Genomic DNA, 55,388 nt, shown 5'->3' with positions numbered 1-55,388 from the left:
AACCGCGACTGCGGACCGTCACCGTCCTCATAGTTCACCGAGTTGATGACCGCACGCCCGCCCAGCTTCTCCAGACCCGCCCGGATCACCGGGACCTCCGTCGAGTCCAGCACGATCGGCAGCGTCGACGCCGTCGCGAAACGCCCCGCCAGCTCCTCCATGTCCGCGACACCGTCACGACCCACATAGTCGACACACAAGTCCAACATGTGCGCGCCCTCACGGATCTGATCCCGGGCCATCTCCACACAGTCGTCCCAGCGGCCCTCCAGCATCGCCTCCCGGAACTTCTTCGACCCGTTGGCGTTCGTCCGCTCACCGATCGCCATGTACGCCGTGTCCTGACGGAACGGCACGGTCTGGTACAGCGACGCCGCGCCCGGCTCCGGCTGCGGACTGCGTCCGACGATCTCCGTACCCCGGACCCGCTCGACGACTTGGCGCAGGTGCTCGGGGGTGGTGCCGCAGCAGCCGCCGACCAGCGACAGGCCGTACTCGCGGACGAAGGTCTCCTGCGCGTCCGCGAGCTCCTGAGCCGACAGCGGGTAGTGCGCACCGTCCTTGGTGAGGACGGGCAGGCCGGCGTTGGGCATGCAGGACAGCGGGATGCGGGCGTTGCGGGCCAGGTAGCGCAGGTGCTCGCTCATCTCGGCCGGCCCGGTCGCGCAGTTCAACCCGATCATGTCGATGCCCAGCGGCTCCAGCGCGGTCAGCGCCGCACCGATCTCCGAGCCCAGCAGCATCGTCCCGGTCGTCTCCACCGTCACCGAGCAGATCAGCGGCACCGACACACCCAGCGCCTCCATCGCCCGCCGCGCGCCCACGATCGAGGACTTCGTCTGCAACAGGTCCTGCGTCGTCTCCACCAGCAGCGCGTCGGCGCCGCCGGAGAGCAGGCCCTCCGCATTGACCTGGTAGGCGTCGCGGATCTGCGCGTACGTGATGTGGCCCAGCGTCGGCAGCTTCGTCCCCGGGCCCATCGAGCCGAGCACCCAGCGCTGCTGCCCCGTGGAGGCGGTGAACTCGTCGGCCACCTCGCGGGCGATGCGCGCACCCGCCTCCGACAGCTCGAAGTTGCGCTCCGCGATGTCGTACTCGGCGAGCGCGGCGTAGTTCGTGCCGAAGGTGTTCGTCTCGACGCAGTCCACACCGACCGAGAAGTACGCCTCGTGGACCCGGCGCACGATGTCCGGACGGGTGACGTTGAGGACCTCGTTGCAGCCCTCCAGCTGCTGGAAGTCCTCCATCGACGGGTCCTGCGCCTGGAGCATCGTCCCCATCGCCCCGTCCGCCACCACCACACGCGTGGCCAGGGCCTCCCGGAGGGCGTCGGCCCGGGTCTGGGTGTCAGCGGGCGGGTTCGGCAACGAGGCCATGGTTGAGCTCCCTGGGATGCGACGGCTGTCGGCTTTGCACCCCCTCTGTGTCAAGGGTGCACGCGGCCAGGGTAACCGCGCGTCCCAGGACCCGGTGGGGTTGTCCCACGTGGCGGACTGCATTCTGTGGCGGGGGCCGGCAGAGGTGTCCGGGGCGACGGCGCGGCGAAGTCGTGTCCGGGCATGCGAGAGGTCGGCATCGACCGATACTGTTCAGCATTGTCGAACCGCATCAACATAGTCAGTGATGGCGGCAAAGTCAGCAGGAGGCTGCACGATGGCACGGAACATCCAGTCGCTCGAACGAGCCGCTGCGATGCTGCGGCTCCTGGCCGGCGGCGAGCGCCGGCTGGGACTCTCGGACGTGGCCTCGTCCCTGGGCCTGGCCAAGGGGACGGCGCACGGCATCCTGCGCACCCTGCAGGCCGAGGGCTTCGTCGAGCAGGACGCCGCATCCGGCCGCTACCAGCTCGGGGCGGAACTGCTGCGCCTGGGCAACAGCTACCTCGACGTGCACGAGCTGCGCGCCCGCGCCCTGGTGTGGACGGACGACCTGGCCCGGGCGAGCGGCGAAAGCGTGTACGTGGGCGTGCTGCACAAGAGCGGGGTGCTGATCATGCACCACGTGTTCCGTCCCGACGACAGCCGCCAGGTGCTGGAGGTCGGGGCGATGCAGCCGCTGCACTCGACGGCCCTGGGCAAGGTCATCTCGGCGTACGACCCCGTCGCGCACACGCAGGTGATGGAGGTGGAGCGCGAGGCGTTCACCCCTCGCACCGTGACGGACACCGTCGGCTTCGAGGAGATCCTCGGCCTGACCCGGGCGCGCGGCTGGGCCGCGGACGTCGAGGAGACCTGGGAGGGCCTCGCCTCGATCGCCGCGCCCATCCACGACCGGCGCCGCATGCCGGTCGGCGCGGTGGCGGTCGCCGGGGCCGTGGAGCGGGTATGCGGAGAGGGCGGGGAGCCCCGCGCGTCCCTCGTCGCCTCCGTGCGGGACTGTGCGCGCTCCGTTTCACGCGATCTCGGCGCAGGCCGGTTCTAAGCCCTTCCGGGGCCTTCCAGGGCATGTTTCGGCCGGACCGCGGCCACTTCCTGCCCCTTTTTCGCCACATCCCGACCACGCGATGGCCAGATTTGGTCGATCACACCGAGCGGTAACGATCCGACACTTTGGCCTGGCCAACCCTTGACGCATTCTTCACCCGGGCGGAAAACTGCCGTTCATCGGTCGGCATTGTCGAACACCTACCGGCAATACGCGTTAGGGTGTGACAAGGCCAAGGACCGGTGCAGCACTCACCGAGTGCGCGGATCCACCGGTGGGACCCGGTGTCCGCCCACCCCTGGACGTAGACATAAGGAGTCGCGGGTGTCCAGCTCCGACATCTTCATCGGCGAGACCATCGGTACCGCCCTGCTCACACTGCTCGGCGGCGGCGTCTGCGCCGCCGTCACGCTCAAGAGCTCCAAGGCCCGCAACGCGGGCTGGCTCGCGATCACCTTCGGCTGGGGTTTCGCCGTCCTGATCGCCGCCTACGTCTCCGCACCGCTCTCCGGCGCGCACCTCAACCCGGCGGTCACCGTCGGCATAGCCGTCAAGGACGGCGTCTGGGGCGACGTTCCGGTCTACCTGGCCGGACAGCTCCTCGGAGCGATGCTCGGCGCGGTCCTGATGTGGATCACGTACTACGGCCAGTTCCGCGTGCACCTGGCGGACCCGGAGCACATCCGCGACGCCAAGCTCGGCCCCGAGGACGTGCACCCGCACGACCAGGCCGGTCCGGTGCTCGGCGTCTTCTCCACGGGCCCCGAGATCCGCAACGTCGTCCAGAACCTCGCCACCGAGATCATCGGCACCGCCGTCCTCATCCTGGCCATCCTGACCCAGGGCCTCCAGGACGACGGCAAGGGCCTCGGCGTCATAGGTGTCCTGATCACCTCGTTCGTGGTCGTCGGCATAGGCCTCTCGCTCGGCGGCCCGACCGGCTACGCCATCAACCCGGTGCGCGACCTCGGCCCCCGCATCGTCCACGCCCTGCTGCCGCTTCCCCACAAGGGCGGCTCCGACTGGGGATACTCCTGGATCCCGGTCGTCGGCCCGCTCGTCGGTGCCGTCGCCGCCGGTGGTCTGTACAACATCGCGTTCGCCTGATCAGCACCTGCCGCGTTCGCAAGATCCGCAGCGCACACTGATTCCGCCTACTTCGACACCTGCCAGGAGCAGCCACCATGACCAGCAGCACCGGCCCCTTCATCGCCGCGATCGACCAGGGCACCACCTCCTCCCGCTGCATCGTCTTCGACCGCGACGGCCGCATCGTCGCCGTCGACCAGAAGGAGCACGAGCAGATCTTCCCGAAGCCGGGCTGGGTCGAGCACGATGCCGCCGAGATCTGGACCAACGTCCAGGAGGTCGTCGCCGGAGCCATCGCCAAGGCGGAGATCACGGCCGCCGACGTCAAGGCCGTCGGCATCACCAACCAGCGTGAGACCACCCTGCTGTGGGACCGCCACACCGGCGAGCCGGTGCACAACGCGCTCGTCTGGCAGGACACCCGCACCGACGCCCTGTGCAGGGAGCTCGGCCGCAACGTCGGCCAGGACCGCTTCCGCCGCGAGACCGGCCTGCCGCTGGCGAGCTACTTCGCCGGCCCGAAGGTCCGCTGGCTGCTCGACAACGTCGAGGGGCTGCGCGAGCGCGCCGAGGCGGGCGACATCCTCTTCGGCACCATGGACTCGTGGGTCATCTGGAACCTGACCGGCGGCGCCGAGGGCGGCGTGCACGTCACCGACGTCACCAACGCCTCGCGCACCATGCTGATGAACCTGCACGAGCTGGCCTGGGACGAGCGCATCGCGGAGTCCATGGGTGTCCCGCTCAACGTCCTCCCGGAGATCAAGTCCTCCGCCGAGGTCTACGGCCACGTCAAGGAGGGCGTCCTCGCCGGCGTTCCGGTCGCCTCGGCGCTCGGCGACCAGCAGGCCGCCCTCTTCGGCCAGACCTGTTTCGCCGAGGGCGAGGCGAAGTCCACGTACGGCACCGGCACGTTCATGCTGATGAACACCGGCGACAAGATCATCAACTCCTACAGCGGCCTGCTGACCACGGTCGGCTACCAGATCGGCGACCAGAAGCCGGTCTACGCGCTGGAGGGCTCCATCGCCGTCACCGGCTCGCTCGTCCAGTGGATGCGCGACCAGATGGGCCTGATCAAGTCCGCGGCCGAGATCGAGACCCTGGCCTCCTCGGTCGAGGACAACGGTGGCGCGTACTTCGTGCCCGCCTTCTCCGGCCTGTTCGCCCCGTACTGGCGCTCCGACGCCCGCGGTGTGATCACCGGCCTCACCCGCTACGTCACCAAGGCGCACATCGCCCGTGCCGTCCTGGAGGCCACCGCCTGGCAGACCCGCGAGATCACCGACGCCATGACCAAGGACTCGGGCGTCGAGCTCGCGGCCCTCAAGGTCGACGGCGGCATGACCTCCAACAACCTGCTGATGCAGACGCTCTCGGACTTCCTGGACGCCCCCGTGGTGCGCCCGATGGTCGCCGAGACGACCTGCCTCGGCGCCGCCTACGCCGCCGGCCTGGCCGTCGGCTTCTGGCCCGACACCGACGCCCTGCGCGCCAACTGGCGCCGCGCGGCCGAGTGGACCCCGCGGATGCCCGCCGAACAGCGGGACCGCGAGTACAAGAGCTGGCTCAAGGCCGTCGAGCGGTCCATGGGCTGGGTCGACGACGAAGACGCCAGCTGACCGCACGGCCGGCGCAATCGACGAGTAAGTAGGAGTCAAGCGATATGAGCAGCCCGCAGAGCGTTCCCGCACTGGGTTCGCACCCGACCGCCGGCGTGAACGCGAGCCGTGCCGAGACCCGTGATCAGCTGGCCAAGGCCACGTACGACCTGCTGGTCATCGGGGGTGGAATCCTCGGCACCTCGGTGGCCTGGCACGCCGCGCAGTCGGGTCTGCGGGTCGCCATGGTGGACGCCGGCGACTTCGCCGGCGCCACCTCCTCGGCCTCCTCCAAGCTGGTCCACGGCGGTCTGCGCTACCTGCAGACCGGCGCGGTCAAGCTGGTCGCCGAGAACCACCACGAGCGCCGGGTGCTGGCCAAGGACGTGGCCCCGCACCTGGTCAACCCGCTCACCTTCTACCTGCCCGTCTACAAGGGCGGTCCGGTCGGCGCGGCCAAGCTGGGCGCGGGCGTCTTCGCCTACTCCGCCCTCTCGGCCTTCGGCGACGGCATGGGCAAGGTCATCTCGCCGGCCCGTGCCGCCGCCGACAACCCGGGGCTGAAGACGGACAACCTGAAGGCCGTCGCGGTCTATTACGACCACCAGATGAACGACTCCCGGGTCGCTGTCATGACGGTCCGCGCGGCCGTCGACTCGGGCGCGGTCGTCCTCAACCACGCCGAGGTCACCGGCCTGCGCATGACGCGGGGCCGGGTCTCCGGTGCCGAGCTCAAGGACCGTCTCGACGGCACCGAGTTCGGCGTCGACGCCCGGGTCGTGCTCAACGCCACCGGCCCGTGGGTGGACCACCTGCGGCGCATGGAGGACAAGCACTCCCTGCCGTCGATCCGCCTCTCCAAGGGCGCGCACATCGTCATGAAGCGCAAGTCGCCCTGGAAGGCCGCGATGGCCACCCCGATCGACAAGTACCGCATCACCTTCGCCCTCCCGTGGGAGGACCAGCTGCTGCTCGGCACCACCGACGAGGTGTACGAGGGCGACCCGGGCGACGTGCGGGCCACGGAGTCCGACATCCAGCAGATCCTGGACGAGGCGGCCTTCTCGGTGAAGGACGCGGATCTGGACCGCTCCCTGATGACGTACGCCTTCGCGGGCCTGCGGGTGCTGCCCGGCGGCCCCGGCGGTGTCGAGAAGGCCAAGCGCGAGACGGTCGTCTCCGAGGGCGCCGGCGGCATGCTGTCGGTGGCCGGCGGCAAGTGGACGACGTACCGCCACATCGGCCGCGTGGTCATGGACAAGCTGGCGAAGCTCCCGGGCAGCCCGCTGACCGAGGACATGGAGCCGGTGAAGTCCCTCGTGCGCCGCATCGCCCTGCCGGGCGTGGCGAACCCGAACGCGGTCGCGCACCGGCTGCTGGTGGACCGGGAGCCCGGTACCCGGATGGACCCGCTGACCGCGCGCCACCTGGCCTCGCACTACGGCTCGCTGGCCTTCGACATCGCGCGTATCGCGAACGAGAACCCGGCGCTGGCCGAGCGCATCCACCCGGACGGGCCGGAGATCTGGGCGCAGGTCGCCTACGCCCGTGACCACGAGTGGGCCGAGACGGCCGACGACGTGCTGCGGCGCCGTACGACGGTGACGATCCGCGGTCTGGACGACGCCTCCGTGCGCGCCCGGGTCGAGGAGATGCTGGGCGACAAGGCATAGCTCTCACGCAGGTGGGGAAGAGGGGCGGTTCCACGGGGAACCGCCCCTCTGTCGTGGGCTGTGGCCGACGTCCCCTCAAGGCTTAGGCTGACCCACGTACGCGAGGGAACTTCGGAAGGAGACCTGGGTGATCGAGCTTGAGGGCGTGCCCGAGCTGATCGACCCGGTCATGGTGGCCGCGTTCGAGGGCTGGAACGACGCGGGTGACGCCGCCTCCGGCGCGGTCGCACACCTGGACCGGGAGTGGAAGGGCGAGGTGTTCGCGGCGCTCGACGCCGAGGACTACTACGACTTCCAGGTCAACCGGCCGACGGTGTGGCTGGACAACGGGGTACGGAAGATCACCTGGCCGACGACACGGCTCTCGGTGGTCCGGATCGGCGGTGCGAAGCCGCGCGACCTGGTGCTGGTGCGGGGGATCGAACCGTCCATGCGGTGGCGGTCGTTCTGCAACGAGATCCTGGGATTCGCCCACGAACTGGGCGTGGAGATGGTGGTGATCCTGGGGGCGCTGCTCGGGGACACCCCCCACACGCGGCCGGTGCCGGTCAGCGGGGTCACCTCGGACGCCGACCTGGCCCGGACGATGGACCTGGAGGAGACCAAGTACGAGGGCCCGACGGGCATCGTGGGCATCCTCCAGGAGGCCTGCACGCACGCGGGCGTGCCGGCGGTGTCGCTGTGGGCGGCGGTGCCGCACTACGTGTCGCAGCCGCCGAACCCGAAGGCGACGCTGGCGCTGCTGAACCGGCTGGAGGACCTGATCGACATCCGGATCCCGCTGGGCGAGCTCCCGGAGGACGCGCGGGCGTGGCAGCTGGGGGTGGACCAACTGGCGGCCGAGGACAGCGAGGTGGCGGAGTACGTCCAGACGCTGGAGGAGGCGCGGGACACCGCCGACCTGCCGGAGGCGTCCGGCGACGCCATCGCGCGGGAGTTCGAGCGGTACCTCAGGCGGCGGGACCCGTCCGCCGCCGCGGAGCCGGGTGACGCGACGTACCTGCGCGATCCCTCCAGCGGGCTCCCGCGCGCCCCGAAGCGCAAGCCGGACCCGGCCGGGGAGGAGCCCCCGGCGGCCCCGGACGACGAGCCGCCGGCGGAGGCCTAGTCCGGTCACAGCACTAGGGACGGGCATCCGCCCGCGGAGGCTGGTAGGCGGGCCGACGGGGAGCCGGTGCGCGGAGCCGTCCATCCGGTGTTCCGGGGGTCGCGCCCCCGTTCGGCGCCCGGACGCCGGACGGGCCGCCCCGGGGGGCGGCCCGTCCGTACCGCGCGGTGCCTACAGGGCCACGCCCAGGAGGGCGTCCACCGTTCGGGAGACCAGGCCCGGGGCCGATTCGTCGTCGCCGCCCGAGGCCAGCTGGAGTTCCACCCAGCGGTCCACCGCGGCCAGCGCGGCCGGGGCGTCCAGGTCGTTCGAGAGGGCCTCGCGGACCTCCTCGACCAGGGCGTCCGCCGGAAGGCCGTCCGGCCGGGAGACGGCGGCGCGCCAGCGCTCCAGGCGGGCCACCGCCTCGGCGAGGACCTCGTCCGTCCACTCCCAGTCGGCCCGGTAGTGGCGGGACAGCAGTGCGAGGCGGATCGCGGCCGGGTCGACCCCGGCGCGCCGCAGCGCGGACACGAAGACGAGGTTGCCGCGGGACTTCGACATCTTCTCGCCGCCCAGGCCCACCATGCCGGCGTGTACGTACGCCGCGGCCATCGGGAACTCGCCCGTCAGCACCTGGGCGTGCGAGGCGCCCATCTCGTGGTGCGGGAACGCCAGGTCCGAGCCGCCGCCCTGGATGTCGAAGCCCATGCCCAGGTGGTCCAGGGCGATGGCGACGCACTCGATGTGCCAGCCCGGCCGGCCGCGGCCCAGCGAGCCGCCGTCCCAGCTCGGCTCGCCCGGACGGGCGGCCATCCACAGCATCGGGTCGAGCGGGTTCTTCTTGCCCGGGCGCTCCGGGTCGCCGCCGCGCTCGGCGGACAGCAGCCGCATCGCGTCGGCGTCGAGGTTCGAGACGCCCCCGAAGTGCGGGTCGGACTCGACGGAGAAGTAGACGTCCCCGTCCAGCTCGTACGCGGCGCCCGCGTCCCGGAGCCGCTCGACCAGCGGCACGATGCCGGGTATGGCCTCGACGGCGCCGATGTAGTGCTGCGGCGGCAGCATCCGCAGGGCGGTCATGTCCTCGCGGAAGAGCGCGGTCTCGCGCTGCGCCAGCTCGGTCCAGTCGTGGCCGTCGCGCCGGGCCCGCTCCAGGAGCGGGTCGTCGACGTCCGTGACGTTCTGGACGTAGTGGACCTGCCGCTTGGTGTCGAGCCACACGCGCTGCACGAGGTCGAACGCGTTGTAGGTCGCCGCGTGACCGATGTGGGTCGCGTCGTACGGCGTGATGCCGCACACGTAGATTCGGGCGACGGGACCGGGGGCGAGGGTGATCGTCCCCTGGGTCGCGGTGTCGTGGATCGTGAGGTCGCGGCCCTTGCCAGGCAGGGCGGGGACCTCAGAAGCGGGCCAGGCATGCATGCGTCGAGCGTAACCGGACGCCTGTTCCGGAAACGAACCGGACCAGCACTGTTGTCCTGATCGGCACCCTTGCGGTCTGGCCGGTTCTGTGCCTGCCGCACGTGGCTGGTTCACACCGGTGGCCAGGGGATCGAGGGCCACTGCCCCGACGGCTCCGGGTGGGTCCCCGTACGCAGCAGCTGCTCCACGCGGCCCCGTACGGCGGCCAGCTCGACCGCCGTGATCAGTTCCGCCAGCCGGGTGGCGAGCGGCGCCCCGTCGGCCAGTTCCGCGGCGAGCGTGGCGAGCACCGCGCGGGCCTCGTCCGTCAGCGGCTCCCCCGCCCACCCCCACAGGAGAGTGCGCAGCTTGTCCTCCGTGTGGAAGGTCACGCCGTGGTCGATGCCGTAGAGGCGCCCGTCGGCGGCGGGCAGCAGGTGGCCGCCCTTGCGGTCGCCGTTGTTGATCACGGCGTCGAGGACGGAGAGGCGGCGCAGCCGCTCGTCGTCGGCGTGCACGAGCAGGGCGGTGCGGCCCTCGCCGACCTCGGCCAGCGCGACGGGCTTCCAGCCCTCCCCCGCCTCCTCGCCCTCGACGAGGGCGAGGAGGCCGCCCGCCGGGGCGGCCCCGTCCTCTTCGGCCGCGTCGATCCAGCGCTGGACCATGCCCTCGCCGTACGGCCCGTCACGCAGCACGGTCGCCGGGACGAGGCCCCACCCGGTGGCCTCGGAGACCAGGTAGGCGGCGACCTCGCGCTGGGCGAGGCTCCCGTCCGGGAAGTCCCACAGCGGGCGCTCGCCCTTCACCGGCTTGTACACGCAGTCGGCCGTGACGCCCCCGTACGCCACCGTGCACAGCAGGACGGCGTTGGAGGCCTCGCGGATGCGGCCGACGACGGTCAGCTCGCCCCGGGCGAGCAGTTCCTCTTGTTCCCCCGTGGCGGTCACGCCTGGCGCCGGTAGCCGTTCTGGCGCGGGCAGACGTGCCCCTCCGGGTCCAGGGGCAGGCTGCACAGCGGGCACGGCGGGCGGCCGGCGTTGACCACGTCCAGCGCCCGCTTGGCGAAGGCGCGGGCCTGGGCGCCGCTGAGGCGCACCCGCAGCATCGGCGGACCGTTCTCCTCGTCCTGGAGCAGCCGCTCCTCGGCGTCGGCGAGGTCCTCGTCGGAGTCGGGGTCGAGCTCCACCAGGGCCTGCGCCTCCACGATCATCCGCTGCTCCTCGCCGTCCCAGGCCAGGGCCATGGTGCCGACGCGGAACTCCTCGTCGACCGGGACGTCCAGGGGCGCGGTGTCGGCGGCCTCAGCGGGGGCCACGGCCGGGACCGGGGCGTTGCCCCCGGTGCGCCGCACGACCTCGTCCAGCAGCTCGTCCATCCGCTCGGCCAGCGCCGCGACCTGGGTCTTCTCCAGGGAGACGCTGGTGACGCGGGGACCGGAGGAGGCCTGCAGGAAGAACGTACGGCGTCCCGGAAGGCCGACCGTGCCGGCCACGAAGCGGTCCGGGGGGTCGTAGAGGAACACCTGACGGGGCACGTCCAGTCTCCAAGTCTCGGCGGCAGGGGCAGGTCTGCGCCCTGGTGTCGGCCCGTCCACCCTACTGCGCCGTTGGATCACACCGCGCCCGCGCCGCCCCCCACGACGGCGTTCCCGCCGTCTTCGGCGTCTTTGTCCCCGGTGGGCGGGTGCGGCACGAGGGAGCCGAGGTCGCCGGTGTCCCCGAGCCGGAAGACGAACGGCCGGGTCGGCGTGTAGCGGACGGCGGTGACCGAGCACGGATCGACGTGGATGCGCTGGAAGAGGTCCAAGTGCATGCCCAGGGCGTCGGCGACCAGGGACTTGATGATGTCGCCGTGCGAGCACATCAGGAAGACGGCCCCGCTCCCGTGCTCCTCCTCGATCCGCGCGTTCCACTCCCGTACGGCGTCCACGGCGCGGGCCTGCATGGCCCGCATGGACTCGCCCCCGGGGAAGGCCGCGGCCGAGGGGTGCTGCTGGACGATCTTCATCAGCGGCTCGTCGGACAGCTCGGAGAGTTTGCGGCCGGACCAGTCGCCGTAGTGGCACTCGCCGATCCGCTCGTCGGTGTGCAGCTCCAGCTCCGGCCGGGCCGCCAGCAGGGGTGCGAGGGTCTCCTGGCAGCGCTGCAGCGGGCTGGAGACGGCGGCGGCGAGCGGCACCCCCGCCAGCCGTCCGGGCAGGGCGGCGGCCTGCTCCGCGCCGCGCTCGTCGAGGGCGACCCCGGGTGTCCATCCGGCGAGCAGCCCTGCGGTGTTGGCGGTGGACCGCCCGTGTCGTACGAGGATCAGCGTGGCCATGGCGCAAGGGTAAGGGGTGCGCCCGGCGTGCGGGCCGGCCACCGGCGGGCGAGAATGCCCGCGTGATCGTGGACTGCGCGATGTACCGGAAAGGCCGCCGGTCCGAGGCTCCCCAGGACTTCTCGGACGCCCTCGGCGAAGCCCGATCGGCCGGCGACGCCTTCCTCTGGGTCGGCATGCACGAGCCGTCGGAGAAGGAGTTCGACCACGTCCGCCGGGAGTTCGGGCTGCACCCGCTGGCGGTGGAGGACGCCCTCACCGCGCACCAGCGGCCCAAGCTGGAGGTGTACGACGACTCGCTGTTCGTGGTCCTCAAGCCGGTCCGGTACGACGACGCCGCCGACACGGTCTCGGCGGGCGAGCTGATGGTCTTCATCGGCGACGCCTTCGTCGTCACCGTCCGGCACGGGGAGGGGGCCCCGCTGGCCGCCGTGCGGCACCGGCTGGAACAGGAGCCGGACGTCCTGCGCCACGGGCCGACCGCGGTGCTGTACGCGGTGTCCGACGCCGTGGTGGACCACTACATCGAGGTGGCCGCAGAACTCCAGGTGGACCTGGAGGAGCTGGAGGCCGAGGTGTTCGCGCCGAACGCCTCGGACACCAAGAACACCGCCGCCCGGATCTACGCCTTCAAGCGCCAGGTGCTGGAGTTCCGCCGGGCGACGAGTCCGCTGCTCCAGCCGATGGACCGGCTGGCCCTCGGCAGCGTGCCCTTCGTCCACGAGCGGTCCCAGCCGTTCTTCCGCGACGTGGCCGACCACCTGACCAAGGCGAACGAGTACATCGAGGGCCTGGACCGGCTGCTGTCGGACGCGCTCGCCGCTCACCTGGCTCAGATGGGCGTCCGGCAGAACGACGACATGCGCAAGATCTCCGCCTGGGCGGCGATGGCGGCGGTCCCCACGATGGTGGCGGGGATCTACGGGATGAACTTCGACCACATGCCGGAGCTCAGGCACACCTGGGGCTATCCGGCGGTCCTGCTGCTGATGGCGGGCCTGTGTCTGGGCCTGCACCGGATGTTCAAGCGCCGGGGCTGGCTGTAGCGGGCGGCGGCCCGCCCGGCGGCACCGGGCCCTGTCGTGAAAGTCCCGCCTGGCCCCCGGCGCTCCTTTGACGACAGGACCTAGGCGAACCCGGGTGCGCCGACCGGGGCGCCGCCCAGGGCGTCGCGCCGCTGCGGCATCCGCAGGTCCACCATGCGGTGCCACCCGCTGAAGCGCTCGTACGCGTGCAGCGCCCGGATGCCGGCGGCGAGTGCGGCCGCCTTCGGCGCGGGCCATCCCAGCAGCCGCCCCATGTGGTCCATGACGGCCAGGCTCACGTCCCGGTAGACGCCGATCTCGGCGAGCGCGCTCTCGCGGAGCACCCGCTGGATGGTCCGGCCGTGGCCGGCGCGGGCCAGGCGCAGGAGCTCCTCGTGGCAGTAGGCGAGGTGGTTGTCCTCGTCGTGGCTGATCATGCGGACGGCCCGGCCCACCTCGGGGTCGCCGCCGAAGTACCGGACCAGCATGGCCATCTGGTCGGCGGCGCGCTGTTCGGTGACCCGGCTGTGCGCGAGGTAGACGACGACGTCCTTCTCGGTCAGCGCCTCGTCGCGGCGGAGCTTGTGGTGCGCCAGGCCGATGCCGCGCCGCTCCAGCAGCATCGTGTAGTCGGTCGCGGGCGGCACGGGGACGGGCGACAGGCCGCGTTTGCGGAGCAGGGCGTCGAAGATCCGTCCGTGCTTGTCCTCGTCGGCGCCGTGCCGGGTGATCTTGGGTGCGAGGTCGCGCATGCCGTCCGGCACCAGGGCCGCGATGCGTGCGTTCTCCCAGCCGCCCTGGGACTCCCCGCTGGCGGCGATGGAGCAGAACAGTCGGAAGGAGTCGTCGTGGTCGACGATCTCCCGGAACAGGCTGCGGGCAGAGAGCATGCACCGAGTCAAACGCCGCTCGCGGGAGCGGGCAACCGTGGGGTCGCCCGACTCGTCCGAATGAACGAACCGGGCGATCGGCCGCGGCGCGTAACCCGGCGGGGTCCCGGGGCGTTGTTGGCTGTGTCGGCCGTGGCGGGGAAGACCCCCCGAGCCCCCACCACGGCCGCAGAAACCTCCTCGGCGCCCCCGCCGGTCAGGCGTCTTCCGCGGTCTCGGCGCCCCCCGCCGTCAGGCGAGGCCCGCGTGCTCCATGGCCTCGGTGCCGGCGCGCAGGGCGGCGAGGCGCTCCTCCCGGGTGAACCCGGCCGGTGCGAGCGTGAGGGTGGTGACCCCGGCCTCCGCGTAGGCCCGCATCCCGTCCGCGATCCGCTCGACGGGGCCGAGCAGGGCCGTCGAGTCGATCAGCGAGTGCGGGACGGCCGCGGCCGCGCCCGTCTTGTCGCCGGCCAGGTACTTGTCCTGGATCTCGGCGGCTTCCTTCTCGTAGCCCATGCGCCGGGCCAGCTGGTTGTAGAAGTTCTGCTTCCTGCTGCCCATGCCGCCCACGTACAGGGCGGTGTACGGGCGGAACACGTCCGCGAGCGCGTGCACGTCCTCGCCCAGGGCCAGCGGCACGGTCGGGCAGACGTCGAAGCCGTCCATGGTGAGCCCGGCCTTCTCGCGTCCCGCCCGGATGTGGGTGAGCGCGGTGGCCTCCAGGTGCTCGGCGGCCGGGAAGATCAGCAGCGCGCCGTCGGCGATCTCGCCGGTCTGCTCCAGGTTCTTCGGCCCGATGGCGGCGATGTAGAGCGGGATGTGCTCGCGCTCGGGGTGCACGGTGAGCTTGAGCGGCTTGCCCGGGCCGTCGGGGAGCGGCAGCGTCCAGTGCTCGCCTTCGTAGGAGAGGCGCTCGCGGGTCATCGCCTTGCGGACGATCTCGACGTACTCCCGGGTCCGCGCGAGCGGCTTGTCGAACTTGACGCCGTACCAGCCTTCGGAGACCTGCGGGCCGGAGACGCCGAGGCCGAGCCGGAAGCGGCCCTTGGTGAGGGAGTCGAGGGTGGCGGCCGTCATGGCCGTCATCGCGGGCTGGCGGGCCGGGATCTGGAGGATCGCCGAGCCGACGTCGATCCGCTCGGTCTGGGCGGCCACCCAGGCGAGCACGGTCGGGGCGTCCGAACCGTAGGCCTCCGCAGCCCAGCAGACGTCGTAGCCGAGGCGGTCGGCCTCCTGGGCGACGGCGAGGTTGTCGGCGTCCATGCCCGCACCCCAGTAGCCGAGATTGATGCCGAGCCGCATGTCGTCCCCTTACGCAGTACCGGTGTACCCATGAGTAACGTGGGTCTGCGGGGGACTGTAGCGCGCCAGGCTCCCCCGCGGCAGTGCCCCAGTAGTCTCAGCGCTCATGGAGCAGAGGCATCTCGGCCGCACCGGACTGCGCGTCTCCCGGATCGGCCTCGGCACCCTGACCTGGGGTCGCGACACCGGTGAGGAAGCCGCCGCCGGGCAGGTGAAGGCCTTCTGGGAGGCGGGCGGCACGCTCGTCGACACGGCCGACGTGTACGGGGGCGGGGAGGCGGAGTACCTCCTCGGCCGGCTGATCGACGGGCTCGTCCCCCGCCGGGACCTGGTGATCGCCACCAAGGCCGGGAGCGTGCCCGATCCGGACCGGCGCTTCGACGGCTCGCGCGGGCACCTCCTGGCCGCCCTCGACGCCTCCCTCGAGCGGCTGGGCACCGACTACGTGGACCTCTGGCAGGTCCACGCCTTCGATCCGGCGACCCCGCTGGAGGAGACCCTGCAGGCGCTCGACCTGGCCGTGAGCAGCGGCCGCGCCCGGTACGCGGGCGTGGCCGGCTTCTGCGGCTGGCAGCTCGCGAAGGCGGCCACCTGGCAGCTCGCGGCGCCCGGGGTGCGGACCAGGATCGCCTCGACCCAGATGGAGTACTCCCTGCTCCAGCGGGGCGTGGAGCGGGAGGTCCTGCCGGCCGCGCTGGACCTCGGGATCGGCCTGCTGCCGTCCTCCCCGCTGGGGCGCGGCGTCCTGACGGGCAAGTACCGGGGCGGCGCCCCGACGGACTCCCGGGGCGCGTCGGAGGCCCTGGCCGCCCTGGTGGCGCCGTACCTGGACGAGGCCTCGGGCCGGATCGTGGACGCGGTGGCCACGGCGGCGCAGGGACTGGCGGTGACCCCGCTCCACGTGGCGCTGGCGTGGCTGCGGGACCGGCCGGGGGTGGTCGCCCCCATCGTCGGCGCGCGGACCTCGGCGCAGCTCGCGGCGGCGCTGTCGGTGGAGGCCCTTAGTCTTCCGGTGGAGATCTGCCGGGCCCTGGACGACGTTTCGGCGCCCGTGCACCGCTACCCCGACCAGGACTGGAGCACGCTGTGAGCACGGACCCCGCCACGGACACCCCCGAGGAGCCCGCCGACGGCACCGTCGGCCCGGAGGGTCCCACGGCATCCGAGACCGCCCCGGCGGACCCCGCCGGGACCGACGTCCCCGCCGACGGGGACCGGGCCCACGAGACCGCCGCCCCCGGCGGGCCCGTTGCGGAGGACGGCGGCTGCGCCGACGGCCCCGGGGGCGCGCAGGACACCGGGCCGATCCCGGTGGAGGCCGCCGCGGTGCCCGCGGAAGACCCGGCGGACGACGCCGGGGACACCGGCGCGCAGACGCCCGCGGCGCAGGACGGCGCGGAGGCGCCCGCAGGGGCGGAGGACGGCGCGCAGGACGGCGCGGAAGGCGGCGCGGAGGCTCCCGCGGTGGAGGACGGCGCGGAGGCCGGCGCCGCGGCGCCCGCGGCGCCGGGCGGCGCGGGCGAAGCGCCTCCCGGGCTGAGCGAGGCCCAGGCCGAGTTGGCCGCCCAGAAGGTCGAGCGGGAGCGCATCGCCCGCCGCAAGGCCGAGCGGGACGGGCCCGTGGAGGCCGGGGCGAAGCTCAGCGGGACGGCCGCCGACCTCCTGGCGGCCGTCCGGGCCGTGGAGGGCGGGGCGAAGCCCCCGTCCGTGTACTTCGACGATGGTCCGGCCGCGCCCCGCAAGGCGGCCTCCGCCCCGGCCCCGCGCACGCCCGCGCCGGTCCCCGCGCCCGCGCCGCAGGCCGCCGAAGCCGCGACCGTCGAGGCCGTACGCGCCGTCCTGGCCCGCGGCGGTGCCCCCGAGGCGCTCGCCGCACCCGCCGCCGCGGCCCTGGGCGACGGCGCCGCCGCGGAGCTGGCCGACAATCCCTGGCGGCTCCTGGCGGTCCCCGCCGTACGCCCGGCGCAGGCGGACGGCTTCGCCCGCGCGCTGCTCGGCTCGGAGGCCGGCCCCGGGGACGAGCGCCGGACCGCCGCCCTGGTGGGCTGGCTCCTGGTGCAGGCGGGCGTCAAGGGACACACCGCGCTGGAGGCCCCGGTGCTGGAGAAGGCCCTGGCCCAGTACGGCGTCCCGGACCCCGCCGGAGCGTTGGAGCTGGCGATCGCCGAGGGCTCGGTGCTGGTGTTCCACGAGCCGCTGGGCCCGCCGCCCGCGGAGGAGGACGCGGAGCAGCCCGTACGGGTGCTCGTGGGTCTGGAGGGCCCCGCGATGGCCGAGGAGAGCCTGGCCGACGGCCTGGCCCGCATCGCCAGCACCTTCGAAGGCCCCGCCGACTGGGAGCCGGCCGCCACCGGACCGGCAGCCGAGCTGATCCGGGCCGTCGCGGCCAACGGCCTGGTCACCCACACCGGCGGCGAGGCCGCCCGCGCGGAGCCGCTCGCCCTGCTGGCGGCCGCCCGGGAGCGGGGTCTGCGCGCCTGCCTGGCGGCGCACGCGGCCGGCGGCCCGGATTCCGTGACGGTGGCGGGGCTGCTGTCCGGGGCGGAGGGCCCCGGACGGGACGCCGACGGGCGGTTCGCCCTGGACCTGCTGGTGGTGCTGGACGCCCCGCAGCTGGACGTGGAGACCGCGGCCGCGCTGGTGGAGTCGGTTCCGGACGGGGCGCGGCTGGTGCTGTCCGGCGACACCGGGGTGCTCGGGTCCGCCGGGGCCGGCCGGGTGTTCGCCGACGTGCTCGCGGCCCGCACCTGCCCCGCGCTGGTCTCCCGCACCCCCGATCCGGGCCCGCTCGGCGAGCTGGTCTCGGGGATCGGGATCGGGGAGCTCCACCAGGTCGACGCCCCCGGCAAGGAGGTCGTCATCGTCCCGGTGCGCGACGCCGGGGAGGCGGTGCACCGCGCGGTGCAGCTGGTGGCGGAATCGGTGCCGCGGGCCTTCGGTATCCCCGCGGACAGCGTCCAGGTCATCACCCCGGGCCACGGCGGGTCCGCCGGTACCCGGGCCCTGAACTCCGCCCTGAAGGAGCGGCTGAACCCGGGCCCCGGCCGGTTCGGCGGCTTCGACCCGGGCGACCGGGTCGTCCACGTGCCCGCTCCCGGGCGGGCCCTGCCCGCGCGGGTGGTGTCGGCCGACGCGGAGGGGCTGCACCTGGACCGTGCGGGCGCGCGGGTGGTCGTACCGAAGGAGCTGGTGGAGTCCCAGGTACGGCACGGCTGGGCGGTGACGGCGCACCAGGCCGTGGGGACGCGCTGGCCGGCGGTGGTCGCCGTGCTGCCCGGCGACGCGGCGGAGGGGCTGTCACGCGACTGGGTGTACACCGCCTTCGGCCGCGCGGAGCGGCACCTGTCCGTGGTGCACGGCGTCGACCAGGCACTGCCGCGCGCGGTGGCGGAGGTGCTGCCGAAGCCCCGTACGACCCGGCTGACGGGGCTGCTGACCGCGCTGGCGGCGTCCGCGCGGGAACAGCCCCAGTAGGCCGCGGCGGCCGGACGCACGCGGAAGGCCGTGGCTCTCCCGCCCCCGGCGGGGAGAGCCACGGCCCGGGTCCCGGCCGGGGCGGCCGGCCTAGGCCGGGGCCAGCCCCGGCTCGACCTCTTCCTCTTCCTCTTCGTCCTCGTCGAACTCGTCGGTCTCCTCGTCGAACACGGAGCTGACGTCGAACCGGTGCAGGACGTCCTCCGGAGCGGCGTGCTCGAAGGGCGAGTTGAGCCACTCCCCCGGTTCCGCCACCTCCTCGGAGGCCGCGATCCAGAGCGTGGAGTCCCCCTCCTCCAGGCCGAACTCCTTGTAGCGGGAGGCGATCTCGTCCGGCTCGTACTCCCCGAAGAGCACGCCCAGGGCGCCTGCGGTACCGCCGTCGTGGACGGGCTCGGCATCGCGGTCGTGTGCGACGACGCGTTCGGCCTGGGCGATCAGCCGCTGCGGCTCGACGACGGCGTAGTCCCGCCGGATGAGCACGCTGAAGGCCGTGGGATCGGCGGGGCCGGCGTACGGGACGCCGTCCTCGGGCGTGGGGATCTCGAAGGGGGTGACCTCGTCGTACCGGTCGTAGAGGAGCTCGTCGTACTCCTCGGCGGCCGCGGCGAGTTCGTTGAACGCGGCGTAGACGTCCGGGTCCTCGTCCCCGGTCCTGCGCTCGACCGCGGCGAGGTGGCGGTCGAGAGCGGCCTTGACCGCCTCGGCGGCGGCACGGACCTCGGCAACAGTGGGCAGAGCGGCATCAGACATAGGGGAGACGCTATCCGTAGCAGGGCTCTGCCCGCACAATAGATGCGATGCCGGAATACGAATTTGTCGACGTGTACGTGCCCCGCGGCGTCCCCCGCAAGGAGGCGACCCGCCTGCTGACCGATCATGCCGAGTACGGGAACTGGGAGCTCGACCGCCTGACGCTGCACCGGGACGGCAGCCGCCGTGTGCGGCTGCGCCGCCGGATCATCCGCCAGATCCGCGCGACCTGGTGACGTGGGCGGTGCGGTCCCCGGGGTCCGGGGACCGCACCGCCGGGGGCCGTCAGGCGGCGCCGCGGGCGCGCCGGTAGAGCACGGTGCCGGCCAGCAGCAGGCCGCCGGCGATCGGGAGGCCCGCGGTGAGCGCGCCCCCGGCGCCGGTGGCGGCGAGCCCGGGGGCCTCGCTGGTGCCGGGGCCCGTGCCGGGATGCGTGACCGGGGTGCCGGTGCCCGGGTGGGTGGGCGTTCCGGGGGTACCCGGGTTGCCCGGCGTACCGGGGGTGCCGGGATTACCGGGGGTGCCGGGGTTACCCGGGGTGCCAGGGTTGCCAGGCGTACCGGGGGTGCCGGGGTTACCGGGGGTGCCGGGCGTGCCGGGGTTGCCCGGCGTGCCAGGGTCGCCAGGCGTACCGGGGGTGCCGGGGTTACCGGGCGTACCGGGGTTACCGGGGTTACCGGGGTTGCCCGGCGTGCCCGGCGTGCCCGGGTGGTCGTCGCAGGGCTCTTCGTCCCCGCCGCCGGGGTGACCGGGGTGGCCGGGGCTGCCCGGGTGGCCGGGGGTGCCCGGGTTGCCCGGGTGGGGGTTCGGCTTCGACGGGGTGTTCGCGCAGCGGTTCCCGAAGGCCGGGTTCAGGGCTCCCACCACCGTCACCGTGTTGCCGCAGGCGTTCACCGGCGCGTCCACGGGCGCCTGCAGCTGGTTCCCCGACAGCAGTCCGGGTGAGTTCGCGGCCTGCCCCGAGGCCGTCGAGTCCGCGTGGGCGTGGCCCCCGCCCAGGGCGAGGACACCCCCCGCGGCCGCCATGGTGATCAGGGTCTTCCTGGTGACCTGTGCCGGTCGTCGCATCTGTGCTCGTCCCCTGGTGTGTACGTTTCGGGCGGGATCTCGGCGGCCCGGCCGTACAAGCTCCCCGCCCGGCATGCCGAAGATCGGAAAAGGGCCGTAAAGCCCGGCGGCCCCGGAACGCTGGAATGCGTTCCGGGGCCCAAAGACTTCAGACGCGTCAGGCGTTGACGCAGGTGTTGCCGAAGGCCGGGTTCAGCAGGCCGATCACGGAGATCGTGTTACCGCAGACGTTCACGGGAACGTGGACCGGGACCTGGACGACGTTGCCGGACAGGACACCGGGGGATCCGATGGCCGCACCCTGGGCACCCGCGTCGGCGACGGCCAGACCCGCACCCGCGAGAACGAGGCCACCAGTGGCAGCCGCAGCGGCTACAACCTTCTTGATCATTGTTCCTCCTAGTAGGCAATGCGGTCCCAGCCGCGGACCGCACCACCTGTAACGAGGAGGGATCACCGGGGCTACGAGCGTATGAGCGCATTCACTCTTCTCAGTGGAATCCGCACACCTTCCCGATTTCCGGGCGTCAGGCGTTGTCGATGAACCGGTCGAGCACCCGCACACCGAACTTCAGGCCGTCGACCGGCACCCGCTCGTCCACCCCGTGGAACATCCCGGCGAAGTCCAGCTCCGGCGGCAGCTGGAGCGGCGCGAAGCCGAAGCAGCGGATCCCGAGGTCGTCGAAGGACTTCGCGTCGGTGCCGCCGGAGAGCATGTACGGGACCGCTCGCGCGATCGGGTCCTCGGCCCGCAGCGCGCCCTGCATGGCGTCGACCAGCTTCCCGTCGAAGTCCGTCTCCAGGGCCTTGTCCGCGTGCACGTCCTCGCGCTTCACGCGCGGGCCGAGGATGCGGTCGAGGTCGGCGAAGAACTCGTCCTCGTAGCCGGGCAGGAAGCGCCCGTCCACGTGGGCCGTGGCCTGCCCGGGGATGACGTTCACCTTGTAGCCGGCGCCGAGCATGGTCGGGGCGGCCGAGTTGCGCAGCGTGGCGCCGACCATCTTGGCGATGCCCCCGAGCTTGGCGAGCGTGGCGTCCATGTTGTCCGGGTCCAGGGGGGTGCCGAGCGCGTCCGAGAGCTCGTCCAGGAAGGACCGTACGGTCTTGGTCACGCGCACCGGCCACTGGTGGCGGCCGAGCCGGCCCACGGCCTCGCACAGCTCCGTGATGGCGTTGTCGTTGTTGGTCATGGATCCGTGGCCCGCGGTGCCCTCCACCGTGAGGCGCATCCAGTGCATGCCCTTCTGGGCCGTCTCCACCAGGTAGAGGCGCAGGTTCTCGTTGACGGTGAAGGAGAAGCCGCCGACCTCCCCGATGGCCTCGGTGACCCCCTCGAACAGCCCCGGGTGGTTGTCCACGAGGTGCCGGGCCCCGTAGATCCCGCCGGCCTCCTCGTCCGCGAGGAAGGCCAGCACGATGTCGCGCGGGGGCTTGCGCCCGCTGCGCATCCGGTCGCGCACGACGGCCAGCGTCATCGCGTCCATGTCCTTCATGTCGACGGCGCCGCGGCCCCACAGGCAGCCGTCGGCGATCTCGCCCGCGAAGGGGTCGTAGGTCCAGTCGGCGGCGTTGGCCGGGACCACGTCGGTGTGTCCGTGGATCAGCAGTGCGGGCCGGGACGGGTCCTCGCCCTCGATCCGCGCCACCGTCGAGGCACGCCCCTTGTGGGATTCGAAGATCTGGGGCTCCAGCCCGACCTCCGCGAGCTTCTCGGCGACCCACTCGGCCGCCTTGCGCTCGCCGGGGCCCGAGTGGTCCCCGTAGTTGCTGGTGTCGATCCGGATGAGGTCCCGGCAGAGGTCCACGACCTCGTCCTCGCCGGAGACGGTCCTGCCCGCGCTCGACTCGCTCACGCTGTTCCTCCCAGTGATCAGTACCGGACTGCCTCCATCCTCGCCCCCCCGGACCGTTCTCCCCAAGGGCGATCCCCGGCCGCCGGGGGGTGTGATCGGGGACCCCGGAATGTTTGGTAATGTTTTCCACGTCGGAACGGCCCGCGAGGGACGCGAGACAGACACCTTGTCCGGGTGGCGGAATGGCAGACGCGCTAGCTTGAGGTGCTAGTGCCCTTTATCGGGCGTGGGGGTTCAAGTCCCCCCTCGGACACTTTGCCGAAAGGCTTGTGCGAGCCGTGACCACCAGGTCACGGCTCGCACTGTTTTCCGCGACTCCCTGAATTCGTCACGCTCAGTCACCCTTGACTACGAATCTGGGACACTCCGCCAGCACCCTGCGAGCGCCGTCCTCATCGGCGAGCCGCGCCGCGAGCGTGGCCTGAGCCAGGCGTGGCGGCAGCGCCTCCGCGAACTTCAGACCCCGCACCGCACGTTCGCTCACCTCGGGCAAGCACAGCGTCCCGAAGCCCTGCGTGGCCGCCGCCCGAAACTGCGGAGCGGTGACGTCCTCGCGGAGCCGGATCCACTGGTCCGTCACGCGCTGCCCCGGGGCAGTTACGGATGAGAGAGTCGACGCGAGCGTCGCGTTGGTCCGGTGACCCGCCCATGTCCACCACCGGACGTCTCCCTCACCCCGACGCGTGATGAGTGTTCCCCCAGGGTGTACGTACTCCAGGTGGCGCGTGCGAGCCTCGGCAAGAGCGGAGACCGCACGTTTCGTGAAGGTGACCTCGGGGTCCGAACCGAGCAGGACGTCTCTCATCGCGCGAGTGAGCTCGAGGGACGCGACCCGCATGTATCCCGAACCGCTCCATTTCGCCTTGCCGCCTTCATCTGCGGGCTCGACGAAGCAGCGCTTACGACTCCAGTCGATGTAGGTGACGAGCCAGCTGCGTCCGGCGAGAAGCAGCTTGCGCGGCCCCTGAACCTCCTCCGTCAGCAGGTCGGGATCAGTCCTGCCGATCTCCGTGCGGCCGTGGAGGACGGTGAACTCCGGCGGGGCCGTGAAGACTGCGGTGAGGTTCATGAAGTGCCGGTGCCCGAAGCGACGTTCCGCTTCCGGACCGATGAAGAACATGCCGCCGTCCTGGTCGAGGTAGCCCTCGTCCACCAGGTGACGCACAATCGGCTCCGCGCCGCGCCCGAACGGCCCCAGGTCGTTCCACCACTCTTGCCAGACCTGGTCGCCGACCCGGTGTTCCTGCAGGCAGAGCGCGAGGAGCTGCTGGGCCATGATGTGGCGCGGCTCAGGCGGAGCGACAACAGGTTCGACCCATCCACGGGACCACTGCAGGAGCAGGGCGGCGGCTGCAAGCAGGCCTTCCTCGCTCAGCGCGAGGAAAAGGCAGTTGCGTGTGGTGTCCGGACGCCGGCCAGTACGTCCCAGCCGCTGGAGGAACGACGCTACTGAGGACGGGGCGTCGATCTGGATCACCCGGTCCAGGTCGCCGACGTCGATGCCGAGTTCCAGCGTGCTGGTCGAGACGATGACACAGTCGCGCGCCTCGGCAAAGGCTTCTTCGGCGCGGCGGCGTTCGTCCAGGGACAGGGACGCGTGAGAGAGGAACGTCGTCACGCCACGCAGCCGAAGTTTCTCGCCCAGCTCTTCGACCGTACGCCGGGCCTCGCAGAACACCAGGCGCTTCTCCCCACGGTGCAGGGCCGCGATCACGGTGGCCGCATTGTCGAGGGAACCCACGAAGTCCAACTGGACATCCCCGGGGGGCGGACCGGGAGGGACCGGGTCGGCGAGATGCGGGGCGATGACGCGGGCGGGCCGCTTGTCTGCCGCGGAGCCTTGCAGCCAGTGGAGCAGCTCTTCCGGGTTGCCGACAGTCGCAGAGAGCCCGACCCGCTGAACGGGGCGCCCCACGACCCGCTGGAGACGCTCCAGCACGGCCAGCAGGTGCCATCCCCGGTCGTCCCCGGCGAAGGCGTGGACTTCGTCGACCACGATGGTGTGCAGTCCGGCGAAAAACGCCCTGTGGTCGACGTTGGCGCTGACCAGCATCGCCTCCAGGGATTCGGGAGTGGTCAGCAGGACGTCCGGCCGTTCGGTGAGGATGCGGCGCCGGCGGCCGGCGGCCACGTCCCCGTGCCAGAGGGCCGCGGTACGACCGATCCATCCGGTGTACGTCTCGAGGCGGGGCAAGAGGTTGTTGAGCAGGGCCTTCAGCGGGCAGACGTAGAGGACCGAGGTGCCCTTCCAACCCTGTGCCGTCATCCGGGACAGCAGGGGGAAGACGGCGGCTTCCGTCTTGCCTCCGGCCGTCGGCGCGATGAGGACGGCGTCCTCACCTGCCATCAAGGGGTCGATCGACGATTCCTGGAGCGGTCGGAGCCCCTTCCACCCGAGGCTGTTGACGATGTGGTGCGTAAGCACCGGGTCAAGGGCGTCGACCGCGCTCACGGGAGCTCCAGCTCGATGTCGTCAGCGGTGCCTGCCGCCGCATTGCGCTCCACTTCGTTCAGCTCCGAGCGGCCGACGGTGAGTGCGTAGTGGCGGCGCGGGTCGAAGTCCTCGTGCTCGTCGACCCGGTCCAGTACGTCGGCAACCAGTTTGCGCAGGTAGATCCTGGGAGCGACACCCACTTTGCCGCCGAGACTGCCGGTAACAGCTGTGGCGAGCTCGGCGAGGTAGGCATCGTCGACCCGCTCGGAAACCCGCTGGGGGTGGCGGGCCACGCCCGCGTACACCTCTCTGACGTGATGGCCGAGTTCACCCAGTCCGGCCAGATCGAAGCCGGGCAGTCGCAGTTGTACCGCCCTGGGGGAGTCGAATCGCGGGTCGGTGGTGAAATCGGTGGCAAGCCGCTGGGCGAGCGGAGGGAGTCGCTGGACGCCTTGCTGTCCGTCGTAGAAAGCCGGGGTTCCGGTGATGACGAGGAACAACCCGGGGAAGCGGCCGGCGTCGATTTCGTCGAGGAGCTGACGCAAGGCGTTGAGGCTCTTCTCGCGTACGTCGCCACGTACCCGCTGCAGCGTCTCCACTTCGTCCAGTACGAGGAGGAGGCCAGGGTGGCCGCAGTCACGCAGGACGGTCAGGAGGCCCTGGAGGAATCCCAGGGCTCCGAAGTGGTCGAGGTCGCCGCGTACGCCCGCTCCGCGCTTGGCAGAGGCCGCCACCGACTTCTGTCCACCGAGCCAGGCGATCAAGGCCTCGGCCGTGGCTCCGTCTCCGGCTGAGACGGCTTGGCGATAGCCGCGCAAGGCAGCGGAGAACGCAGGCGTCGTGCGGGCAACGTCCGCGAGTCTGCGCTCCATCAGCCCGTCCACCGCTTGGGCCAGGGCCTCATCGTCGTCCTCGTCGATCTGTCCCTCGTCGAGGAGCTCCTCCTCCAGGGTGTAGAACCACGAGTCGATGACGGCGCGGAGCGCGCTCGGTTGGTGCGTGGCGGTGGTCAACCGCTCGGTGAGCCTGCGGTAGATGGTCTCCAGCCGGTGCAGCGGGGTTTCCGTCTCCGAGATCTGTACCTCGCTGGCCGCCAGGCCGGCCCGCTTGGCACGTTCCGCGAGCCAGCGTGCGAAGAACGTCTTGCCGGAGCCGTACTCGCCGCGGATCGCGTGGAAGGCGGCGCCTCCTCGTGCAGCGGTGGCCAGATCGTCGTCGAGGGCGGAAGCAAACCGGTCCAGGCCGACCGCGAAGAGGTCCAACCCGGCCTGGGGTACGGTGCCGCGGCGGAGCGCGTCGATCACGTCCCGGCGCCGGGCGGCACTGACCTCGTGCGGATGCATCATCGCTGTCCTGTCCCGAAGAACTGCTGCTCGAGCAGCGTTTTGTTGAGCTCCACGGTCCGACCCGCCTCGATGAGGCTGACGACTCCGTAACCGTCGATGTTGAGAAGCCGTTGCAGCACGGTCACGAACCGCTCGGGGTTGCGCTGTGACTTGCCCGTGGCCGCCTGTGCCGCGGCCGCAACCGCACCCGGCGACAACTTGCCGCCTGCATCGACCAGCGCGTCGATGACGGCGGCGACCGCCCTGTCTGCGGGTGCATGCCGGACGAATTCGCGCTGAGCCTTGAACTGCGCAGTCACGACGGCCTTCTCGCCCAGCGTGTCGGGTCCGCTGACCACCTCCCGTCGCGCGAAGAGTCCCTCGCCGCCCTGCGCCGGCGGGGTCTTCCCGCGCTTCTTCGTGCTGGGCTGCCCGGCCTCGGTGTGGACGGCCTCCCCGGTCGAACCAGAACGCCACCAGTCGGGAGCGATGCGCTCCCCCGGCAGGATCGTCCAACCACTCGGGATGAGCTCCGCCGACGGCACCAGGGCGATGACCGGGACTGTCACCTCGGCGAGTGCGGCTCCACCGTGGTATCCGGCCTTGCGCGGGGTGTAGCGGATGTCCTCCCGCCACGGGGCGGTGATCGTGCCGCCGCCCTCCAGCACGCGGGGTCCGGCGAGCACGACCTCTCCGTCGGCCGCGCTACCCGTCCGCCAGCGGGCCGACTGGGCGCCGGGGGCGGCTACCGGCCCTTGGCCGGCCGGCGTGCGGTCGATGACATGGCCGTGATCGGAGACGAGCAGGACGGGGCGTCCGTAGTCGCGGGCGGCGTTGAGGAGGTCGGGCAGCTTGCTGACGTCCTTGAGGTGCCAGCTGGTGCGTGCGCCCTGCTGCCCGTGGTCGAGGGCGTCATCGATGGTGTTGAGTACGACGCCCACCACTTTGTCCGAGGCCAGCGCCTCCAGCAGCGGGGGGGCGAGCCGGTGTCCGGCCTCGCCTTCGAACTCGCCCTTGTGGAACAAGACCGCGGTTCGGTGCCGCTTCTTCCAGAAGGCCGTGAAGCCCGTGTCCTCGGCCGACTGCCCACCCCGAGTCGGCGCTCCGCCGAGCAGGGAGGCCCTGCTGATGGAGGTGACGGTCGGCAGCATGGCCACAGCGGCTTGCCGGGCGGGGCTGCGTCCCCCCTCCGGCTTCGGGACGATCTCGGTCCAGACCCGCCGGTCCAGCTCGGCTCCCAGCTGTACCGCGACCGAGGAGCTCATCCCGTCGAGTACGAGGATGAGTGGACGGGAGTTCTCGAGGGCGAGGGGCGCTGCCACACGGCTGAGGACGTCCTCGATGAGCAGCGCCCCGCCCGACGCCTCCGGCTGCCGTGCGAATTCCGTCCACGCAGCGAGCCGCGCTCCGAACTGCTCGTCGATCGCAGCCCTACGGGCCCGCACGGCTCCTATGAGACGGTGGTAGGCCTGCCCCAGCAGGGGATCGCGCTCAGGGTCGCCCTCTGCGAGTACGGCCAGCGCCCGGTCTGCCCAGCCCCAGGACGCGAAGTGCTCGCGTACCGCCTGTGGGACGGACTCCACCTGCGGCGCCGGTCCGGCGAGCCAGCGGGCCATGCGCACGGCCATGCGGGCCGTCGTGGTGCTCTCTTCGTAGAGCCCGGAGAGCTGATGTTCTTCCAAGTGCTCCAGTGCGGCTTCCGCTTCACCGGGCGAGCGCTCAAGGGCAGCGGCGAGGCCGCGCAGCCTGGCCTTGTAGCCGGAGGGCAGCAGCCGGTCCTCGCCGAGTGCTCCGCCCAGCCCCGCCTTGTGCGCCAAGGCGTCGGCCTGGTCCAGTACAGCAAGGACTCGCTCGAAGGCGTCTGTCCTGTGCGGGCCCGCCCCTTCCGCCTCGGTGATCCACCGGGCCAGGACGCCCGTGACCGCATTGCTGAACGGCGCAAGGTCGTCGAAGGACTTCAGGGCGCTGCCGAAGAGCGACCCGAGAGCGAACGTGGCCGCATCGGACGCTCCGGGCGCCCGTACAGCCGAGGCCAGTGCCCCCAGCGGCATCGCGTCCCCGCCCCGCCCGTCGGCCACGAGCGACAACAGTGTCGGCACGGCAGGGCCGACGGACCGCGTGAGCCAGGCCGCGATCCCCGTGCGTTCGGCCACCCCGAGCTCACTGAAGAGGATGGGCCCTGCGGTCGTTCCCGACCAGGCCAGCAAGGTGTCCGTGTCGAGGTCGGAGGAATCTGCCTCCGGGTCCCCCAGACCGAGGCGGACGGCAACGAGTGACCGGGTGGCCGTGTCCAGGGTGAGCACGGCGCCGGCCCGCGGCCATCCGTCATGAGGTTCGGCCTCCAGCAGTGCGTCGAGAAGCCACCCGGCTTCGTACACACGGGGGTCAAGGTCCGTTGCGCCGAAGAGCTGCTTGACGATCTCGGCGCGGTCGACCGTGAGCGTGTGACGGCGTACGGCGTGCGCTTTGACGTCCCAGCCCAGCTGATCCGTGGGCACGCCGCTGGTGACGACGACCAGCCCGTCCTCGTACCGGTCCGCCAGTCGCGCCCAGGCGTCGGCGATACCGAGCACCGAGTCCTGGTCGGTGACATGGACCCGGCGCTGCCGTCCGCCGATCTTCGCGGTGAACTCGTCCTCCGTCCCGGCGGTTTCGTAGCGCGCGTTGACGAGAATGAGCCGCCGGTCGCTGCCTCGCGCCAGCTCGGCCTCGAGCAGGGCCTCGATGATCCGACGGCCCACCACGGGTCGGATCGGCATCAGGCGCTCCCACCGACGGTCGAGGTCTCCGGGCCCGATGGGACGACATGCCAGCTGATCTCGACGGTCACGCCGGGGTGTGCCTCGGAGTAGGCGCGAATCTCGTCACGCAGGGTGTCGATCTCCTTGGCCAGTACGGCCTCTGCCTTCGTCGGTTCGAGGTGCACGAGGAGACGGCGTACGGACGGGACGGACGGGTTGCCGTGATCGGTCAGCCGCACGTCGTCGGCGGTCGGCTGCTCCGTCGGCTTGCCGTGCTCGTGCGGCTGAACCGGCACCCGGGGGTCCACGGGCTTCTGCGAGATGGTCGAGTCGGGAACCTGGGCCAGCCGTGCCGCGTCGTTGACGATCGCGATGGCCTGTTCGCGCAGGCCCGCGAGAACGGGTACGAGCGACTTCTCGAACTCGCCGGCCCGTGCGGCCTCGGTAATCCGTGTGATGAGCCGCTCGGCCCTGTCTCCGACACCGTCGAGCCGTCCGGCGAAGCCGCGCACGCTGTGGAGGAGGGACCAGTCCGCCTGGTCGAGTGCGGAGAGCACCTCGGGGGCAGCTGTGACGGCAGTGGCGAGCTCCTGGTCGGTCGTTGCGTACGAGACGGCGGCAAGCTCCCGGACCAGGGCGGTGGCGTCGTGCTGCCGGTCCAGGCGGGCCAGCAGATCGGCCGCGTCGCGCAGCGACGTGCCGCGGTCGGTCGGGCCGTCGGCGATGCCCAGGGCGACCGCATGCTTGTCCAGCGACTTGCGTAGACCGCTGACCGCCGCTTCGTACTTCACGACGGCGGCGCGGACCCCGGAGTGCAGCTTGTTGACGTTCCGGGCGAAGAGCGAGGGCTGCACCGCGATGCCGAAGATCCTCGCAGCTCGTTCGCGGGCCGCGGCGTACTCCTCCTCGCTCGGCAGTTCCTGGGCACGCAGCGCGTAGCCCGCTCCGATCGCGGACAGTTCGGGGGTCGGGGTGTCGGAGTTGCCGTGGTACACCCACGCCCGGTCGCCGAGGAGCGCGTAGGTGGCGATGACGAGGCTGGAGACGTTCTTGTCGAGACCGGTCCAGCCGAGGTCCTTGGAGATCCACTCGCGGATGTCCTCGACCGCGAGATCCGGACCGGCCTTGTGCTGCGCGGCCGCCTGGTCGATGCGGGTGCGCCAGTCGTTGCGCAGCACCAGGGGGCCGTCGTGGACCTGGCCCAGCTCGAGCGGCTCGACGATCTTCTTGACGGTCTTGATCTGATGGCTGTCGACCTCGACCCGTCGGCCGTCGTCCATCGCCCGCCCGATCCAGGTGAGGGCTACCTTCAGTTCGGCGGGGGTGAGGGGCTTGCGGTCCCGCTGGCGGTCGAAGTCCGGGTGCTTGGGGTAGAGCGCGCCGAACATGCCGTCGGCCAGGTGCAGCAGGTTGTCCTGGAAGGGCTTGCCCCCCAGCGGCTGGGGGCGTGCGTACGCGGGGAACAGGGAGAGGAGGTGCTGCCCCTCGGTGACCTCGACGGAGACGCTGCCCTCGTCCACTCCGGCGATGCCGTACAGCTGGCCGAGGGTGGCGGTGAGCGTCGAGGTGAGGTTGTCGCGGGTGGCGGCCAGCTGGTGGCGAATGCGGGCCCGGTCGTCGGAGCCGAGGTGGCCGGCGTAGTCGTCGAGCCGGTCCCGCTCCATCAGGTAGTTGATCTTGATGAGGCGGCCGAGCTGGGCCTTCTTCTGATCGGAGAAGAACGACGGCAGCCAGACCAGGGTGGGCTGCTCCAGCCCGTCGCGGCGCAGGCCTTCGACCCGATTGAAGTCGTCGCTCGGGAAGTGCTCGCCGTCGTCGAAGGGGTAGTCGAGGATGAACCGGATCCGGCCTTCGGTGCTCGGCGTGAACTGTTCGTCGGGCAGCTGGGCCCGGTCGCGCACGTTCTCGAAGACGAACTCGGCGGTGCGCCGGGTGCCGCGCCAGACGATCTCGCGCTCACAGACGAAGGCCCCGTTGTCGTTGAGCCCGAGGGCCTTCCACAACTGGTCGCGGACCCAGATCCGGCGGGCGCCGGGACGGTCCTCCTCGGCCACGGCGTCGAGCAGCGGCTCGATGTCCAGGTCGGACAGGTGCAGCGTGAAGACCGGGTCCTGCTCGCCGTCGGAGCGGATCTCGCCGAATTCGGCCTGGAGCTCCCGCATCCGGGTGACGACCAGGGATCCCGCCTGCACGGTGCGCGAGCGCACGGAGCCGTGGTTGAGGGCGGCGAGGCGTGTTCCGGTGAGCCGCTTCAGCGCCGGGACGTCCGGGGCGAGGGCGGCCAGCAGCAGCGTCTTGACGAAGCGGTCGTCGGCGATGAACTTTTCGTTGTCCTCGGAGCCGTACTTCTCCAGCAGGTGCGCCCGCGCCTTGGTGTGGAAGCGCTGGGCCGCTTCGGCCTCGCTGCGGAGCCGGTCGGTGAAGGCCGCGCCGGTGCTGTCCGCCAGTACGTCCCACAGGTCGCCGAGCGGGATCAGCTTGCCCAGGGGTGCGTCGGCGGACCGCTCCAGCAGCTGCTGGACGAGCTTGAGACCGGTCCGCTCCCGCTGGAGTGCGCCGGAGAGGGCGACGAGGACGTTGAGGAGGGCGGGCGAGAGCGGATAGACGGCCTTGAAGTCCTCCCAGTCCGCGTGCGTGGCGCCGTTGGCGTCCAGCAGTACGTCCTTGACCTGCGCGTTCGTGGACTCCAGATCGGAGAACGCGCCGGCGAGGACATGCTCCAGGCCGGGCTTCGGCCTGAGCACGCGCTGCTTGATGATCTCCGGGAGGTTGCGGTCCTCCAGGCTGACGGTCTCGAAGCGCTCGGCCAGGTAGTGGACCTGCTGCTCCATGTTCTTCACGTCCGCGCCCATCACATCAGCGCCGACCAGCTGGGACAGGTCGCGCTGGCGTGAGATGAACGAGACGATCGGAATGGGTCGGTCGCTGTCGCCCGACTCGATCAGCTTGACCAGTTTGCCGATCTCGGAGTTCACGAACTCCCGCTGCGACATATGGGCCTGGAGCCAGAGGATGAGCTCGTCGAGGAAGAGCACGATCCCGTCGTAGCCGAGGGACTTCGCGTGCTTGGAGATGATCGACAGGCCGTTCTCCAGCGGTACGAAGGCGTGCGCGTCGCCGCGTGCGCCATCCGCGTAGGAGGCCATGGGGCCGGTCAGCAGGGAGGACACCAACTGATCGCGCTGGGCGTCCCCGGCGGGCGCGGCGAAGGCACGGTCGAGCTCCGCGGGGGACCAGGAGCCGCCGGCTCCGATCACCTCCAGCTCGTCGTCCTCGTCGGAGGCGGCCGAGGTTGCGCCGTCGACGGCGGGCAGCAGCTTGATGAAGGCGTCGTCGCCGATGCTGCCGCGCAGCCGGGCGGCGTCGGCGAGCATCGAGTCGGAGCGGTAGACGGCCGGGGTGGGCGCCTCGGGGTGGAGGCGGCGCACAGTGGCGACATAGCCGCCCAGGAGGGCGGAGTCGAGATTGGCCGCGCCCACGAGGTGGTAGGGCGCCATGAGGAACCGCTTGCCGCGCAGCCAGTCGTCGTGCTCGGCGATGATCTCCTGCAGACGCGGCTTGGACCGGGCCGCCGGGTCGTTGCTCAGGATCGCGTGGAGCACGGTCAGGAAGTGGCTCTTACCGGCGCCGAAGGATCCGTGCAGGTAGGCGGCGTAGGGCTTGCCTCCGCGCACCGCGCCTCGCACGATGCCCAGCGCATCCCGGAATGCCTTCTGCAGCTGCTTGGTGACGACGTACTCGTCGACCCGGGCAGCCGTCTCGGTGAAGCCGCCCGACAGCTCGACCTTGAAGTCACCCGCGTGGACGTCTTCCTTGATGTTGATGACATCCCGCAGGACAATCTCGCTCGCCGCCATCGGCTTCTCCCACTTCCCCGCGCATCCGGGCACACCGGTCCCGTGCACCCCACTCCTCGGCCCCCATCCTGCCAGCTCACCGGCCTGGCTCGGCCTCTCACGCAAAGATCACCACCGGTGGGGTCGATTACCGGCCGCTGGAGGCCGAGAACAGCGCCCACACGGTCTTGCCGGGGGCTTCCTTCCGTGGCTCCACGCCCCAGGCGTCCGCCAGCGCCTCGACGAGCAGTAGCCCGCGCCCCGACTCCCCATCGAAGCAGGGGGCGGAGAGGGCGGGCAGTCGCTCACCACGGGTGTCGCTCACCTCCACGCGCAGCACCCCGGCTTCGCCCTCGGTGAGCCGGAGCAGGAATTCCCGGTCCGGGACGCGGCCGTGCCGTACGGCGTTGGCGGCGAGCTCGGCCGTGACGAGCGTCACCGCGTCGTTCACGGGTGCGCCGTACGGGTGGCCCCAGGCGTGCAGCTGGTGGGAGACCAGCCGGCGGGCGAGGCGGGCGCCGCGCGGGGTGGAGGTGAGCCGCAGGGTGAAGTCACGGGGCGGGAGCAGGTCGGTGATCGTCATGCGGATGACGGTGGAGGGTGAGGAGTGGCGGCGGCCAGGTCTGCGGCCAGGACGGTGGGGCTTTGTCGCAGCAGGGAGCGGCTGCTGTCGGACGTGTACGGGCGGAGGCGTTGCCGTCACGTCGGAGCAGGAGCGAAGATCATCCAGGTGCTCTGGGCGGTGCGGGGAACACGGGGGTGGTGGCGCATGACCGGGTACGACGGCCTGTCCGGCGGAGTCTCGGTGGCGGCGGGCGAGGGTCTCGACGCGGGCGTGGCGGAAGTCCGCGACCTACTCGCGGACGCCCCGGACCTGGCGGAACGGCTGGGGGCATGGCGGGACGGCACGGGGGTGTCTCCCGGCGCCCTGCTCGTCCTCACGATCGCGTTGCGGGCCACCGAGGCGTGGACCGCACAGCAGATCAACGAGCTGGTGCGGCCGCTCGTGACCCATGGCGGTGATCGCCCGCCGAGCAGCGGCGACCTCACGGGGGCGACGCGACGGATCATGCGCCTGGTCCGGACCAGGCCCGCCCCTGCCCTGCTGCGTCCGGCCTTGGCCGCCCGCCGGGACGTGCTGCTCGCCTCCCGGTCCGGGCGGCGGGGCCTTGCCGAGGACGCGGCCACCCCGTGGGGCCCGCCGAGCGGCCTGCCTCTGGTCCCCGCGCAGCCCCGCCCGGCCCAGGACCGGGCCTTGGCCGGGCTGTTCAGCGCGGTTCGCACACCGCTTGCCGTGCCGGACCTGGGGGCCAGCCAGGCGGGTGCACCATGGCGGGGCCGCGACGGCATGGCGTTTCCCCAGGCGCCGGGGTGGATGTCGAGGGCGCTGCTGTACGGGGGCGAGGAGCAGGGGCGCCGGGTGCTGGGGGCGGTGCCGTGGTGGTACGGAACCGTGGACACCCTCCTCCAGCGGGACGCCGTATGGCGTCCGCGCGATGCCGCAGGACTGAGGGAGCTGGTCTCGTTCTCCCTCCACCAGGACCGGTTCGCCGTATTCAGCGTGGCGTTCCCGCAGGCTGTCCGGAAGGCCGCCGGTCCGGTGGAGTTCTCGTACACGTACGACCTGTACGAGCCGTGGGACACGGCGGAGTTGACGCTCGCCGTGCGGGCGGGGTGCGCCCGTCTCGATGTGCTGCACATCGACGGGGACGAAGGACTGCCGCAGGTGCGGCGCACGCTGCTGCTGGAATTCCCGCCGGACGTGGTGGGCGGTCCGGCGGCCGAGGCGCTGGAGGCCGCGCTGGGCCGCCATGGCGACCTGAGCCGCGTACTGCCGCCGCGGAACGGCGCGCAGGCGCAGTTCCGGGCGGCGGACCGGGTGAAGTCGCGGGACCTGGCGGAGACCCTCGATCTCCTGGAAGGCCTGCCTAGCGTGCCGCGCGAACGGCGGGTCCCGCTGCGCAAGGCGTTGCGGAGGCTGGAGGAGCTGCGGGTGGAGCGGGCCGAGCGGCGGTACGAGGCGCCGGGCCGACCGCTGCCGTACCGCCTGCAGAGGAGCCTCCAGAAGGCCGAACTGGAGGTCGGCACGCTGGCGGATGCACCGCCGGGTGCGGATCCGGAGCCGCTGGCGCGCGCTCTGTCCGTCCTGGGCTCGGACGACCGCGCCTTGGCGCATCTGCTGGTGGGCGGAGAGGGCCCGCGCGTCGTATGGGCGCGTACGGCCCACGGTCAGGCGCGTTCGGGGATGCTCACGGCCCCGGACTTCGACTTGGAGGGGTTCGCCAGGTGCGTCGCGGGGTGGGTGCGGGGCGGATATCCGGGCGAGGGCCGACGAGCGGCGGAGCTGCTGCTCGTCCCGTTGTTGGAGCGTCTGGTGCAGACCCTGCGGGAGGAGGAGGGCGTACGGCACCTCGTGCTCAGCCCTTCCAGCCTGTTCGCGCTGCTGCCGCTGCACGCGGCACCGGTCCCGTCGCTGGGCGCGGACCGGCTGCTGGCCGACTGCTTCCGCACGGTCTCGTACGCGCCGTCGCTCGCGTCGCTGACCGGACTGGTGCGCCGCCCGCTCGTGCTTCCGGCTCCGCCCGCGTTCCTCTCGTACGGAGCGGATTTGCGCGGACTGGCCATGGAGCGGGCGGTGCTGCGGCGCCTGTACGGGGGTGGCCTGGAGGTGTACACCGGGTCCGGTGCCACCCCGGCCGCGGTGCTGGACGCCGGCCGGACGGCGGGCACGCTGCACATCGCCTCGCACGGCGAGACGGCAGCCGACCCGTACGCGAGCGGGCTACGGCTGTCGGCCGGGGGCGGCGGGGACCCGTACGACGGCCGGCTCACGCTGGGGCGCGTGCTGCGGGAGGGCAACTTCGACGCGGCGCAACTGACGGTGTTGTCCAACTGCTCTTCCGGCACGCACACGCAGACGCGGCTGGGTCTGGAGCGCTGCCGGACGCTCGATACGGCGTTCCACGCGCGAGGAGTGCGGGTGGTGCTGTCCACGCTGTGGCCGCTGTCGGATGTGGTGGCGCCGGTGTTCTCGGCGGTGCTGCATGCGCAGCTGCGGGCGGACCGGTCGTACGGGGAGTCGTTCGGGGCGGCGGTGGGGTACCTCCGGGACCGGGGGTGGGAGCGGCCGCCGGAGGACGTGGTGGGGTACGCGGCGGAGGATGCGCTGGGGTTTGCGGACGGGGAGTGGCGGAGGCGCCTGCGTGACTTCGAGCGATATCACCGGGACGACTGGGCTCAGGAGTGGGCTTGTTGGAAGGCGAGCGGTCTGTTGTGGTGATGCGGGTATCGCCCTGGGCTGCTGCTCCGCCCGTTCAGATGCAGCTACGACTGCGACTACGCGAGGTGGCCATGACCGGCTCTCCCCTTTCTCCCTCGTTCAAGGACACGGCCCCTGGCGGCGGAGGCCGGCCGCACATCCCGTGGACGCATGCCGATCTGGCGGAGCTGGGGCGTTCGGGGGTACAGATCGCTGCGGACGGTCTGCGACCTGCTGGATGTCCTGTGCCGGGCCCCTGAGGTGCCGGTCAGTACGACGCGGCTGCTGCCTGAGCTGGGGGTGACGCGGAACGAGCTGGGCGGGAGGCTTTCGTACCTGAGCCGGTGGACCTTCGAGGAGCGCGGACGCGGCAACTGGCCGCTGATGTGGGCCGAAGTCCCGAGCGAGGAAACGCAGTTCGTGGACGAGTGCAGCTACGTGGTGACGCAGGTGATGGCTGAGGCTTGGGCTGGCACGCGGAGGGTTTGAGCGCCGGTCCACTCACTCGGTGGAACTCTGTCTGATCCGCCGCGGGCGGTGCGGATACGCGCATAGCCTGCGCGGCAGGGCAGGCGGGCGCGGTGAGGGGTGCGGCGATGGGGACGGACGTCGAGGACGGCAGGCAAGAAGACTCCGGGACGGCGTTCCTGCGGTGCTTCGGGCGGCAGATGAAGCTGCTGCGGGAGGTGGCGGGACTGACGCAGGCGGAGTTGGGTGACAGGGTCGGGTACGGGGAGGGGCTCGTCGCGTCGGTCGAGCAGGGGCGGCGGATTCCTAAGCCGGAGATGATCGACGCGGTGGATGACGCGGTGGGTGGACGGGGGCTGCTGCAGGCGATGAAGGAAGAGGTCGCGCGGGCTCGGTATCCCGGCTTCTTCCGAGACGCCGCCCGTCTGGAGGCCGAGGCTGTTGAACTGCATGTGTATGCGAACCACGCGGTTCCGGGGCTCTTGCAGACGGAGGAGTACGCCCGGGCGGTCTTCGCGATGTGGCGCCCCCTCCTCAGCGAGGAGATCATCGAGCAACGGCTGGCGGCTCGACTGGCCCGTCAGCAGATCTTCTCGCGCAAGTCCGCTCCGCTGATGAGCTTCGTCATCGAGGAAGTGGTACTCCACCGCCCCATCGGCGGACCCGATGCCCTGCGCGGTCAGCTGGAACAGATTCTGCTGGTCGGCCACGCACGGAACGTCGAGATCCAGGTCATGCCAACGTCTTGCGACGATCACGCCGGGCTCTGCGGTCCGTTCACCTTGATCGAGACGTCAGGTCAGCGGAGGATCGCATACGTTGAGGTGCAGGAGGACAGCCGCTTGCTCACGGAGCGGAAGCCGGTGCGCTCTCTCGAAGCCCGATACGGGATTATTCGAGCTCAGGCGCTGACCCCACGTGAATCGCTGGCGCACATCGAGAAGTTGCTGGGAGAGCTATGAAGGTGGATGAGTCCGGCCAGTCGGCATCCGGCCTGGCCTGGGTCAAGAGCAGCTACAGCAGTGGCGCCGGGGGCGAGTGCGTTGAGGTGGCCAGTGCGACGAGATCGGTCCATGTCCGGGACTCAAAGCGGCCCGAGGGGCCGACGCTGGCGGTTGGGGCGGACCGCTGGGCCGCCTTCGTCGCGTTCGCGGCGCGGGACTGAACAAAGGGGTGGGCTGCTTCCTCCGTGGAGGAAGCAGCCCACCCCTTCATCACGCTACTCGGCCTTCTTACGGCCGCCCCGCGCCTTCTTCTCCGGGCGCCAGGCGGTCAGGTCATCGGCCGAGAGGCCGTGCTTTGCGCGCTGCTCGTCCAGGTACGCCTGGTACTCCTCGGACGGTGTGCCGTCCCACTCCGCATCGAATTCACCGTGCCACTGGTGGACCCACGGCATGACCTCCTGGAGTCCGGCGAGGAGCGGGGTGATGCGCTCGGTCCCCCAGCCCGCCTCGTCCGTACGGTCGTTGACAAGGTTGATCAGGGCCTGGGCCTGGTCCTTGTGGTCCCATCCGGCCCATCCGAGCAGAATCGTGGGGTCGGAGTCGGGGCCGGCGTCCGGGTAGGAGATGAAGCGTTCCTTGGGGACGTCGAGCTTGCCGCGGTGCGACCAGTAGGAGTGCTTGAGGAAGTCAGCGGAGCTGTACTTCGGCGGTACGGCGATATCGAGCCGCTGCCCGGTTCGGTCCTCCTCGCGCTGGAGGTCCCAGGTCTTCTCCCACTGGGCGCGCTTGCGGAGACCGGAGTCCTTGTAGCGCAGCGCGGCGATGTACGGGACGTGCTCGGCTGAGACGACGTCCGCGAGGACGGTCGCGAGGGAGGCATCCCGCTTGCCGAGGTGGTCGGCAGCGTAAAGGGCGGCGACGGCCTGGACGTCCTCGTCGTTGCGGAGGCCGTCGGCGAGCTGCGAGACGGTGAGGGTTCGGGGCTGCCGGAAGCCGTCGCGGGACACGAACCACAGGTCCTCGCGCTCGCAAGCGTCGAGGAGCCAGGTTCGCAGGGCGGCGTTCTCCTTCTTCTCCCAGGTCTCGGACGCCCAGCGTCGCTTGCATTCGGGGCGCTCGATGAGGGCGATGTCCTTGCGGGACTCGATGAGGTCGATCCGGGCCTGGACGATCGACTTGTAGGCATCAGGCCAATGATCGGGGATCTCGGTGATCGCTGTGGACCCGTGCCGCGCGAACCATGCGGTGTCAGCCTCCCCGGCGGCAGCCCTTCGGGCAAGCACGATCTCGAAGGCGCGTTCCCCGAGCGAAATTTCGGGCACATCGTTTGCGTCGGTGACGGTGGCACGGGCTACTTCACGAGCGCTGAGCAGACCGTATGCACCGTACACGGTCCAGTCCAGCTCCTCTTGGAGTGTGAGCATGCGAGCACGGATGCGGGTGTGCGCATCGCACGCCTCACCGAGCCGACTACGGGTTGGTGACCCGGATGCGGTTACGGCAGACGGTTCGTGCGTGGCTAGCTCTTGCGCGAACGAATCAAGGGCACGGGCAAGTTCGAGTGGCAACTCGGCAACAAGGGGGAATTCCTGAAGCTTAGTGCCAGTGAACTCGTACCGCTCCTCCCATTCCTCGTCTTGCAGACCTCGCCCGAGGCCGCTGCCGCCCTTGCCCTGGCTTACCTGCTTGAGCCAGAAGCAAGCCGTCGACGAGTTCAGCACCCCCAACAGCTCCAGATGCTGCTCCTCCGTAGCCCCCACCGGCAACTTGATTACCGGTGCGGACTGCTTGAAGACCCTTCCACCCCGGTCCAGCACGAAATGATTATGCGTCGCCACGAACGACAGAATGATGCCCCACTTGTGAGCACCCTCATCCTTAGGTAGCTGATGCCACTCGAACCAAGGGCGACCCTCTTCAAAGTAGGTTCGCTTGCTGAACGTTGCCCGGTTGCCGAGTTCCGTACGGCTCGGCCAAAGCCAGGCCAGCGCGTTCTCTAGATGAGCCTCCAGCATGCGTTCATGCTGAGGTGAGTAAGGAAAGAGAGCCCACAATCCCTCCTCCTCGTTCCAGTCGCGCACTTCATCGCCAACAACGATTCTCCGGACCGACCCGTCAGACATACCTGCTCGCTCGAAAATCGCCCTCGGCGCAATCATTGCGTCGTCGGCACCAGGGATACCGAATACCCCGATCCGGAAGGCTCGTTCGTTTAGGCGCGATTGCCCCATCAGCTCAACCTGCTCAAACAGGGCGCCAGCACCACCGCCGCTCAGCGACCACGGATGTTCCGCATACTTGGCGCGTTCGATGTCCTCAACCGACACCCACTCTGATTCGCTCCCCGGCGACCCGATCTGGCCCTTGATTGCCAGCCAAACCTCCCCCTGCGCTGGATCCTCCGGCTGGCTCGGCTCCCCTCGAACGCCAAGCACCGCTCGAATCAGTTGCGCCTGCCGTGCCACCTGATTTCGCCCCGCCAGGATCACCGTCGGCGTCCCGTGCCCCGGAATGTAAGCGCCAGACGTGTCGATGACGTGCGACAGCTCCACTCCCGGGAAGTGGCGCTTTCGCTTCGTCTGCGGGTCCTTGTACTCACCGCCCTGGAAAAAGGACTCGATCAGTACCTTGCCGAACTCCCGCTTCATGAAGGAGTTCGACGTGATCTGCCCCGTGAATCCACCGTTGCGCTGGTCGCCACCCGCGCGGATGGCCAGCTCGAAGACCCGCTGTGCGAACGGCACCGACAGCGCGTACTTGCCCGCGCAGGCGAAGTACACATCCCGATAGTTCTCGTTCTCCTGCTTGTCCTTGACCGTGATGTACGGCGGGTTTGCCACCACCACGTGGTAGCTGCCGCGTCCCAGCAGGTCCACCCGCTCCGCGAACTCCGCCACGTCCTCCGTGCGGTAAAGGAACGGCCCCTCCTGCTCACCCCCGAGCATCAGCTCAGGGAGCACGTCCTCCGCCCGCCCCGCATCCCGCCCATGCAGCAGCGAGTCCCCCACCGCCACATGGATCGGCAGCTCCGGGGCCTTCCGCAGCTCCCGCACCCCGCACGCCTTCAGCGCAGCCACCAGCAGCCGGAAGCGGGCGATCGCCGCCGCGAAGGGGTTCTTGTCGGCGCCGTGGACGGAATCCAGGGCCCGGCGGACCAGGACCCAGCCATCGGTGCCCGGCTCCACCTCGCGCCACTTCGCCAGGAGGCGCTCGAACATGCCCAGCAGGAAGTGGCCCGAGCCGCACGCCGGGTCGATGCACCGCAGGCCCCGCGGGTCCTCGCCCTCCCAAGCCGCCGGCTTGTGCTTCCAGACCGGGTCGAGGCCGAACTCCTCCACCGCCGGTTCCAGTGTCAGGTCGAGGATGAACTCCTCCACGAACTCCGGCGTCTGCAGCAGCGCGTACGTCTTCCGCGCGTGCTCGCTTAGGTCTTGGTACAGGTCGCCCAGGAAACGCGTGTCCAGCTCCGCGTCCGTGAAGTCGTAGCGGATCTCGCCGTCCGCACCCCGCTCCCGCCAGAACGCGAGCAACCCGCTGGCCGCCTCGTAGCCCGGGTCCAGCTCCCACAGCGGGTTGTGCTCACGGTCGAAGAGGCTGGCCACTGTCGGATTGCTTGCCGCGAGTGCCTTGAAGGATGCCGTCAGCCAGTCGCGGTCGTTGTGCTCCGGGTTGGCGCGGAAGTACTCCGCGTGACGGTCCTCCGCCTCCGCGAGCCGCTCCCCCGGCCCCGAGAGCCACGCGTCCGGCACCAGCCCGTTGTCCTCGCAGAACCGCACGAACACGCACGCCAGCACCCACGCCGCCGCGACCTGCGTCACCCGCTCGTCGCGCCACGTCTCGTACGTCGCCGCGGTCCGCTGGGCCCCGTACGCGGACTCGTACTCGCTCCGGAGCGCCCTGCGGAACTCCTCGACCGAGTCGGTCCGACCGCGCAGGTCGTCCTCAAGGATCCCCACCTGCTTCTGCAGGTCCTTGAGCAGTGCGGCCTTGTCCACCAGCGGCGCCTTTCCCTCGTCACAGCCGTTGCCCCGTACCGCGACGGCATATCCGCTCATCCTGCCAGGCCGGAGGCGCTTTCCGTCCTGGTATGGGAACCCCGGGGCTCCCGAGATCAGAGATCTACGACTGGACCTTCGGCACGCCGCCCTTACGCCCGATGGAGAACGCGATCCGGTACACGTCCGGCAGGTCGATCCGGCCGTCCTTGCGCCGCCGCATCACGCCCAGCGCGATCAGTTCGTCGATCAGGCGCACGTAGTCGTCCGCGTATCGCGGCCCGGTACGGACCTCCGCGCCGTTCCCATTCGCGTTGGCTCGGGCCGCCTCCCGCTGGAGGACCGACGTCAGGCCGTACTCGTTCCACCGGTCCAACACCAGGGTCTGGTCGATCGGCACCTGCTGGCCGGCCAGCGGGTCGATGGCCGTGTGGACCCACGGCATGTCCTCGCGGATCTCACCGACACGCGTCTGCGAGGCCGACTGGACCCCCCGGCGGATTCCCTCGTGGTGGATGGCGTACTCGTGCGCCGCGTAGTTCCCGCGCGTTTCGTCCACGGCCATGCCGAGGGCGTTGAGGAAGCTGCGGGGGCTGACCTGCTCGACGCCGTCCATGAGGTGGTTGGGGAGCCAGGTGTAGGTGATCCCCTTGCGGAAGTTCGCTCCCATGTAGGGGCCCGCGAGGACGCTGAAGGTATCGGCCTGGGTTCCCTGGTCGCCGAGCAGCGTCGACGGCAGCAGGTGCCGGCCGTGCGTGTGCTCGGCCCAGCCGCCGGTCAGGGCGCGGAAACGCCGCGACTCCTCGCTGTCGTGGTTGCCGAGGTAGTGGAAGAACAGGCCGTACAGGTTGGTCGTGGACCACTTCAGACTCGCGGCGTTCGCGGTCAGCTTGGACGCGTCGGGGAAGTGGAGCAGAGCGCCGTCGAACATGTCGGGGCGGATGAAGATCTTGCAGCGGATGTTCCTGGTGCCGAGCCGCATCTCCAGTGCGAGCTGGAGGATTCCGGCGACCAGGCGGTCGGCCTGCGCTCGGTCACGGTGGAGGTGCTCCAGGGCATCGAAGAGCACAAGCTTCGTGATCTTTTCAGTCTGAGCTTCCTTGTCGGCCTGCGCGATCGTCCGGTCCCGCTCTCCTGGATGTTCCTGCACCCAGGCGATGCGCTCCTTCCAGCCCACCAGATCCCGGAGCTGCGGCTGTCCGAGCGCCACCAGCAGGACGGCGTTCCAGAGGTCGTACGGCCGGACACCCGCGTCGACGAGGCTGGCCAGCTCACCTGGGCCCGGATACAGATCAGGGGCCAGCTGCGCGCCGTAGCCCTGGGAGACCTGCAGGTGCCGGAGCCTCTCGATTCGGTACTCCTCGGCGGCGACGTCCCGCAGCTGGTCGTCAAGGAGCGACCGGTACCAGAAGGTCTTGCCCACTCCGCGGCCACCCCGGACCACCGTGGTGTCCACGTGCAGCGCCAGTCGGTGGCTGTCCGGCGTGAAGAGAGTGGACAACGAAGGCTCGACCGTGTCCGCGTCCTGGGCCGGCGGGAGCGCCAAGCTCAGCAGGTCGCGGTATTCCTCGGGGCCGAGCGGGGTGGTCATCGCGGTCCTTCGATCATCAGGTTGGTGGCGGTCTCAAGGAAGGAAGCGTACGCAGTCCGGACGAACGATGCGCCTTCCCAGCCCGGCGTCGAGGCGGCGTCGAGGCCGACAAGCTCGAGGGTGAACAGCACCGGGATCGGCGCATGGGGTGCGGAGTCGTCCTCGGGGCTCGGGTTGAAGCCCGAGGCGTCGTCTGCGGCAAGATCGTCGTAGAGGACGGAGAAGCACGACCAGGCGTGATCGCGGAACGACTCCAGGTACTCGGCTCGGGGACGATCAGGAGAGTCCGGGACCATCGAGGCGACCATTCGCAACTTCTCCCGGATCGCCGGCGCCTGCCCGGACGATCGCCAGGCCGTGAAGAGGTCGCGGTAGCCGGCCCAGGTCTGGCCGTTGTCGCTGCCGAACAGCAGGGCGAGGTCGCAGAGGCGGGAGATCGCGACGGCCGCGATGTCGTGGATGCCGGCCCGGCTGTCGATGAGTACGACATCGGGACGCCGACTCTGCCGGGCCACGGCGTCCTCGCAGGCGCGGACCGCCGCCTCCAGCCGGTCGGCGAAGCCGGACATGCCGTGGGCGGGTACGTCGGCATAGACACGGTTGAGCTTGTCGACATACGCGTACTCGGTGCCCTCTGCTCCGCGCCCGCGGGCGGGTGCGACCCACAGTTCGCCGTTGCCCTGGACGGGGACGTGAGTGGCCGGTGCGACGAGGTCCAGACCCTCCTCGTTGCCGAGGGCCGACTCGACGAGCTGGTCGACGATCCCGTACTGGGGCAGCTGGTCCTCGGCGACGAGCAGTGGACCGGAGCCGGGTGATTCGAGGTCCAGATCGACGACGAGCACGCAGTGGTCTTGGTCCGCGAGGTGCTTGGCCAGCATGAAGGTGGCGGTGGAACGGCCTACGCCGCCCTTGAAGCCGTAGAGCGCGGTGCGCGAGGTACGGACGCCGTCCGAGTCCGCTGCCGGGGTGCTGACCTTGGCCCAGTCCTCACCGACGACGGTGTTGTCGAGCCAGCTGATGCGGCCCTGCCCGGGGCCGGGGACATAGCCGAACTCGTCGGCCGCGCGGGGCGAAGCCAGGAGTGCGTCCGGCTGGAAGAGGCCGGATGCGAGCAGGAGGGGGCGTTCGGCCGCGTACCGGCCGAGACTGGTGACGAGCTGTTCCTGCCATGCGTCGGCCTGCGCCCGGTCGACACCACCGCCGGTCCGGTCGTCCAGGAGCAGGGAGAACCGGCCGAGGAGGTCCCGTACGAGCAGGACGTCGACACCGGTTGCGGCCGCGGCACGGGCAACAGCCTGGGCGAGGGGGCGCGCCTGGTCGAAGCGGACCGGGTCGTTGGGGAAGGTCACGTGAGAACTCCGACGATGAGCGCCTGCTCGTGCAGGCTGAGTATCTGTTCGGCCGCGGCGCGGCGGTCGCTTACCTGGGCCGGGTCGACGGAGGCTCCATCGAGGTAGCGGTCCTCTGGCGACCAGTCGGCGAACGGCTGCCACGCACTGATGACACCGGACAGTATGGTTCCGCCCCGGCCGTGCATCTGCAGCGCCGCGGCGGCCAGCATGGGCTCGGTGTCGGTCTGGAGGGACGGAAAGTGTCCCAGGAACCTGGGCTTGCCGTTCTGCTTGGGCAGCCAGGGCCTGTTGTGCGGCTCCACCGAGACCAGGTTGTTCCGGATCAGCAGGCTCTTGACCGCGCACTCGGCGACGAAGCCGTAATGGTGGTCCGCGTTGGGGAGTCGGCCGTCTTCGTGCAGGTAGACCGCGTCGTCGTGGTGACGCAACGCGGCACTCGCGTAGTGGTCTTGCAGAGTGGTCTCGGGCACATCCGGATCCTATGCGGCGCCGCCCCCGAGCAGGGCGGCGCCCTCACCATCAGGCACCCTGACGATCAGGCTCCCTGCCGCAGCTCCTTGAGGAACAGCCTGTCCAGCACGGCCCACTCCGTCGCCCGGTCCACGACTTCGACGGTGCGGCCGTCCAGGGACGGTGACTGCTTCGGGTCTTCCATCGGGCACAGCCACCACAGGCCGTGCGGGAGGTCCGCCGGGCGGCGGGCTGACTGCTGCAGGGCCGTCAGGAGGTCGCGGCCGCCGCCGTCCCAGTACCGGGCCAGGAGGCCGGCGTTGTGGACGAACAGAACGGCCTTCGTGCCCGCAGCCTCGGCGCGGGAGACCAGCCGCTCGGCGAGGCGCTCGGTCACCACCTGGGTGTAGGAGCGCAGCGCCGCACCGAGTTCACCGGTCTCCGTGAACCTGGCGTCGGCCCGTAGCACCGCCTGCCACTTCTTGCCCCGTTCCTCCACCAGGCCGCGGAACACCTCCAGGAACTCCGCATTCAGGTCCACCCGTGCGACACCGAACTCGACCGCCACGGCATCCGCCGTACCGGGCAGCTCGGTGCCCTTGACGGTCAGTGCCAGGAAGCCTCCCCGTCGTGCCGCCGCGGTGAGCCGGGCGCGGAGGATCGCCTGCGGGTCCCGTCCCGCGGACGCTGCCGCCTGGGCTTCGGCGGTGAGCACGCTGGTACGCGTGTAGCTGAGGCTCGACCAGTGGTTCGGCTCCTTGACGGGCGGGAAGAACCGCTTACGTTCATGGTGGTAGGACAGCGGGAACTGTGCCTCACCCAATGCCTCTTCGAGCTCGACGTGGGTCGGTTCTGCAGCGGCACCCAACAGAGGAAAGCGGGCCTGGACCCGCGCCAGCAGCTCCCGGGGCGAGATGCCCTGGTCGTTGCGGACTCCTGCGGCTGCCTGGGAGATGCGCAGGGCGCGGGCGAGTTGCAGGTCGGTCGGGTAGAGCTCAAGCCGCGGTGAGGCCGCCACACCCTTGGCCACGGCCGCCGCGAGGGCGACCAGCCGCGTGTCCGCCAGGGGCGGCATGCCTTCCGGGGCCGGTACGGCGCGCAGCTCGCGGACCACCGTGGCGCGGCCGGGGAGTGGGTCGCGGCCCGCAAGGTCCTCGGCGGTCACGCCCAGAGCGGCGGCGTGGGCTGCCAGCTCCTCAGGGGTCGGATCGTCGGTGCCCGGCAGGGAGTCGAGGGCGAGCAGCACGCTGGAGCCGCGGCGCAGGATCTCCAGGCGCGGCTCGTCTCCTTCGCGGTCGTCACCGCGTCGGCGCGCCTCGGTCTCGGCCGCTGCCCGCACCACGGCCAGCGCCTTCGCCATGGTTTGCCCGGGGGTGTCGTCGCCTGCGCCGTGGCGGACGCGGAGCTCGGCGGCGGCCTCCTGGACGGTCATCACACGGCCGGATTCGGCGAGGACCTGCACCAGCTCGTCGCGGATCTGGGAGATCCACTGGGCCTGCGCCCATTCCTCGACCGCGGCAGTCTGGTGCCTGGAGACCGTTGCCTGGCTGATCCCGAGTTGCCTGGCGATCGCGACCTGCGCGGGCCACACGTCCAGGGCAGAGGTGCCGGAAAGGCCGAGGGTCAGGCGGACCGCCTCGGGGCGGAGGTTGCCCTTGCGGGCAGGCGCCGGCTCCAGGCGTGCTGCGAGCGCGTCCACGGACTCGAACCGTACGCCGAGGACGTCATCCGTCTCGCTCTGTCCTGCCGGGTCGGCCGCCGGAGCGATGCGGCGCAGTGCACTCCACTGCTTGTGGCGGCGGTTGAGCTCCTTGCGTACGAGGGCTCCGGCGCCCCGGGCGCGGGAGATCGTATGCGGAGGGATGTCGAGCAGCGTCCCGACGGTGGTGGCGCCCAGGCTCGCAGCGACGGAGGCGGCCCGCGGGGACAGTCCCGCCGCGTCCAGTGCGGTCGTCAACTCGGCTGCAGCCGCAGCGTGGTCACGCGCCTCGTCGGTCGTGGCGACCCCGGCCCCCATGGTGGCCGGTGTGGTGACGGGCGGCGCCGAGTCTGCGGTGCGGAAGAGCTGCCGCCAGGCGTCCTGCATCTGCTGGAGCGTGTCGAAGCGGTGGTCGAGGTCCCGGTGCAGGGCCCTCCGGAAGAAAGTGGTGAGCCCGTCCTGCAGCCCAGGCTCGAACAGTTCCCCTGCGATGTAGAGCTCAGCATGGGGGACCGTACGCGGGTCGATCTGGCCGTCTCCCCAGACGGGGCGCACACCCGATGCCATCTCGTGCAGGGTCACGGCGGCGGCGTACCACTCGGCGTGGTCGTCGAAGCGGGGCCGGCGCGTGTCGCCGAGGAACGGGTCCAGGTAGCCCCTCGTCCCCGCGCCGATCTCGCGGTCGGGCACGTCCGCGAGGGAGAAGTCGAACAGCATCAGCTGCCAGGAACCGTCGTTGCGCTTGAAGAGGCCCAGGTTGTCCGGCTTGATGTCCCGGTGCCGGATCCCCTTTGCCGCCAGCTGGTCGAGGCCGAGGAACAGGTCGTTGCCGTACCGCTCCAGTTGGTCGTATGTGAGCCGGCCCTCACCGCGGAGCCTTGCGCCCAGGCTCAGTTCGCCTGCGTACTCGATCTCCAGGAGAGTGTGTCCGCCGAGTTCCCGGGGTTCCTCCAGGAGTCGCACGATCCGACCGCCGCCGATCTCCTTGAGCGCCCGGGCCTCCGCGAAGAGACGGGCGTCCTTCTGCCGGTCGAGGGCGACCTTGAACACGCGTTGTTCCCGGACCGGCTCTCCGGCGGGCCCGTCCTCGTCGTCGACGGGCCGGTCCACCAGGAGTGCGCGGGCGGTGGCGCCGGTGCCGAGGACTCGCTTCACCGTCCACGTGTCGTCGAGCGGCTGGCCCGGAAGCACGGTGAGTGGGTCCGCGGCCGGGAGGCCGGGCTGTTCGGGGATGACGGAGTCCTGCTCCGCCTGGTCGAGAAGATCGAGGAAGCGGTCGGCAGAATCGATGCGGGCGTTGACGTCGGCGCGGGTGGCCTGGAACACGAGGTCGTCCAGGGCTGCGGAGATCCCGTCGGCGACGGCGTAAGGGTGCAGGCCGCCCTCGGCAGCCAGCCGGTCGATCAGAGAGCTGCGACGGTCTGCGGGCGCTTCCCCTGTCAGCAGCAGATAGGCGAGAGTGCCGAGGCCGAAGAGGTCCAGGTCGACGGGGTCCGCGAACTCCTGGTCGGTCTCCGGGGCCAGGTAGACGCGGGCGGCGTCCGTGATGAGGCCCGCGTCCAGTGCGGTGCCGGCAAGTGAGGTCAGGCCGCTTGTCTCGAAGTCGCGGGCCGCCGTCTGCCAGTCAGCGATCCGGATGACGGGGTCCGCGCCGTCCTGCTTCGCGGTGACGTAGACGGAGCGTGCGGCGAGCGCACGGTGGTAGAGCGAGCGGTTGTGTGCGTAGCGCACCGCCTCGGCGAGCTGACGCACGAGATCGAGGCGCATCTCGGGGGTGAGGCGGCCGCCGTAGGCGTCGAGGTAGGCATCGAGACGAAGGTCGGAGTGGCGGTGGCGGAAGAGGATCGCCGGGCCGCCCTGGTGTTCGCGGATCTGGGCCGCCTGCGCGATGCCGCGGTGGTTGATGCCCTGGAGCACTTGGTACTCGCGGCGTGCTGCCCGGTCTGCGGCACGTTTTTCGGTGTCCCCGACAGCCTGCCCTACGAGGTAGATGCGTACGCGGCCCTCTTCCTGGACGAGGCCGTCGTCGCGTACGGCGAGCCGGTCCTCCCAGCCCGGCCCGACGTCCAGCGCGCGCGGCTCCAGCTTCCAGTCGTCACCGAACCTCAGGTGGGCGACGGAATGGCTGATCCCTATGCGCTGGATCCACTTTTCGAGAAGCTGCGCTGTGTGCGAGGTGACACGCCAGCTCTCTCGTTCGGGGGGAAGCCCCAGCAGGTCGTCCCAGATCTTGGCGAGTCCGCTGGACCCGTCGTTGAGGCCGTAGACACCGGTGCGCTGGAACTCGTCGAGCTCGCTGATCAATCCGGCCCCGTGGAGGAAGACGGCGGGTTTGACGAACGGCACGTCGCGCGGATCGTCACCGCAGGCGCGAGCGGCCCGCTCAAGTTGGTTCTTCAGCTCTTTGGTCTTGATGTCCGTGAGATGAAGGGGGTTCTTGAGGGTGCGCACCCGGTCGGCATGGAATTGCCAGGTGTCTCCGTGATTGACGACCCGGCCCGGGTGGCCCTTCAGCTCGAGGAGATAGAGGCCGCCCGGTACGGCGATCAGCAGATCGCACTCGTTGATGCGCCCCGAGGCGGCGGTGAAAGAGAAGGTCGCCCAGGCGCTGTACGGCTCGGTCTTGGGCATCAGGCGACGGATGTGGTCGAGTCCGTCCTGCTCCCACGCGAACCCGGACCTCCGCGGCTGGAACCAGCGCTCCCTGCTCAGCGGCGGACCGGGCTTGGGGGCGGGGGGCCGAGCTGCCGGCGTCACCGTGGGACCTCCAGGGTGTCTGGTACGTGGTGGACACGGGGGATTCGGATGGCGACTTTACCCGCGACCGGTGACACGTGGGCCGGGACGGAGATCATTCTTGGACGGCGGCCTAAGCGGGCTGGTTTCGGTGGCCGCAGGAAGACCCTGCTGCCACTCTGTCCGCGAACGATCGAGGTGGCAGATGAGCAAGGATGTGGCATCCGACGAGTCCGGGGCGATCGACAGCGAGGTGCTCGTCCACGGCTGGGACGAAGATGAAGAGGAGTGGGACGAGGAACGTCCCGAGAACTTCGAAGACCGCCAGCAGGTGGCGCGAGCCATTGCGCTTGCCGAGAAGGAGCCCGGCAAAGGTGTCCCCAGGCTTCTCGGGATGCTGACCGACACGGATCTCGATGAGAACGGGGACTTCGAGCTGCGTTCGGATGCCATGGCGCACCTGCGCGGCATGGGAGGTCCGGCAGAGCAAGCCGCCATGTGGGTGGTCGAGTACGCGCACACCGTCTACGACCTGACTGCGATCTACATGAACTCCGGCTCTGCATCTGCTCCGCCGGACAGAGACCGCAGTCCCGAGGAGCGACGTAAGGAGACGATCAGTTCGCTCGCCTTCCTGACTTCAGCGAGGGAGCTGGACGAGAATTTGCGCTGGCGGGCGATCGACGGGTACCTCGCAGCGACGGGTACGAGCGGGTACCGGCAGCTGAGCGAGATCGCGCCTGACATCTCCCTGGACCGGGCCGTGTACGGATACGGCTGCGGCGACGACCAGTTCACGGGCAATCTGCGGAACCTGATCGCCCAGGACGGCGACCAACCCCTCGCTCTGCGCATCAAAGCCATCGAGCTGCTCTGGGAGGACAGTCCTGGTGCTGCAGCCGGCGGCCTGGCGAGCGTCCTGGAAGCTCTTCCGATGGGTGACCGGTCGCCGGTCGACTTGGTGCACGCGCTCAGCGGGATGACCCGAGAAGAGATCGAAATCCTCCTCGACGGGCTCGAAGGGGACGAGTTCAGTCGCGCGGACAGCCGTTTCCACAGTTCTGTTCTCGATGCCCTCGACGCTGCACACGAGATGTGTCCGTCGGGGAGCCTCGGTGAGGTCTTCCACACATGGACGCGCGAGGCGGTCGTCAGATGGGGGCGTGGAGCGGAGCCGAAGGGCCGTCTCGACGCATCCGAGAAGGTCGCCCTGACTCGGCTCGCCGCACGGTACGCCCAAGTCCGGTCCGTGACCTTCACCGACGGATGCGCGGCCCAGGCAGACCTCTTCCAGGGGATCTCCGATGGGGATGACATCTGGGAGGAGTTCACCGTGGGTGATGCGTGTCGGATGGCTTTGCACGCATCGCCCGACGTGCGATGCGTCCTGCGGGTCGTACCGACGGCCCGGCCCGGAGTGCGCGCCTGGCAGTTGGCCGTCGAGGAGCGGGACCCCCACGGCCTCGAAGTCTTTACGGGTGAGATCACCGAGCTCGGGGAGCGCAGCAGCGTCGATCTCCCGGATCGGCTGATGGCTCAGGCCGACCGGGTCCGGTTGCTGTTCGAAGGCATCGCGGAGCTCTCCTGAGCATCCGGGGCAGGGGGCCAGGCCCCGGGGACCCCCCCGGGGCCAGGCCCCCTGCCGACCTGTGCGCCGGTCAGTCGCGGGTCGCGGCTATGGCGGCCACGCGGCCGCGGACCAGGAACCAGCCGCCGACCAGGGCGGCGCCGATCAGCGGGACGAACGTGACCGTGGTGCGGCCCACGCCGCCGTCGCACCACATCAGGACCAGCACGGCGAGGAGGAAGGCCAGGGTCACGAGCTGGGTGTACGGGGCCCACGGGAGGCGGTAGGCGGGGCGCTCCAGGAGGCCCTGCTTCGCGCGGCGCCAGAAGTGGAGCGAGCAGAGCATGACCATCGCCCAGGTGCCCAGGATGCCGAGCGAGGCGAAGTTCAGCACGATCTCGAAGGCCTCCTCCTCCATGAAGTAGTTCAGGCCGACACCCGCGACGCCGAAGGCGGCGGTGAAGAGGACGCCGCCGTAGGGGACCTTGCCCTTGTTCATGACGCCGGTGAACTTCGGGGCTGAGCCGGCGAGGGACATCGAGCGCAGGATGCGGCCGGTGGAGTAGAGGCCCGAGTTCAGGCTGGAGAGGGCCGCCGTCAGGACGACGAGGTTCATGATGCCGGCGGCGCCGGGCACGCCGAGCTTGTCGAAGACGGTGACGAAGGGGCTCTGGTCGGAGGAGTACGCGGTGTACGGCAGCAGCAGGGCCAGGAGGACGACCGAGCCGACGTAGAAGATGCCGACGCGCCACATGATCGAGTTGATGGCCTTGGGCATGATCTTCTCGGGGTTCTCGGTCTCGCCCGCGGCGACCCCGCAGAGCTCGACGGAGGCGTACGCGAAGACCACGCCCTGGACGACCAGGAGCATCGGGAGGACGCCGACGGGGAACAGGCCGCCGTTGTCGGTGACGGAGGACAGGCCCGGGGTGTGGCCGTCGATCGGGTGGCTGGTCGCCACGAGCCAGACGCCGACCACCAGGAAGACGACCAGGGCGGCGACCTTGACCAGGGAGAACCAGAACTCCATCTCGCCGAAGTACTTCACCGAGATCAGGTTCGCGGTGAGGACGACGGCGAGGGCGACGAAGGCGAGGACCCACTGGGGGACGTCGGTGAACAGCGACCAGAAGTGGGCGTACGTCGCGGCGGCCGTGATGTCGGCGACGGTGGTCGTGGACCAGTTCAGGAAGTAGAGCCAGCCGGCCGTGTAGGCGCCCTTCTCCCCCATGAACTCGCGCGCGTAGGAGACGAAGGCTCCGGAGGAGGGCCGGTAGAGGACGAGCTCGCCGAGGGCCCGGACGACGAAGAAGGCGAAGACTCCGCACACCGCGTAGGCGATGGCGAGGGAGGGGCCGGCTCCGGCGAGGCGGCCGCCCGCGCCGAGGAACAGGCCCGTGCCTATCGCCCCGCCGATCGCGATCATGTTGATGTGGCGGGACTTGAGGTCCTTGCTGTAGCCCTCGTCGCCGGCGTCGACATGCCGGGTGGACGCCGGGGCGGGGGCCTCGGCCAAGGTGCGGTCACTCATGTACGACTTCGCCTTCGTGGATCGGACAGGCAGGTCCGGACCGCGCGCCGGGGGCGGCTTGGTGTCCCCCGTGGTGCGGTCCGGGCGTTTTGCTCGCACCAGGAGACCACGGGGCTCCGGTACCCGCCAAAATCGACCCCATGCGCACGGAAGCCCCCGACGACCTTGGAAAGGGGTGTCGGGGGCTCCCGTGGGGCTGGAAAGCGAGGTCAGTCGCCGGTGGTGCCGTCTGCGGCCTGGTCGAGGCGGAAGGCCTCGTTGCCCAGGCCGATGCGGGCGTGCACCTCGGGCCGGCGGCTGCGCAGCACGGTTCCGTAGAGCAGGCCGGCCACGACGGCGGCGCCGATGATCCCCGGCAGGGCCCAGCTGAGCGCGGAGCCTTCCGCGGCGCCGACCAGGACGCCGAAGTCCTTGACGGTGTAGACGGCGATGCCGAGCAGCGCGAGGCCGGCGGCGCCGGCCGCGACGAGGCGCCAGACCTGGGCGCGGGCGGTGCCGCGGCGGACGAAGAAGGCGATGACGGCGAAGGAGGCGGCGGCCATCAGGAGGGTGATGCCGAGGGCGCCGACGCTGCCCATCCACGTGAAGAGGTGCAGCACGGGGGCGGTCGGGTCGCCGGCGGGCAGGTCGTCGGTGGCCGCGAAGGCGATCACGACGAGGGTGGCGATGCCGGTCTGGAGCAGGGAGCCGGTGCCGGGGGCGCCGGTGCCGGGGTTGGTGCGGCCGAAGGCGGCCGGGAGCAGGCCCTCGCGCCCCATGGCGAAGGCGTAGCGGGCGACCACGTTGTGGAAGCTGAGCACGGCCGCGAACATGCCCGTCACGAAGAGGACGTGCAGGACGTCGGTGAAGGTGGCGCCGAGGCGGCTCTCCGTGAGCTGGAAGAGCAGGCCGGGGCCGGCCTCGGCGGAGGTCCGGACGACCTCGGCGGGGCCGGTGGCGACGGTCAGGGCCCAGGCGCTGAAGGCGAAGAACAGGGCGACGAAGCCGACGGCGAGGAACATCACCCGGGACACGACGATGTGCGGCTTGCTGGTCTCCTCGGCGTACACCGGGGACTGCTCGAAGCCGACGAAGGCGGCGATGCAGAAGCACAGGGCGGTGCCGAGGCCGGCGCCGCCGAGGGTTTCGGGGTTGAAGGCGTGGAGCGAGAGGCCTTCGGGGCCGGGCTCGCCGAGGGCGGCCACGTCGAAGATGACGACGAGGGCGCACTCGATGAGCAGGAGGACGCCGAGGACCTTGGCGTTGAGGTCGATCTTCAGCCAGCCCAGGGCGCCGGTGGCGGCGACGGCGATCAGGGCCGGGACCCACCAGGCCAGCTCGATGTCCAGGTAGGTGGCGAACAGGCCGGAGATCTCGAAGCCGAGGATGCCGTAGACGCCGACCTGCATGGCGCTGTACGCGACGAGCGCGACGAGGGAGGCGCCGGCGCCGGCGGTGGGGCCGAGACCTCGGGCGATGTAGGCGTAGAAGGCCCCGGCGTTGTGGACGTGGCGGCTCATCTCGGCGTAGCCGATGCTGAAGAGCGCCAGGACGATGCCGAGGATGACGAAGAGCAGCGGCTGGCCGACGATGCCCATGACGCCGAAGGTCGTGGGCATGACCCCGGCGACGACCATCAGGGGCGCGCTGGCGGCGAGCACGGACAGCAGCAGGCCGGCGGTGCCGAGGCGGTCGGCGCGCAGGGCGCGGTCCTGGCCCTTGTACGTGCGTATCTCGGGCGGGTCTTGCAGCGTGGTCGATCTACCCGTCGGCATGGCGGAGTCCTTTCGGGGCGCTGGTCTTTCGGGGGTGTGGTCAGGAGGTGCCGAGCGCGGCACTGCGCGCCGCGAGGAAGGCCTTGTGCGGGTCGAGGTCCGGATAGGACCAGGGGGCGCGGGTGGCGTGGCTGCCGATCCGGTGGAAGAGGGCGGCGGCCTCGGCGGGGCGGCCCTCGCAGAGCTTGGCGTGGGCGAGGAAGTTGAGGTCGACCCGGTTGCGGGGGTGGTCCTCGCGCTCCCACTCCAGCCACCAGTCGAACGCGGAGCGCAGGACCTGGCGGGCCCGGCGTCCGGACCAGTGGTCGGCGGCGCGGCCGGGGCCGTGGCCGTGGACGGCGGCGAGCACCCGGTAGCGCTCGGCGTGCGCGATGACGGGGAGCACGGCGAGCGGCGAATCGGCCGGGGACTCCTCGGCGGCCCAGGCCGCGAAGTCGTAGACCTCGTGGAGCGGGTCCTGGCCGGCGGCGCAGGCGCGTTCGGCCAGTCGGGCGACCATCAGGTGGTGGGCGTGGTGGTGCTCGCGGTGGCGGGCGCGGACCTGGTCGAAGTGGCGGCTGAACTCCTCCTCGGTGCCGAAGGCGCGGGAGAGGAGGAGCAGGCCGAGCCAGGGGGTCGGGTCCGCGGGCAGCAGGGCGGCGGCGCGGCGGCAGGCTTCCTCGGCGGCCGCGGGCGGGCCCTTGCGGCGCACGGCGTTGAAGACGGCGGCGCAGGCCAGGAGGGTGGCGGCGTCGGCGCTGTCCGGCTCGGCGAGCAGCCATTCGCGGGCCCAGGCGGTGGCCGCCGGGGTTTCGGCGAGGACGACGATCCGGTGGCCGCGGCGGTCCCAGTCGTCGCCGGTGCCGACGAGGAGGGAGCGGGCCTTGGCCCACCGGCCCTGGGTGAACTGGGCGCGGACGTCGACGAGTTCGACGTCGCACAGGGCGGCGTCGAAGAGCTGGGCATCGCGCTTGCGGGCGCGGCCGAGGGGCGGCGGAGGTGGGGACATCCGCGGTTTTCCCTCCAGGACGCGGGCGGACGAGCGTGAGCACTGGCCGGATCGCGTGCACGGTGCACACGACTGGTCCGGCCGGGGGTCTGGGGATCGTGCCGGTGAGCGAACCGGTGATCACGGACAGCAAAGCGGTACGCACAGCTCCGAGTCAAGGTCCAGTCCACTGCGTGGCGGGTTTCAACTGCTCGGGCGGCGGTGCGAGTTGGGTCGGTTGTACCGGTTGGTAAGGCGTTGGCCCGGGCTCGGGGAGCCCGGGCCGGGACCGCTTACGACGGTCTGCCGCCGCACCCGCCGGGCCCCCCGTCCGCCGCGCCCGCCATGGGCGGAGGCCGCGCTGAGCGGGGCGAAGACCGCGGCGACGGCGGGGCCGGCGGAAGCGGGGCGGTCGGCGGGGCGCGGCCCGGGCGGGGCGGTGGTCCGTACCGGTGGACACGGGTGGGCGGCCGGCGGCCGTCGTGGAGGTGACCGGACGATGGCGGCGCGGCCGTCCGACGCGGGCCGGGAGCCCGCGCCGGACGAGGGCGGGCCGTACGCGCCGGTGGCCGAATGGCGCCCGGCGCACGAGCCGTTCCGGCACGGCGAATCCGTCAGGACGGCCGACGGTACCCGCCCCCGCGCGGTGGACGACGGCACCCGGACGGTGACGGGGCGCGGTTCCGGACCGCGGAACGGCCGACCCGGAACCCGGGCCGGCCCGCCCCGGGGCGGCGGGGCCGGCCGGGGCAGCGGGGCCGGCCGGGGCAGCGGGGCCGGCCGGGGCGGCGGGCCCCAGCC

The 55,388-nt window shown here is 71.1% G+C and carries 38 protein-coding genes and 1 tRNA gene; 15 read left to right on the top strand and 24 right to left on the bottom strand.

Translation table 11 applies throughout. From position 1 onward, the window contains the following. Positions 1 to 1,376, bottom strand: a 1,376-nt coding sequence (locus tag ACFWU6_RS23735; protein WP_383982935.1) for a homocysteine S-methyltransferase family protein, incomplete at its 3' end; no start/stop codon positions are given. Between the two features lie 277 nt (positions 1,377 to 1,653). On the opposite strand from ACFWU6_RS23735, the gene ACFWU6_RS23730 reads away from it, so the two are divergent. The 5 genes from ACFWU6_RS23730 to ACFWU6_RS23710 all read left to right on the top strand — a co-directional run bounded on the left by ACFWU6_RS23730 (position 1,654) and on the right by ACFWU6_RS23710 (position 7,895). Next, complete coding sequence (locus ACFWU6_RS23730) at positions 1,654 to 2,421, top strand: IclR family transcriptional regulator (protein ID WP_383806260.1); 768 nt, start codon at positions 1,654 to 1,656, stop codon at positions 2,419 to 2,421. 327 nt (positions 2,422 to 2,748) lie between these two features. Next, a complete protein-coding gene (locus ACFWU6_RS23725) occupies positions 2,749 to 3,531 on the top strand; it encodes an MIP/aquaporin family protein (RefSeq protein WP_383982933.1) in 783 nt (260 codons plus the stop codon). 77 nt (positions 3,532 to 3,608) lie between these two features. Then, complete coding sequence (gene glpK, locus ACFWU6_RS23720; RefSeq protein ID WP_383806254.1) at positions 3,609 to 5,135, top strand: glycerol kinase GlpK; 1,527 nt, start codon at positions 3,609 to 3,611, stop codon at positions 5,133 to 5,135. Positions 5,136 to 5,179: 44 nt separating this feature from the next. Beyond that, complete coding sequence (locus ACFWU6_RS23715) at positions 5,180 to 6,787, top strand: FAD-dependent oxidoreductase (protein ID WP_383806252.1); 1,608 nt, start codon at positions 5,180 to 5,182, stop codon at positions 6,785 to 6,787. A gap of 127 nt (positions 6,788 to 6,914) precedes the next feature. Beyond that, entirely contained in the window at positions 6,915 to 7,895 is a 981-nt protein-coding gene (locus tag ACFWU6_RS23710; protein WP_383806249.1) for a PAC2 family protein, read from the top strand. Positions 7,896 to 8,066: 171 nt separating this feature from the next. Here the strand turns inward: ACFWU6_RS23710 and mshC are convergent, their stop codons facing one another. The 4 genes from mshC to ACFWU6_RS23690 form a co-directional block, all read right to left on the bottom strand. Next, positions 8,067 to 9,296, bottom strand: a complete 1,230-nt coding sequence (gene mshC / locus ACFWU6_RS23705) for a cysteine--1-D-myo-inosityl 2-amino-2-deoxy-alpha-D-glucopyranoside ligase (protein ID WP_383806246.1) — start codon at positions 9,294 to 9,296, stop codon at positions 8,067 to 8,069. Positions 9,297 to 9,406: 110 nt separating this feature from the next. Then, positions 9,407 to 10,255, bottom strand: a complete 849-nt coding sequence (locus ACFWU6_RS23700; protein ID WP_383982937.1) for an SCO1664 family protein — start codon at positions 10,253 to 10,255, stop codon at positions 9,407 to 9,409. Next, positions 10,219 to 10,809 (bottom strand): DUF3090 domain-containing protein, encoded by a 591-nt coding sequence (locus ACFWU6_RS23695; protein WP_383806243.1) that lies wholly within the window; start codon positions 10,807 to 10,809, stop codon positions 10,219 to 10,221. The genes ACFWU6_RS23700 and ACFWU6_RS23695 overlap by 37 nt, the downstream gene beginning before the upstream one ends. Positions 10,810 to 10,886: 77 nt before the next feature. Continuing rightward, positions 10,887 to 11,591 carry a histidine phosphatase family protein gene (locus ACFWU6_RS23690; protein ID WP_383806239.1) on the bottom strand — a complete coding sequence of 235 codons (705 nt, stop codon included), beginning with the start codon at positions 11,589 to 11,591 and terminating at the stop codon, positions 10,887 to 10,889. 62 nt (positions 11,592 to 11,653) lie between these two features. Here ACFWU6_RS23690 and ACFWU6_RS23685 point away from each other — a divergent pair, with 62 nt between their 5' ends. Beyond that, positions 11,654 to 12,637 (top strand): magnesium and cobalt transport protein CorA, encoded by a 984-nt coding sequence (locus ACFWU6_RS23685; RefSeq protein ID WP_383806236.1) that lies wholly within the window; start codon positions 11,654 to 11,656, stop codon positions 12,635 to 12,637. 80 nt (positions 12,638 to 12,717) lie between these two features. Here ACFWU6_RS23685 and ACFWU6_RS23680 read toward each other — a convergent pair whose 3' ends face one another. Both ACFWU6_RS23680 and ACFWU6_RS23675 read right to left on the bottom strand, forming a co-directional pair. Beyond that, complete coding sequence (locus tag ACFWU6_RS23680) at positions 12,718 to 13,506, bottom strand: ferritin-like domain-containing protein (RefSeq protein WP_383806233.1); 789 nt, start codon at positions 13,504 to 13,506, stop codon at positions 12,718 to 12,720. A 231-nt stretch (positions 13,507 to 13,737) separates the two neighbouring features. Beyond that, complete coding sequence (locus ACFWU6_RS23675; protein ID WP_383982931.1) at positions 13,738 to 14,787, bottom strand: LLM class F420-dependent oxidoreductase; 1,050 nt, start codon at positions 14,785 to 14,787, stop codon at positions 13,738 to 13,740. 106 nt (positions 14,788 to 14,893) lie between these two features. Between ACFWU6_RS23675 and ACFWU6_RS23670 the strand changes: the two genes are divergently transcribed. Together ACFWU6_RS23670 and ACFWU6_RS23665 are read left to right on the top strand one after the other, a co-directional pair. After that, positions 14,894 to 15,877, top strand: a complete 984-nt coding sequence (locus tag ACFWU6_RS23670) for an aldo/keto reductase (protein WP_383806227.1) — start codon at positions 14,894 to 14,896, stop codon at positions 15,875 to 15,877. Next, entirely contained in the window at positions 15,874 to 18,261 is a 2,388-nt protein-coding gene (locus tag ACFWU6_RS23665) for an ATP-binding domain-containing protein (RefSeq protein WP_383982929.1), read from the top strand. Before ACFWU6_RS23670 ends, ACFWU6_RS23665 begins: the two co-directional genes overlap by 4 nt. Positions 18,262 to 18,351: 90 nt before the next feature. Here the strand turns inward: ACFWU6_RS23665 and ACFWU6_RS23660 are convergent, their stop codons facing one another. After that, positions 18,352 to 19,014 carry a hypothetical protein gene (locus tag ACFWU6_RS23660; protein ID WP_383982927.1) on the bottom strand — a complete coding sequence of 221 codons (663 nt, stop codon included), beginning with the start codon at positions 19,012 to 19,014 and terminating at the stop codon, positions 18,352 to 18,354. A 47-nt stretch (positions 19,015 to 19,061) separates the two neighbouring features. Between ACFWU6_RS23660 and ACFWU6_RS23655 the strand changes: the two genes are divergently transcribed. After that, the gene (locus tag ACFWU6_RS23655; protein ID WP_283452490.1) at positions 19,062 to 19,250 is read left to right on the top strand and encodes a DUF5703 family protein; all 189 of its coding nucleotides are present in this window, start codon (positions 19,062 to 19,064) and stop codon (positions 19,248 to 19,250) included. 49 nt (positions 19,251 to 19,299) lie between these two features. On the opposite strand, the gene ACFWU6_RS23650 is transcribed toward ACFWU6_RS23655, so the two are convergent. From ACFWU6_RS23650 to ACFWU6_RS23640, 3 genes are all read right to left on the bottom strand, one after another. Next, on the bottom strand, positions 19,300 to 20,082 hold the full coding sequence (locus tag ACFWU6_RS23650) for a chaplin family protein (protein WP_383982925.1): 783 nt from the start codon (positions 20,080 to 20,082) through the stop codon (positions 19,300 to 19,302). Positions 20,083 to 20,239: 157 nt separating this feature from the next. Further along, the gene (gene chpH / locus ACFWU6_RS23645) at positions 20,240 to 20,473 is read right to left on the bottom strand and encodes a chaplin ChpH (RefSeq protein WP_383812603.1); all 234 of its coding nucleotides are present in this window, start codon (positions 20,471 to 20,473) and stop codon (positions 20,240 to 20,242) included. 136 nt (positions 20,474 to 20,609) lie between these two features. Beyond that, a complete protein-coding gene (locus ACFWU6_RS23640) occupies positions 20,610 to 21,935 on the bottom strand; it encodes a M20/M25/M40 family metallo-hydrolase (RefSeq protein WP_383812605.1) in 1,326 nt (441 codons plus the stop codon). Between the two features lie 168 nt (positions 21,936 to 22,103). Here ACFWU6_RS23640 and ACFWU6_RS23635 point away from each other — a divergent pair. Next, positions 22,104 to 22,188: transfer RNA gene (locus tag ACFWU6_RS23635), tRNA-Leu, on the top strand. 81 nt (positions 22,189 to 22,269) lie between these two features. Here the strand turns inward: ACFWU6_RS23635 and ACFWU6_RS23630 are convergent. The 5 genes from ACFWU6_RS23630 to ACFWU6_RS23610 all read right to left on the bottom strand — a co-directional run bounded on the left by ACFWU6_RS23630 (position 22,270) and on the right by ACFWU6_RS23610 (position 32,854). Further along, entirely contained in the window at positions 22,270 to 24,387 is a 2,118-nt protein-coding gene (locus ACFWU6_RS23630) for a DEAD/DEAH box helicase (protein WP_383982923.1), read from the bottom strand. Beyond that, entirely contained in the window at positions 24,384 to 25,715 is a 1,332-nt protein-coding gene (brxD, locus tag ACFWU6_RS23625) for a BREX system ATP-binding protein BrxD (RefSeq protein WP_383982922.1), read from the bottom strand. The genes ACFWU6_RS23630 and brxD overlap by 4 nt, the downstream gene beginning before the upstream one ends. Next, the gene (gene pglZ / locus ACFWU6_RS23620; protein ID WP_383982920.1) at positions 25,712 to 28,453 is read right to left on the bottom strand and encodes a BREX-2 system phosphatase PglZ; all 2,742 of its coding nucleotides are present in this window, start codon (positions 28,451 to 28,453) and stop codon (positions 25,712 to 25,714) included. The genes brxD and pglZ overlap by 4 nt, the downstream gene beginning before the upstream one ends. Next, complete coding sequence (locus ACFWU6_RS23615) at positions 28,453 to 32,292, bottom strand: PglY protein (protein WP_383982918.1); 3,840 nt, start codon at positions 32,290 to 32,292, stop codon at positions 28,453 to 28,455. Before ACFWU6_RS23615 ends, pglZ begins: the two co-directional genes overlap by 1 nt. Before the next feature lie 127 nt (positions 32,293 to 32,419). Beyond that, positions 32,420 to 32,854 carry an ATP-binding protein gene (locus ACFWU6_RS23610; RefSeq protein ID WP_383982916.1) on the bottom strand — a complete coding sequence of 145 codons (435 nt, stop codon included), beginning with the start codon at positions 32,852 to 32,854 and terminating at the stop codon, positions 32,420 to 32,422. Between the two features lie 186 nt (positions 32,855 to 33,040). Here ACFWU6_RS23610 and ACFWU6_RS23605 point away from each other — a divergent pair, with 186 nt between their 5' ends. The 4 genes from ACFWU6_RS23605 to ACFWU6_RS23590 all read left to right on the top strand — a co-directional run bounded on the left by ACFWU6_RS23605 (position 33,041) and on the right by ACFWU6_RS23590 (position 37,163). Then, on the top strand, positions 33,041 to 35,551 hold the full coding sequence (locus ACFWU6_RS23605; protein WP_383982914.1) for a CHAT domain-containing protein: 2,511 nt from the start codon (positions 33,041 to 33,043) through the stop codon (positions 35,549 to 35,551). Between the two features lie 150 nt (positions 35,552 to 35,701). Then, the gene (locus ACFWU6_RS23600; protein WP_383982912.1) at positions 35,702 to 36,019 is read left to right on the top strand and encodes a hypothetical protein; all 318 of its coding nucleotides are present in this window, start codon (positions 35,702 to 35,704) and stop codon (positions 36,017 to 36,019) included. Between the two features lie 107 nt (positions 36,020 to 36,126). Next, positions 36,127 to 36,960 carry a Scr1 family TA system antitoxin-like transcriptional regulator gene (locus ACFWU6_RS23595; RefSeq protein WP_383982910.1) on the top strand — a complete coding sequence of 278 codons (834 nt, stop codon included), beginning with the start codon at positions 36,127 to 36,129 and terminating at the stop codon, positions 36,958 to 36,960. Further along, the gene (locus ACFWU6_RS23590; RefSeq protein ID WP_383982908.1) at positions 36,957 to 37,163 is read left to right on the top strand and encodes a DUF397 domain-containing protein; all 207 of its coding nucleotides are present in this window, start codon (positions 36,957 to 36,959) and stop codon (positions 37,161 to 37,163) included. The genes ACFWU6_RS23595 and ACFWU6_RS23590 overlap by 4 nt, the downstream gene beginning before the upstream one ends. Before the next feature lie 54 nt (positions 37,164 to 37,217). On the opposite strand, the gene pglX is transcribed toward ACFWU6_RS23590, so the two are convergent. From pglX to pglW, 5 genes are all read right to left on the bottom strand, one after another. After that, entirely contained in the window at positions 37,218 to 40,997 is a 3,780-nt protein-coding gene (gene pglX, locus ACFWU6_RS23585) for a BREX-2 system adenine-specific DNA-methyltransferase PglX (protein WP_383982905.1), read from the bottom strand. Between the two features lie 64 nt (positions 40,998 to 41,061). After that, on the bottom strand, positions 41,062 to 42,528 hold the full coding sequence (locus ACFWU6_RS23580) for a hypothetical protein (protein ID WP_383982903.1): 1,467 nt from the start codon (positions 42,526 to 42,528) through the stop codon (positions 41,062 to 41,064). Further along, the gene (locus ACFWU6_RS23575) at positions 42,525 to 43,880 is read right to left on the bottom strand and encodes a ParA family protein (protein WP_383982901.1); all 1,356 of its coding nucleotides are present in this window, start codon (positions 43,878 to 43,880) and stop codon (positions 42,525 to 42,527) included. Before ACFWU6_RS23575 ends, ACFWU6_RS23580 begins: the two co-directional genes overlap by 4 nt. Next, positions 43,877 to 44,353 (bottom strand): hypothetical protein, encoded by a 477-nt coding sequence (locus ACFWU6_RS23570; RefSeq protein ID WP_383982899.1) that lies wholly within the window; start codon positions 44,351 to 44,353, stop codon positions 43,877 to 43,879. Before ACFWU6_RS23570 ends, ACFWU6_RS23575 begins: the two co-directional genes overlap by 4 nt. A 65-nt stretch (positions 44,354 to 44,418) precedes the next feature. Next, positions 44,419 to 48,789: a BREX system serine/threonine kinase PglW gene (pglW, locus tag ACFWU6_RS23565; protein ID WP_383982897.1), complete on the bottom strand. Its 4,371-nt coding sequence runs from the start codon at positions 48,787 to 48,789 to the stop codon at positions 44,419 to 44,421. 184 nt (positions 48,790 to 48,973) lie between these two features. Between pglW and ACFWU6_RS23560 the strand changes: the two genes are divergently transcribed. Beyond that, positions 48,974 to 50,356 carry a hypothetical protein gene (locus tag ACFWU6_RS23560; RefSeq protein WP_383982895.1) on the top strand — a complete coding sequence of 461 codons (1,383 nt, stop codon included), beginning with the start codon at positions 48,974 to 48,976 and terminating at the stop codon, positions 50,354 to 50,356. Between the two features lie 70 nt (positions 50,357 to 50,426). On the opposite strand, the gene ACFWU6_RS23555 is transcribed toward ACFWU6_RS23560, so the two are convergent. The 3 genes from ACFWU6_RS23555 to ACFWU6_RS23545 all read right to left on the bottom strand — a co-directional run bounded on the left by ACFWU6_RS23555 (position 50,427) and on the right by ACFWU6_RS23545 (position 54,608). Then, a complete protein-coding gene (locus ACFWU6_RS23555) occupies positions 50,427 to 51,866 on the bottom strand; it encodes an amino acid permease (RefSeq protein ID WP_383812616.1) in 1,440 nt (479 codons plus the stop codon). A gap of 209 nt (positions 51,867 to 52,075) precedes the next feature. Further along, positions 52,076 to 53,620, bottom strand: a complete 1,545-nt coding sequence (locus tag ACFWU6_RS23550; RefSeq protein ID WP_383812618.1) for an APC family permease — start codon at positions 53,618 to 53,620, stop codon at positions 52,076 to 52,078. A 40-nt stretch (positions 53,621 to 53,660) separates the two neighbouring features. Then, positions 53,661 to 54,608: a hypothetical protein gene (locus ACFWU6_RS23545; protein ID WP_383812620.1), complete on the bottom strand. Its 948-nt coding sequence runs from the start codon at positions 54,606 to 54,608 to the stop codon at positions 53,661 to 53,663. Positions 54,609 to 55,388: the final 780 nt, after the last annotated feature.

It is taken from the genome of Streptomyces sp. NPDC058674 (genome assembly GCF_042716505.1).
GTDB lineage: Bacteria > Actinomycetota > Actinomycetes > Streptomycetales > Streptomycetaceae > Streptomyces.
The sequence above is the reverse complement of the archived record's forward strand: the minus strand, read 5'-3'. Positions and strand labels throughout refer to the sequence as shown.

Bases quoted from the DNA above. Each gene is read 5' to 3' on its own strand.
- ACFWU6_RS23560 (WP_383982895.1), top strand. From the start codon at position 48,974: ATGAGCAAGGATGTGGCATCCGACGAGTCCGGGGCGATCGACAGCGAG.
- mshC (WP_383806246.1), bottom strand. From the start codon at position 9,296: ATGCATGCCTGGCCCGCTTCTGAGGTCCCCGCCCTGCCTGGCAAGGGC.
- ACFWU6_RS23670 (WP_383806227.1), top strand. From the start codon at position 14,894: ATGGAGCAGAGGCATCTCGGCCGCACCGGACTGCGCGTCTCCCGGATC.
- pglX (WP_383982905.1), bottom strand. From the start codon at position 40,997: ATGAGCGGATATGCCGTCGCGGTACGGGGCAACGGCTGTGACGAGGGA.
- glpK (WP_383806254.1), top strand. From the start codon at position 3,609: ATGACCAGCAGCACCGGCCCCTTCATCGCCGCGATCGACCAGGGCACC.
- ACFWU6_RS23650 (WP_383982925.1), bottom strand. From the start codon at position 20,082: ATGCGACGACCGGCACAGGTCACCAGGAAGACCCTGATCACCATGGCG.
- ACFWU6_RS23545 (WP_383812620.1), bottom strand. From the start codon at position 54,608: ATGTCCCCACCTCCGCCGCCCCTCGGCCGCGCCCGCAAGCGCGATGCC.
- ACFWU6_RS23555 (WP_383812616.1), bottom strand. From the start codon at position 51,866: ATGAGTGACCGCACCTTGGCCGAGGCCCCCGCCCCGGCGTCCACCCGG.
- ACFWU6_RS23590 (WP_383982908.1), top strand. From the start codon at position 36,957: ATGAAGGTGGATGAGTCCGGCCAGTCGGCATCCGGCCTGGCCTGGGTC.
- ACFWU6_RS23615 (WP_383982918.1), bottom strand. From the start codon at position 32,292: ATGGCGGCGAGCGAGATTGTCCTGCGGGATGTCATCAACATCAAGGAA.
- ACFWU6_RS23690 (WP_383806239.1), bottom strand. From the start codon at position 11,591: ATGGCCACGCTGATCCTCGTACGACACGGGCGGTCCACCGCCAACACC.
- ACFWU6_RS23730 (WP_383806260.1), top strand. From the start codon at position 1,654: ATGGCACGGAACATCCAGTCGCTCGAACGAGCCGCTGCGATGCTGCGG.
- pglZ (WP_383982920.1), bottom strand. From the start codon at position 28,453: ATGCCGATCCGACCCGTGGTGGGCCGTCGGATCATCGAGGCCCTGCTC.
- ACFWU6_RS23680 (WP_383806233.1), bottom strand. From the start codon at position 13,506: ATGCTCTCTGCCCGCAGCCTGTTCCGGGAGATCGTCGACCACGACGAC.
- ACFWU6_RS23595 (WP_383982910.1), top strand. From the start codon at position 36,127: ATGGGGACGGACGTCGAGGACGGCAGGCAAGAAGACTCCGGGACGGCG.
- ACFWU6_RS23675 (WP_383982931.1), bottom strand. From the start codon at position 14,787: ATGCGGCTCGGCATCAATCTCGGCTACTGGGGTGCGGGCATGGACGCC.
- ACFWU6_RS23580 (WP_383982903.1), bottom strand. From the start codon at position 42,528: ATGACCACCCCGCTCGGCCCCGAGGAATACCGCGACCTGCTGAGCTTG.
- ACFWU6_RS23605 (WP_383982914.1), top strand. From the start codon at position 33,041: ATGACCGGGTACGACGGCCTGTCCGGCGGAGTCTCGGTGGCGGCGGGC.
- ACFWU6_RS23715 (WP_383806252.1), top strand. From the start codon at position 5,180: ATGAGCAGCCCGCAGAGCGTTCCCGCACTGGGTTCGCACCCGACCGCC.
- brxD (WP_383982922.1), bottom strand. From the start codon at position 25,715: ATGATGCATCCGCACGAGGTCAGTGCCGCCCGGCGCCGGGACGTGATC.
- ACFWU6_RS23655 (WP_283452490.1), top strand. From the start codon at position 19,062: ATGCCGGAATACGAATTTGTCGACGTGTACGTGCCCCGCGGCGTCCCC.
- ACFWU6_RS23610 (WP_383982916.1), bottom strand. From the start codon at position 32,854: ATGACGATCACCGACCTGCTCCCGCCCCGTGACTTCACCCTGCGGCTC.
- chpH (WP_383812603.1), bottom strand. From the start codon at position 20,473: ATGATCAAGAAGGTTGTAGCCGCTGCGGCTGCCACTGGTGGCCTCGTT.
- ACFWU6_RS23600 (WP_383982912.1), top strand. From the start codon at position 35,702: ATGCCGATCTGGCGGAGCTGGGGCGTTCGGGGGTACAGATCGCTGCGG.
- ACFWU6_RS23660 (WP_383982927.1), bottom strand. From the start codon at position 19,014: ATGTCTGATGCCGCTCTGCCCACTGTTGCCGAGGTCCGTGCCGCCGCC.
- ACFWU6_RS23550 (WP_383812618.1), bottom strand. From the start codon at position 53,620: ATGCCGACGGGTAGATCGACCACGCTGCAAGACCCGCCCGAGATACGC.